Origin of the sequence: Sulfitobacter sp. G21635-S1 (assembly GCF_027213915.1) — a bacterium.
GTDB lineage: Bacteria > Pseudomonadota > Alphaproteobacteria > Rhodobacterales > Rhodobacteraceae > Sulfitobacter.
Genome location: NZ_JAPWGV010000030.1, coordinates 1 through 53,170 on the forward strand (window position 1 = coordinate 1; position 53,170 = coordinate 53,170).

A 53,170-nucleotide genomic window follows, 5' to 3' on the forward strand; every position below is an offset into this window, starting at 1 on the left:
AAGGGAGGCGCTCCGAATGCGCGTCTCAATGCGCCCTCCCAGGCTCGGGCGCGGCCCTTCGTTCGAAAACGTAACGCTGAGCGCAGAAGAACGATTTACCTCCGGCGGCAGCCGTTTCCGGGTTTGTCAGCAATCTGAGGGCCGCGATGAACGCGGCCCCCGTGTTTTTGACGGAATCGGTGCTTAGGCGTCGCCGGTCCAGGCCATCCGCGCCGGATGGTATTCAAAGCCGATGTGGTGCGCGGCACCCACCAGGCCTTCCCGGGTGTGGTTGTAGAGCGACCGCCAGTAGGGCTGGATCGTCACGCCATCCTCCTGCAGCATCGCTTCGCCCTTGGCCATCAGCTCGCGGCGCTTGTCCACATCTGCTGTTGCCAGCGCCTCGGACAGGAGCGCGTCGAATTCGGGGCTGGAATAGCCGAACTCGTTCCACGCTTCGCCCGTGCGATAGGCCAGCGCCCAGATCTGTACGCCCAGCGGACGCGCGTTCCAGTTGGTGGAGCTGAACGGATACTTCGTCCAGTCGTTCCAGAAGGTGGAGCCGGGCAGGATGGTCCGCTTGACGTTGATGCCCGCGTCCCGCAGCTGCGCCGCCACCGCGTCGGTGGTGTCTTTGCGCCAGGCATCGTCGATGGAGAACAGCTCGTGCTCGAAATCGCCGTAGCCTGCTTCGTCCATCAGCGCCTTGGCGGCGGCGGGATCGACCTTGAGCGGCGGCAGTTCCGCATACTCCGGGTGCATCGGGCCGACGTGGTGGTTGGCGGCGACGATGCCGCGCCCGGCATAGCCGAGTTCCAGCAGGATCTCGTTGTCTACCGCCATCGCGATGGCCTGGCGGACACGCTTGTCCTCGTAGGGGCGCTTGCCATCGACTTCGGCCAGCTGGTTGGGCCGGATGACGATGGTCGCGGCGGTCGCGATCTCGTTCTCGACCCAGCCGTCCAGCGTGCTCATGATGTCGATGTATTCGCCTTCCATGGAATAGAAGGCATCGACTTCCTCGGCTTCCGCCGCGGCAATCCAGGCCGAAGGATCGGTGCCGTAGTCGATGTATTCCAGCCGGTCGATGTAGGGCCCGCCATAGACCTCTGTACCCCACCAGGTGTGATCGGGATTCTTGACCAGCACACCCTTCACGCCCACTTCGAGCGATTCAGGCAGGTAGGGGCCGGTGCCGACGGGGTTGTCGACCATGTTGTTGGCGTCAAAATCCGCGGGCACGATGGCCGCAGGATAGTCGGCCATGCCGGGGATCAGGGTGATGTCGGATACCGGCAGCTTCAGCTTGACGGTGTGGCTGTCGACCACTTCGATTGCACCTTCAATGGCCTGACCGGTTTCTTCGTCGATCAGCGAGGCGAAACGGCCCGCCATGGAGTTGCCTTCGAGCGACTTGTCGCACCAGCCGGTGATGTTGCGCGCCACGTCTTCGGCGGTGAAATCGTCACCGTTGTTCCATTTGACACCCTGACGGACGTTCAGTGTGTATTCGGTGGCGTCGTCGTTGATTTCCCAGCTTTCCAGCAGGGCGGGGCTGAATGTACCGTCGTTTTCCCAGATGGCGAGGTATTCCAGCCAGCCGCGCGAGAAGTTCGCGATCTGCGACCAGTCGTAGGTGCGCGGGTCCTTGAGGGCGCGGACTTCCATCTGCATGCGGACGGTGCCGCCCTCTTTCATGTTGGCATGCGCATCGGCGTAGGCCGGCGGCGTCATTCCGATCATGCCATAGGCGGTGGCGGCGGTCGCACCGAATGCACTGGCGAGCGCCAGGAATTCCCTGCGGTTGACCGGATCTCTTTTTGCGGCCTCAGCGGAATCCAGAATGGATTGCGGCAGCGGTTTACCGGTACGTGTAAGATGCTTCATTGTCTTCCTCTCTGTTGTCAGCGGGATGTCGATGTCCCGCCAATTTGATGCCTGTTCGGACACCGGGTGATACAGTTGACCTGCATGTTTTATGTCAAACCCCGCAGGGTGCCAGCAGAGTGTCACGCACTCGCCCCCGTAAGGTCAAGCCCATCGGGCTTTCCGTCCCGCGGCTGCGGGCGCGTGACATGTACAATCGGGTTGCTGATCTGAAAGCATTGCGCGCGCTGGCCGATTGCAAGGATGTTCCGATCAGGCCGCTACGGCGTTCTTTGGCGGCAGCGGCATTGGGAAAGCGTCGTTTCAGGCGGTCTGGCTGTCGCCCAGAGGCAAGTCTGCCAGCGCAGTTCTGACAATCGCCTGCACGGGAACGGGCGGTGGTTCGGCCTTCGCCGCCGCTGAGGGCGCGGCCGGGGAACATCAGAAAAGATGTCTCGAATGTGGCGCCATCGCCGGTTTTTGCCGGTCTTGCCGGGGCAGCTGGCGAATCTGCACGCGGTATCGTCTTCTGGTCGGTACTTTACCCGGCCCGGAAAATTTGTCACCGATGCGGCATGAATGATCAACTCAAGGGCCTGCTCATCACGTTGTTCGGCGTGCTGTGCGTCGTGCCGGATTCCCTGTTCGTGCGCCTGATAGACGCCCCGGCGCTGACCGTCGCCTTCTGGCGTGCCTTGCTGGTGGGTCTGCTGATCTTTGCAGCCCTGCTTGTCTGGCAGGGGGCCGCGCCGTTCCGCGCGTTCTGGCGGACCGGATGGCCCGGGCTGATCTATGTGATCGCCATTGGTGCAAGCGGTGTCATGTTCGTGATCGCGGTCAGCCTCACCTCGGTTGCCAATGTTGTTTTCATCATCGCCTCGCTGCCGGTTTTTGCGGCCCTGTTCAGCCGCGTCGCACTGGGCGAACGGCTGAGCCTTCGCATGTATCTGACCATGGCGGCAGTGCTGCCGGGACTTGCGGTAATCGCCTATGGCTCGGGCGAGACGGCGAATGCATCGCTGGCAGGCGACCTGCTGGCGCTGGCGGTTTCGGCGGTCTTCGCTGCCGGGCTGACCGCGGTGCGGCTGGTCCGGCAGGTGTCGATGGTGCCCGGCGTGGCGCTGGGTTACATGCTGGGGGCGCTGGTGATCCTGCCCTGGGCGCAGCCCGGTGCAATACAGCCGGAGCAGGCGCCGCTGGTGGCAATGCATGTGGGGTTCATCCTGTGCAGTTCGGTGCTTTTGGCGCTGGGTCCGCGCTACATCACCTCGGCGGAGGTGGGGCTTCTTGTCTTGCTGGAATCGGTGTTTGCACCGCTGCTGGCCTGGTTCTTTATCGGCGAGGACCCGGGGGGCTATGCATTGCTGGGCGGCGGCATCGTGGTCGGTGCGCTTTTCCTGTCGAACCTTGTCGTGCTGGCGCGGCGGCGCAGGGCGTCTTCGGCAGGGTCCTGACCCCGGCCACGCGCGCAGGGCCTCTGAACAGGGCAGATTGCACGGCCGTCGAAAGGGGGCCTGATGGCTGACCATCCCCCTTGATCCCTGCGGTCATCCCCCCTATACCCCGCCCATCCGGAATCGCGTTTCTGCGGCTCCGGTGCTTTGCGTTATGCGCAAGCGACAAGGAAAGACGATGTTACCTCCGGTGGGCCACCCCCTTGATGGGATCACGGTGCAGACCCGACAGACAGACCGAAGCTCTTGGATCGGACAATCAACTTCGTGGCATACCACGAGCACATTTAGGAGAATGGTCAATGGACCTGATCGCACAACTAGAGGCGGAACAAATCGCCGAACTGGGCAAGGAAATCCCCGATTTCCGCGCCGGTGACACCATCCGCGTCGGCTTCAAGGTTACCGAAGGCACGCGCACCCGTGTCCAGAACTACGAAGGCGTCTGCATTGCACGTAACAACGGCCACGGCATCGCCGGGTCCTTCACCGTGCGCAAGATCAGCTTTGGTGAAGGCGTCGAACGTGTGTTCCCGCTGCATTCCACCAACATCGACAGCATCACCGTGGTGCGCCGCGGTCGCGTGCGTCGCGCAAAACTCTACTATCTGCGCGCCCGTCGTGGCAAATCCGCGCGGATCGTCGAGAACGCGCATTACAAGCCCAAATCTGGCGCCGAAGCGTAAGGAGAGCGGTCATGAAAGCCGATACACATCCCGAATACCACACGATCAACGTCAAGATGACCGACGGCACCGTTGTGGAAATGAAATCGACATGGGGCAAGGAAGGCGACCAGCTGTCGCTGGACATCGACCCTTCCGTCCACCCGGCATGGACCGGCGGCACCAGCCGTCTGATGGACACCGGTGGCCGCGTGTCGAAGTTCAAGAACAAATACGCCGGTCTGGGCTTCTAAGCCTGCCAGCAGTTATGACGAAGGGCGTGGCCAGCGATGGCCGCGCCCTTTTTCGTTTTGGGGGGGATGCACCGCGCGCCCTGCTCACGCGACCTTAACCCGTCGGCGGCATCCTTGGCCCCGTTGCAACACCCGCCGGTGCGGGCCATCAACCCGACCGGCATCCCATAGGACCAGAGGCGCGCAGGCCGCGTCATATCTGAACGGTTCAGACATGCAGGGATAAAATCCTGTCTCACACTCCGATCTGGCGGCGCCGCCTTTTTTACGGCCTTCCCACGATCCACATCAGATGAAACGGAATAACTGCCCAGGAGTGTCCCGGCGCAGACGTTATGCGTGAGTGTATGTAACCCACACCTGCCCTTGGATGCGGTGTGGGGCAAGGTCCGGTGAGCGGGACGAAGCTGCCGTTTGAAATGGAGTGCGAAGCCGCGCATCGTCGGGCCGTGGTGCGGCGATCCGACCGTCGTGCATGCCACTTTATGGCAGCCAAGCACCTCCCACCTATCCGTCACGCGCAACAGCAACCAAATCGCCGTGCCGTGGGGCGGCCCGGCGATGCGCGGCGGCCTGCGGCCTTGATTCCGCGCGGGGGATAGCCGCGAGGCTTCGAGCTAAGACCCCACAACCACCCCGCACACTGTCATTTTTGCCAGCTTTGCGCCTCTCCCTGCTTTTCACAGGTCGATCCACAACATATAGTGTGCCAAAGAAGGCAAACCGCACAGAAACCGCGGATGCAAGGGGACAGGCATGGCGCATATCATCGTCGTCGGAAACGAGAAGGGCGGCGCGGGTAAATCAACCGTGTCGATGCATGTGGCCACCGCACTGGTCCGGATGGGGCACAAGGTCAGCGGGCTGGACCTCGACCTGCGGCAGCGGACATTTGGCCGCTATGTCGAGAACCGGATTGCGTTCCTCAAACAGGCCGAGCTTGAGCTGCCCAGCCCGATCCTGCACGAGCTGCCCGTGATCGAAGCCGGCGCGTTGCGGCCCGGCGAAAACATGTATGACCACCGGCTGAGCGCGGCTGTCGCGGCGATGGAGCCGGACAGTGATTTCATCCTGATCGATTGTCCCGGTTCGCACACACGTCTCAGCCAGGTGGCCCATTCGCTGGCCGATACGCTGATCACGCCGCTGAACGACAGTTTCATCGACTTTGACCTGCTGGCGCATACCGATGCCAGCGGCGACAAGATCACCGGGCCGTCGGTCTATTCCGAAATGGTCTGGAATGCGCGGCAGTTGCGCGCGCAGGCCGGGCTGGCCCCGATCGACTGGGTTGTGGTGCGCAACCGTCTGGGCGCGCAGCGCATGGTCAACAAGGAAAAGATGGAACGCGCGGTGGCCAACCTGGCCAAGCGCATCGGGTTCCGCGTGGCCCCCGGCTTCAACGAGCGGGTGATCTTCCGGGAGTTGTTCCCGCGCGGTCTGACCTTGCTGGATCTCAAGGACATCGGGGTCAAGCAGTTGAACATATCCAACGTTGCGGCGCGGCAGGAGCTGCGCGACCTGATCAAGGCGCTGAAATTGCCCGGCGTCAACGCGGACTTCTAGGGCCGGGTTCTAGGGCTTCTTGTAGCGCGCCCAAAGGTCCGGGCGGCGCGTCTGGGTCAGTTCCTGTGACTGCGCCTGACGCCATTTCGCGATTTCGCCGTGATTGCCCGACATCAGCACGGGGGGAATGTCATGGCCTTCCCAGGTGGCGGGGCGGGTGTATTGCGGGTGTTCCAGCAACCCGCTGGAATGGCTTTCCTCGACCGTGCTTTCCGCATTGCCAAGCACACCGGGCAGCAGGCGCACAGTGGCGTCGATCATCGCCTGAGCGGCCAGTTCGCCCCCGGTCATCACGAAATCGCCAAGTGACACCTCGGTCACGTTGTAATGTTCCAGCACACGCTCATCCACGCCTTCAAACCGGCCACAGAGCATGGTGACACCGGCACAGCTGGCCAGATCGCGGGCCATGGATTGGGTAAAGGGCCGGCCGCGCGGCGACATGTAGAGGATCGGCCAGCGCCCCCTTGCGTGTGATTGCGCCTCTTCAATCGCGGGGCCCACGACATCGGCGCGCAGCACCATTCCCGCACCGCCGCCCGCCGGGGTGTCATCCACATTCCGGTGCTTGCCGATGCCATATGTCCGCAGGTCATGGGTGTGCAATTGCCACAGCCCGTCGTTCAATGCCTTGCCGGTCAGGCTGGCCCCCAGCACCCCGGGGAAAAGCTCGGGGAACAGGGTGATGATCCTTGCCTGCCAGACATCGGCATAGTCGGGCGCTTCCTGCATCAGCTCGCGCGGCTTCAGCGTGGCGCGGACGGATTGGCGGCCGTGGGACCGGGGCGGTTTCATCGTGGCTGCGCCTCTTTCAGGATATGGGCCTTGGCGGCATTGCGTGCCGCGGCGCTTTCATGGGTGCGGTTGGCCTGCAACATGGCCTGCAGAACGTCTTCGCCCAGCCGGGTATTTGCGGGCGGCACGGCTGTCAGTTCTGCACGCAGGCTCAGCGGTATGTCGCAAAGGTCCAGCAGCGGGTCGGCGGGACCAAGCGGCAGATCGCCACAGCTTTCCAGCGCGCGGTGATGTACCGGCACAGGCACGCGGCTGGCGACCTCTGCGACCATGCCGTCAAGGTCTGATGCACCCCGGTAGCGCGCGGCGAAATCGTCGAAATCCAGGGTCATGTTGGAGGCTTTGACGTGCTCGGCATAGGCAGAGGCCAGCCAGGGTTCGGGCGCGCGGGTGGACAGATAGATCAAGATCTCGGCCTCCGGGTATCGCGCTCGGGCGATCTCCCAGAAAGCATAGAGCAGGATCGGCGCGGCGGAATAATCCTCCAGCGCGCCGCGTCCGGGCAGGTGGCCGGAAAGCTCTTCGGCAGAGATGACAAGCGTGCGTCGTGGCATGCCGGGCAGATCTTCCATCAGCCTGGTGAAACGATCCTGCACCTTGATCAGCGTCAGCGGGTCGCGCCAGGTCGAATAGCCCCGGGTGGCGGCGACAAGGTCTTTCATGTGCCAGCGCAGGCGCAGGGCGACATGTTTCTTCAGCGCCACCCGGTTTTCGCGCAGCGTGGCCTGGATCGAGGTCGTGCCGGTCTTGTGAAAGCCTGCGTGGATTATGATCCGGCGCGGCATCAGTCGCGGGCGTCGGGCAGGATGCCCTCCGGCGGATCGGCGATGATGCGTCGGGCCGCCAGGTCCACCGTGGGCACTGCCGCTTTGGTGAAGGGCAGGAAGGTGGTGGCCGAATTGCCGGCCAGTTGCAGTTCCAGCAGGTCGTCCGCCCCGTGGTTCTGCACGGTCTTGACCCGGCCCAGCAGGACGCCGCCGGTGTCATAGACATCCAGCCCGATCAGGTCGGCATGGTAGAATTCATCATCCGGCAGGCTGGGCAGCTGATCCCGGTCGGCATAAAGCGCCGTGCCGCGCAAGGCGTCGGCGTCCTCCTTGGTGGCGACCTGCGGGATGCGGGCGGCAAAGCCGTTCTTGATCGGGCGCAGGATGGCCAGCGCGAACTGGCGGCTGCGGTCCTCGGACCAGAGCGGGCTGTAGGTTTCGATGTCTTCCGGCACCGCGCAATAGCTTTTCACCCGCAACTCGCCGCGCACGCCGTAGGCACCGGCAATGGCGCCGACGCAGATCATGTCGGTCATTGAAGCAACTCCGAATTGACGCAGATGGTGCCGGTCCAGCCGCCTTCGCCGGCAGCGCATTCCTTGCGCATCTGCCAGCGGTCATAGCTGACCCCCATGCTGAAACCGATGGCGAGTGTGATGACAATGGTGATCAGGCGAAACATCAGCGGTCCTCGATATGAAGGGCGGTGGCCCGGGTTTCCCAGCCCCTGGTTTCCAGTTCCGGCGTCAGGCTGTCTTCCTCGGGCCAGCCCAGGCACAGGTAGGCAACCAGCGACCAATCCTCCGGAATTGCAAGATCGCGGTTGAGGCGCGCCGGGTCAAGGATGGAGACCCATCCAATGCCCAGGCCAAGGCTGCGGGCGGTGAGCCACATCATCGTGATCGCACTGACCACGGAATAGCGGCGCATTTCGGGCATGCTGGCAGCCCCCAGGCCGGATCCCTTGGGGGTGGCATCGTCGCAGTAGATCGCGAGATGTTCAGGGGCGTCTTCCATGCCGGAGAGTTTGAGCGAGGCATAAAGCGTGGCCTTGTCGCCGTCATAGCCTTGCAGGGCCTTGGCATTGGCGGCCTTGAAATTGGTGATGGCTTGGGCGCGGGCGGTGTCGCTGGTGACACGGCAGATGCGCCATGGCTCGCTCAGGCCAACCGATGGGGCCAGGCCGAAGGTATCGAGGCAGCGCTGCAGCAGCGCCGCCTCCACAGGTTCGCGGCGAAAGCGGCGCACATCGCGCCGCCATCGCATCAGGTCGGCAAGCCCGGCACGGAATTCGTCTGAAAACTGTTCCATGCCGGGCAGGTCGCCTTATTCTTGTGCTGCGGTTTCTTCTGCCGGGGCTTCCTCGGCAGGGGCAGCGGCGGCTTCTGCAGCGGCAGCGGCCTTGGCGGCTTTCTCCTCGACGCGGGCCGCGGCTTTCTTGCCGGGTGTGCCCTTCTTGGGGTTGTTACGCTCGGTCTTGGGCAATGCGCCTGCAGCTTCCAGCATGCGCTTGACGCGGTCGGTCGGCTGGGCGCCCTTGGCGATCCATTCCTTGACCTTCTCGACGTCCATCTGCACGCGGTCTTCGCTGTCTTTTGGCAGCAGCGGGTTATAGGTGCCCAGCTTCTCGATGAAGCGGCCGTCGCGCGGCATGCGGCTGTCGGCGGCTACGATACGGTAGAAGGGGCGTTTCTTGGAACCGCCGCGGGCGAGACGAATTTTCATGGCCATTGTGTGTATTCCTTAAGAGTCAGATTGGTGGATTTGGTGGTGCCGAATGACTTCGGCGATGATGAAGTTCAGGAACTTCTTGGCGAATTCGGGGTCGAGGTCGGCCTCTTTCGCCAAATCTTCAAGCCGTGCGATCTGCGTGGCTTCGCGCGCAGGATCAGACGGGGGAAGGTCGTGTTCGGCTTTGAGTTTCCCCACAGCCTGTGTGTGTTTGAACCGCTCGCCCAGAGTGTAGACAAGGATGGCGTCCAGCCGGTCGATGCTGGCACGGTGGCCCTTCAGCAGCTCGGCGGCGCGTGTAATGGCGTCGGTCATGCGGCGATCTCCTTCGGTCCGGGGTGCCGGTAAACACCCATCCTGCCGTAGACGGGGTGATGATAGTCGTCCTGCCGGGTGGCTCCCATGGCTTCGGCGACGCGCACGGAGGCGTCGTTGCCCACAGCGATCATGCTGACCACGGTGGTCCAGCCGAGCCTGTCATAAGCGTAGGCGCGTGCAGCGCGGCCCGCTTCGGCGGCGTAGCCCTTGCCGTTGCCGGACCAGATGTACCAGCCGACTTCGGCTTCGGGCCAATCGAGGGGGTTGTGCAGGCCGACGAGGCCGATGGCCGTGTCGTCGTCGCGCGTGGTCACGATCCAGCGCCCATAGCCGCGCATCGTCCAGTGTCCCAGCACCTGGCAGAGGTAACGCCATGTCTCCGCCTCGGTCATCGGGCCGCCCACGAACTTCGAGGCCTCTGTCGCGTAGAACGCGGCGAAGGCAGGCAGGTCGCGCGGTGCGGGGGCACGCAGCGTCAGCCGATCTGTCGTCAGCGTCGGAATAGGGGTGGTTGCAGAGGTCATTTCTTCTTCCCGAAACCGGACAGGCCGGGGGGCAGGCCCATGCCGCCACCACCAAAGGGATTCTGGCCGCCCAGACCGCCGGGCAGCTTGCCGCCCATCGCCTTTGCGGCGGCTTCAAGCTGCTTGGGGTCCATCTGGCTGGGGTCCATGCCAGCGCCACCCTTGCCCATCATGCCCTTCATCGCCTGTTTGAGCATGCCGCCTTTGCCCATCTTGCCCATCTTCTTCATCATGTCGGACATCTGGCGGTGCATCTTCATCAGCTTGTTGAGGTCAGAGACCTCCATGCCGGCGCCCTTGGCGATGCGTTTCTTGCGGCTGGCCTGCAGCAACGCGGGGTTGGCGCGTTCTTTCTTGGTCATCGACTGAATCAGCGCGATCTGCTGGGTCAGGACCTTGTCGTTCATGCCGGCGTCTTCGACCTGTTTGGCCATCTTGCCCATGCCGGGCATCATGCCCATCATGCCCTGCATGCCGCCCATCTTGATCATCTGTTCAAGCTGCATCTTCAGGTCGTTCATGTTGAACTGACCCTTGGCCATGCGCTTCATCATCTTCTCGGCCTGTTCGGCCTCGATGGTTTCCTGCGCTTTCTCGACCAGGGCAACAATGTCGCCCATGCCCAGGATACGGCCCGCGATCCGCTCGGGTTCGAAGGTCTCCAGCGCGTCCATCTTTTCGCCCAGGCCGACGAACTTGATCGGCTTGCCGGTGACGGCGCGCATCGACAGGGCGGCACCGCCGCGGCCGTCGCCGTCCATACGTGTCAGGACAACGCCGGTGATGCCAATCCGGTCGTCAAAGTTCTGGGCAGTGTGCACCGCGTCCTGACCGGTCAGGCCATCGACCACCAGCAGGGTTTCGCGCGGATTTGCGACATTGCGCACCGCTTCGACCTGCTGCATCAGCTCTTCGTCGATGGACAGACGGCCGGCGGTATCCAGCATGTATACGTCATAGCCGCCCAGACCCGCCTGCGTCTTGGCGCGTTTGGCGATGGCGACCGGGTCTTCGCCCTTGACGATGGGCAGGGTATCGACGCCGATCTGCACGCCCAGAATGGCAAGCTGTTCCATCGCTGCCGGGCGGTTCACGTCGAGCGAGGCCATCAGGACCTTCTTGCCCTCGCGCTCCTTGAGCCGTTTCGCCAGCTTGGCGGTCGTGGTGGTCTTGCCGCCGCCCTGCAGGCCGACCATCAGGATCGGGGCGGGCGGGTTGTCGATCTTGAGCGCGCCGGGCTCGCCTTCGCCCTTGAGGGTGTCGATCAGCGCGTCATGCACGATCTTGACGACCTGCTGGCCGGGGGTGACGGATTTGGTGACGGCCTGTCCGGTGGCCTGATCCTGCACCGCCTTGACGAAATCGCGCGCCACGGGAAGCGATACGTCGGCTTCCAGCAGGGCGACGCGAACTTCGCGCAGCGCGGTTTTCACATCCTCTTCGGACAGTGCGCCCTGTTTGGTCAGTCGGTCGAAGACGCCGGAGAGGCGTTCGCTGAGGTTCTCGAACATGGGCAAAGCCCCTTATCGTCGGTTGCGGAATACCCCAGATGTAGGGAGGCCGCAGTGAATACACAAATGCCCCCACGGGCGTAACACGCTGGTGGAGGGCGATCCCCACACAAGGCAGGGACCGGAAGGCGATGCTTCCGGGGATTGCGAGGGCTTTAGGCGCTGGACGGGGCGGAGTCAAGCATGGCGGCGTTTCAGCTGAGCGGGAAGAAGAAAGCGATGGAGAGAACAGCCGCGCCGCCCACAATCAGGTTCATTGGCACGCCGATCAGCAGAAAGTCGCGGAAGTTGTAGTTTCCGGCACCATAGACCAGCGTATTGGTCTGGTAGCCGATCGGCGTGGCAAAGCTTGCCGAGGCACCGAACATCACGGCCACCACCAGCGCGCGGGGGTCGATGCCCAATTGCTGTGCAAGGGTGATGACAATGGGAGTCAGGACCACCGCCACGGCGTTGTTGGTGACAAGCTCCGTCAGAACCGAGGCGGTCAGATAGACCGCCGCCAGCAACAGGACGGGCGGGAGGGTTTCCAGCAGCGGGGTCAGGGTGCCCACGATGGTTTCGACGGCACCGCTGTTTTCAAGCCCCGTGCCGATCACCAGCATCGCAAAGATCAGGATCAGGATGCTCGCGTCGATCGACCCCCAGGCCTCATCATTGTCGATGCAGCGCAGCAGCAGGATCAAAGCCACCGCAAGGATCGACAGCAGCGTGATGCTGGCCAGGTTGAGGGCGGCGAGGATCACGACAGCCAGCAACGCGCCGATGGCGATGGGGGCCTGACGCCTCCGGTACGCGCGTCCCGAAGGCCGCGAGACCGAGACGATGGTGCCGCCGCGCGCCAGCGCATCCAGCCCTGCCGCCGTTCCCTGCAAGAGCAGCCTGTCCGCCGAGCGCAGCTTGACCGACCACAGGTCGGGGCCCGGAATATGCCCGTGCCGGTTTGCCCCCAGGATGCGCACGCCATAGTCCGCGCCCAGCCCGGTGACCCCCAGCATGGTCCGGCCCTGTGCCAGACCCGGCGGCACGATGGCTTCCGCGATCAGGGGGTCTTCGTCCTCGCGGGGGCGGCCCGGGCGCCGCAGACCCACGCGCAACCCCGGAATGTCGTGCAATGTCAGCAGTTCCGACGTCGGCAGTGACAGGATCAGCGTGTCGCCTTTTGCCAGTACCGTTTCGGGCAGGTCCGACCTCTGGATGTTGCCGCCCCGGCGCAGCCCGGTGATGCGGATCGCCGTGCGGTTGAATTCGGGCGTGTCGGCAAGCGTCTGGCCGATCATCGGTGCGTCGGGCAGGATGGCAACCTCCGTCAGGAAGGTGGTTTCGGTCAACATGGACACGGCACCCTGGTCGGCACGGTCGGGCAGCAGGAACCGACCGGCCAGCACCATGAAGATCAGGCCGGTGAGGGCCACAACGATGCCCACCGGCGCGATTTCGAAAATGCCAAAGGCGTCGAGGCCATTCTGCCGCGCAACGCCATCCACCAGAAGGTTGGTGGAGGTGCCGATCATGGTGCAGGTGCCGCCCAGGATCGACACATAGGACAGGGGGATCAGCAAGCGGGTCGAAACGATGCCCACCGCATGGCTGAGGCGCAGCACCAGCGGGATCAGGATCAGCACGATCGGGGTATTGTTGACAAAGGCCGAAGCGACCAGCGCGGCAAGGAAGAAGGTGACCAATGCGAGGGTGGGCCGCGTCCTGGCCCGTTCGACGATGAAACCTGCCATGGCGTCCAGCACCCCGGTGCGCACCAGCGCGCCCGAGACGACGAACATCGCTGCAATCGTGATCGGGGCGGAGTTCGAGAAGACGGCCATCACGTCGTCCGGGCTGACCAGGCCCAACAGGATGAACACGGCCGCGCCAACGACCGCTGTTGTGTCGGGCGGGTATTTTTCGAGGATAAAGGCGATGAACACGCAGGCCAGCAGGCCCAATGCGACAAGATCCTGGGACCCCGCAAACCAATCACTCATCTTCACCCCTTTGTGCGCTGCGGCAGAACCCGTCTGTCAACGCGGCAGGGCGGCGGGTGGTTCCGGCTGGCTGTGACCGGGTGGCAATAAATTGCGCCGGACCGACAGGGGGTGTCGGCCCGGCGTTACTGGCGTTCTTGCTGTTTGGCCTCAGGCGGCGATGGCAAGCCCGTCGACCTGGTCATTTGCCCGGGCGATGGTGCCTTCGGCATCCTTGGCCAGCGCATCTGCTGCGACGATGGTCACATCGGTCATGCCAAGGAAACCCAGAACGAATTTCAGGTATTCGGTGACGAAATCGGCGGGCGACCCTGCCGGCACACCGCCAGAGGCCATGGCGATGATGACGCGCTTGCCCTTGACCAGCCCTTCGGGGCCATTTTCAGTGTAGCGGAAGGTGACGCCGACGCGGGCCACAAGGTCGATCCATGCCTTGAGCGAAGCGGGCACGCCGAAGTTGTAGACCGGCGCGCCGATCACGATGGTGTCGGCGGCCAGCAGTTCGGCGACCAGCTTGTCGGATTCCTTCAGCGCCTCGACTTGCTCGGGGGCGCGGTCGGCTTCCGGTGTTGCGCGGGCAACGGCCCAGGTGTGGGTGATCTGGGGCAGCGGTTCGAGGGCGAGGTCACGGGTGACGATATCGCTGTCGCCCAGTTTGGCGACGATGCGGTCGGTCAGCTTGCGTGTCACGGAATCTGCGGTATTTGCGGAAGAGTCGATGCGGAGTATGGACATGATATGTTTTCCTGTCTTGCTGTTCTGACATCCAAAATCAGCACTTGCATTTCCAAACACAACTGGCAGAAAATGCACTTGCGTTGTTCAAATTTGCACAAGGCGATGTGAGGGATCGAATGGACAACTGGGACGAAATCAGGACCGCCTTTCATGTGGCCCGGCTGGGCACGGTCAGCGGTGCGGCGGAGATTCTGGGCGTGCATCATGCCACCGTGATCCGGCATATAGACGCGCTTGAGGGGCGGCTTGGGGTCAAGCTGTTCCAGCGCCATGCGCGCGGTTACACCGCGACCGAGGCGGGGGTGGACCTTTTGCGCGTGGCACAGGCCACCGACGATCAGTTCAACCAATTGGTCGGGCGGATCAAGGGGCAGGGTGCCGATGTGTCGGGCGAGCTTGTCGTGACCTCGCTGGCCAGCCTGTCGCAAAGCGTTGCGCCCATGCTGGTGGCCTTCCAGCGGCAATATCCAAGGGTCATGGTGCGCTATCTGACCGGCGACCGGCTGTTCCGGCTGGAATATGGCGAGGCCCATGTCGCCATCCGGGCGGGCACCGTGCCGGACCAGCCCGACAATGTGGTGCAATCGCTCGCCTCCAGCCGCATCGGGGCCTATGCCAGCCGCGCCTATGTCGATGAATACGGCCTGCCCGAAGGGCCGCAGGACTACGCCAATCACCGGTTCATCGGGCCGGACAATGTCAACAGCCGCGCGCCCTTCTACATCTGGCTGCGCGAAAACATTCCCGCTGAGGCGATCAGCTTTCGCTGCACAGACTCTCATGCCGCCGATGCCGCCCTGCTGGCGGGGGCCGGGATCGGCTTTCTGGATGCGGTGGAAGCTGCCCGTAACCCCGATCTTGTCGAAGTCCACGCGCCGCGCGACGAATGGGCCGGGCCGCTCTGGCTTGTCACCCATGTGGACCTGCACCGCACCACCAAGGTGCAGGCGCTGGTGGCCTTCATCAAGAAACATGTGGGCGAGGCATGGGTTTGAGCCCCGGCGCACAGGGCCATCTGGCGATGTTGGCCTTCTCGGCGCTGGTCGCCGGGTCGTTTTCGCTGGGCGCGCTTGTTGCCAATGACATCGCGCCCACCGCGTTCACCGCGCTTCGTTTCTGGCTCGCGGCGCTTGTTGTCGGGATGCTGGCCTGGCGTCGCGGCTCGCTCTCGCGCTCCAGCTTCGTCGCGCCGTGGCGTTACCTGATGCTGGGAGGGTTTTTTGCCTTCTATTTTGTCCTGATGTTCGAGGGGCTGAAAACCGCGCCGCCGGTCAGCGCGGCGGCGGTGTTCACCCTGGTGCCGGTCATGGCTGCGGCGATTGCCTGGTTCATGTTGCGACAGGTGCTGACCTCCCGGATGGCGCTGGCGCTGGTCATTGGCGGGGTCGGGGCGCTTTGGGTGATTTTCCGCGCAGATCTGGGCGCCCTGATGGCGTTCGACGTGGGGCGGGGCGAGGCGATCTATTTCGTGGGCTGTGTCAGCCATGCGATCTATACACCGCTGGTCCGCCGCCTGAACCGGGGCGAGGGGCCTGTCACCTTCACTTTCGGAACCTTGCTGGCCGGTGCCGTCTTGCTGCTGGTCTATGCCTGGGGCGATATCGCCGCCACGGACTGGACGGGATTGCCGCCGCTTGTCTGGATCACGCTGGCCTATGTGACCATCTGCGCCACGTCGATCACCGTGGTGCTGCTGTCTTTTGCGACGCTTCGGCTGCCCTCGGCCAAGGTCATGGCCTATACCTACCTGACACCGACCTGGGTGATCGTCTGGGAAATTTTCCTTGGCAACGGAGTGCCGTCGGTGTTCGTGTTGGGGGGTGTCGGGCTGACCATATTGGCGCTGCTGCTCTTGCTGCGGGACGACACGGCAAAGAATATCTGAAAGGCCGGGAACCAAAGCCGCTGATCACGCGTTCGTTATTCAATCTGAATAAAAAGGAGCGTGAACGTGCGCAGCATCATTTATCTCATTGGCCTCGTGGTCGTTGTTCTTGCCATCCTGCGCCTGATCGGCCTGGTCTGAGCGGCCGCGGATGCGTAACCTCATTTACATCGTTGGTCTTGTTGTTGTCGTTCTCGTGATAATCCAACTGGCCTTTTGAAAACACGGCGCGTGAGGGATCACGCGCCTTTTTCATCTGGCGTTGGCAGCTCCGTTTCCAGAAAACGTTCAAACGCGTCCAGATGGATCGGTTCGAACTGGCCAAAGCCCTGCATCCAGGTCGATGCGGCCTTCATCGCTTCGGGTTCCAGTTTGCACCATTTCACCCGCCCCCTCTTTTCCTGAGAGATCAGTCCAGCGCCCGTCAGCACATTGAGGTGCTTTGAAATCGCGGCCAGCGACATCTCGAACGGTTCCGCCACATCGGTCACGGCCATGTCGTCTTCCAGCAGCATGGCCAGAATCGCGCGGCGTGTGGGATCGGCGAGGGCGGCAAAAACCTGATCGAGTGTGGGTGTCATCCCCTTTCAATAACGAAGCTGCGGGGTTTGGGGAAGCGGTTCAGCTGCGGGGATGGTGGCTGTGCTGCGACGGCAGGCGCAGGCGATGCGGTTCGAGCAACGCCAGGTCGATCCCTGCATCCCGCGCGGCGCGGTCGGTCAGATCGCGCAGATGCGGATGTTTGCGGCGTTGAAACAGGCTGCGCAGTGACTCCAGGATGCGTTTCAAATTTGCACGGGTCTTGTTTGACGTCTGGACCATTGGATATGCGACATAGGCCATCTTTGTGCCTTCCTTGCTTGCTGTTGCAGCTAAGTTGCCAAAATCGCCCAGGCCCCACAAAGACAAATGGTTGACGTAAGATGTGCGAAAACTGCACAAGTAAGCATGAGCCGAACATTGCCCCCGCTGAATGCCCTGCGCGCCTTTGAGGCTGCGGGCCGTCACCAGAGCTTTTCCCGCGCGGCGGAAGAGCTGCGGGTCAGCCATTCGTCCATCAGTCGTCATGTCCGGGGGCTGGAGGACCGGCTGGGCGTACAATTGTTCCGCGATCTGTCGCGGGGCCTTGTGCTGACCGATGACGGTGCTGCCTATCTGGCGCAGGTCTCGCCCGCGCTCGATGCCATCGGCATTGCCACCGAAGGGCTGGCCGAGACGCCGGAGGGAACGATCACTGTCAATTCGGAACCCCTGTTCGCGACAAAGTTCCTCATACAGCATCTGGCAACTTTCACCGGCGCGCACCCGGAGGTGAATGTGCGGCTGGAAGCATCGCGCCACCTGGCGGATGTGGCGCGCTATGAGGCTGACCTTGCCATCCGTTTCGTGCCGCCCGGCGCGCGCTATCCGAATTCGGAGCTGCTGACCAACGCGATGTTGTACCCCTTTGCCGCGCCGGGGCTGCTGCGCACTGCCAAACCCTCTCCGCGTGATCTGCTGAGCTATCCGCTGCTTCGGGACCGGTCGGAGGGCAGCTGGGACAGGTGGTTCGCCTTGGCGGGCGGGGTCGCCCCGGCGGAAGTGCCGGCGTTTACCTGGCGGCTGAGTTCCGTTCTGAGCGTCGAGGCCGCGATTGCCGGTCAGGGCGTCTTGCTGGTGTCCGAAGAGGTGGTCGCAGGCGAGGTGGCGGCGGGGCGGCTGCTGCGGGTTTCCGACATCGGGATTCGCGAAGGGGGGTATCATCTGGTGCGTGGTCATGGGGTCCTGCGCCGCAAGGCCGTGCGCGTTTTCCGTGACTGGTTGTTTGAGCAGACGGCGGCCTGGCGGACACCGGACGAGAATGATCAACCAAAAGGTTGAATATGAAAAGCACCGCAGTTTCGGCGTGCTGGCGGGGGCGTCGTGTCGCGAAGCGATCTCATTCGACCTGTAAATCATTGTAAATGATTGCTTTATTGCCTCTCCGATCTCAGTTGACTCTAACAGCCCTGCCCAGTACCTAACGCCCAAGTCATCCCTTGGGGTATGCGGCATGAGCGATCCGGACCAGCAGCAGCAGCTTGAGCAGCTAGAGGCGCGGATCAAAGCCGTAAAGAAGCGCAGCGCGCCCAAGCCCCGTGCGGATGAACATCACTCTCAGGCACAGCTTGCCTGGCGGATGGTGATCGAACTTGTGGCCGGTCTGGGGATCGGTTTTGGCATCGGATACGGGCTGGATGTGCTGTTTGGTACATTGCCGATCTTCATGGTGCTGTTTGTCATGCTGGGCCTGGCGGCGGGGGTAAAGACGATGCTCCGCTCCGCACAGGAAATCCAGGAAAAGAAGATGGTCGAAATGACCGGGGACGCGTCCGACACGGACGACAGGAACGAAGGAGCCTGAGATGGCGACAGAGACACACGGTGCAGAAGAAGGCGGTCTGGTCTTTCACCCGATGGATCAATTCATCGTCGAACCGTTTTTCGGCGAGGGCGCGGTTTCCTGGTACACGGTGACCAACGCGACTTTCTGGATGTTCCTTGCGGTTGTGGCGACCTTTGCGCTGATGGTCCTGGGCAGTTCCAAGCGGGCCATCGTGCCTTCGCGGATGCAGTCGGTGGCAGAGCTGGCTTATGGCTTTGTCTACAAGATGGTCGAGGATATCTGCGGCAAGGAGGGGGTGAAATACTTCCCCTACATCATGACGCTGTTCATGTTCATTGTCTGCGCCAACTTCCTCGGGCTGATCCCGACGTCTTTCACGCCGACATCCCACTTCGCGGTGACGGTTCTGCTGGCACTGGCCGTGTTCCTGACCGTCACGATCCTGGGGTTTGTCAAGAATGGCGCCAGCTTCCTGGGCCTGTTCTGGGTTGCTTCCGCGCCGCTGGCGCTGCGCCCGATCCTGGCGATTATCGAACTGATTTCCTACTTCGTGCGCCCGGTCAGCCACTCCATTCGTCTGGCAGGCAACGTCATGGCGGGCCACGCGGTGATCAAGGTTTTCGCAGGGTTTGCCGCGATCACCATCATCAGCCCCGTCTCCGTGGTGGCGATCACCGCGATGTACGGGCTTGAGGTTCTGGTGTCCTTTATCCAGGCCTATGTTTTCACGATCCTGACGTGTGTCTACCTCAAGGACGCGCTTCACCCGCATCACTAAAATAACGGCGGGCTTGCCCGCCACCTCTCAACTTCCAATCGTAAGGAGAATTCACATGGAAGGCGAACTCGCACACATCGGCGCAGGTCTGGCAGCAATCGGTTCCGGCGCAGCCGCAATCGGGGTTGGCAACGTTGCAGGCAACTACCTGGCTGGCGCATTGCGCAACCCTTCGGCTGCTGCATCGCAGACAGCAACCCTGTTCATCGGCATCGCGTTCGCAGAAGCGCTGGGCATCTTTGCCTTCCTCGTCGCGCTGCTGCTGATGTTCGCCGTTTAACTTCCAGGTTACGACATCCTTACGAACGGGCGGGTGTGTTGACATCCGCCCAAGCGTATAGGCCAAGTTTCCAAGGAGGCCCTGATGGCAACTGAAACACATAGCGATGGCCTTGCCGACGCCATTGGCGTCGATATGGCGGAACACGCAAGCACACCCGGCATGCCGCAGCTGGATTTCTCCACCTGGGGAAACCAGATTTTCTGGCTGGTGCTGGCGCTGATCGCGACCTACCTGATCCTGTCCCGCGTGGCGCTGCCGCGCATCGGCGCGGTTCTGTCGGAACGGCAGGGCACGATCACAAACGATATCGCCGCTGCCGAGGATCTCAAGGCCAAGGCCCTGGAAGCGGAAGAGGCCTATAACAAGGCGCTTGTCGATGCCCGCGCCGAGGCGCAGCGCATCATCGCAGATGCCAAGGCCGACATGCAGGCGGATCTCAATGCCGCCATGGCCAAGGCCGACGAAGAGATCGCGGCCAAGACCGCCGAATCCGAAAAAGCCATCGCGGAAATCCGCGAAGGGGCGTTGGAGAACGTGGAGAAAGTCGCCAAGGACACCACAAAAGAGATCGTGGCAGCCATGGGTGGCAAGGCGGATGCAAAGACTGTCAATGCGGCTGTTGCATCCCGGATGAAAGGATAAACCATGCGTTTGACCCTGACCGCCCTCATCGCCGCTCTTGCCGCGTCACCGGCGCTTGCTGCGGGCGACGTGTTCTTTTCGCTGGGGAACACCGACTTCGTGGTGCTTCTGGCGTTCATCCTGTTCATTGCCGTGCTGTTCTATTTCAAGGTGCCCGGCATGATCGGCGTGATGCTGGACAAACGTGCCGCGGACATCCGGACCGAGCTGGAAGAAGCCCGCGCCCTGCGCGAAGAAGCACAGACCCTGCTGGCAAGCTACGAGCGCAAGCAGAAGGAAGTGCAGGAACAGGCTGACCGCATCGTTGCAACCGCCAAGGAAGAAGCGCAGCGTTCAGCCGGACAGGCGCGTGAAGAGCTGGCCAAATCGGTTGAGCGTCGTCTTGCGGCTGCGGAAGACCAGATCGGTTCTGCCCAGGCGGCAGCGATCAAGGCAGTCCGTGATCAGGCCGTGACGATTGCGATTGCTGCGGCACGCGATGTCATCGCCAAGCAGATGTCGGCAGCAGAAGGCAACAAGCTGATCGACGATGCAATTACGCAGGTCGACGCCAAGCTGCACTGATCGGCGTTTCCAGAAACGTTTGAAAGCTCCGGCCCCGCCGGGGCTTTTTTCGTTCCGGGGGCAACGTCCCGGCGAAACCCGTGAGGTGCGTGCGCCCCCTGGGACCTGCGGGTTATCCTTGCGTTTCGTGCTGCAACCGCTGGCGTGCGATGCTTTCGTTCCGGTCGGCCTTTTTCTGGTTGGTCAGCGCATCCTCGACATAATCAAGATGCGCTTCGACGGCCGCCCGCGCCTGTGCTGCGTCCCTTCCCTGCAGCGCATCGTTGATGGCGCGGTGCTGGTCCAGCAGGGCGGCGCGGGTTGTACGTTGCTTGAACATCACCTGCCGGTTGTAGAACACACCGCCGCGCAGCAGCTCGTACATCGAGCGCATCATGTGCAGCATGACCACGTTATGGCTGGCTTCGATGATGGCCATGTGGAACTGCGCGTCCAGCTGCGCCTCTTCATCGCCGTTGCGCTTGCCGTGGGCCGCTTCCATCTTGTCATAGACCGCCTGCACCACGGCCAGGTCGGTGTCCGACCCATGGGTGGCGGCACGTTCCGCTGCCAGCCCTTCCATGTCGCGCCGGAACGACAGATAGTCAAAGACAGCCTCGTCATGGCGGGCGAACAATTCCACCAGCGCGGGCGCGAAAGCACTGCCCAGGACGTCAGCGACATAGACCCCGGCACCAGCCTTGGCGCTGAGCAGACCGGCCGCCTGCAGCGCACCGATGGCATCGCGCAGCGACGGGCGGGAGACGTTCAGACGCTCGGCCAGTTCACGCTCCGGCGGCAGCCGCTCTCCCGGACGCAGGATGCCGCGCAGGATCAGTTTCTCGATCTGGCGGATCACGGCCTGGGACAGTTTCTCGGGGGTGACGGGTTGGAATGGCATGGGCTTTCCCTTGAATTGGTCAAATCATATGACCAGAGCGCCCCTGCCGCAAATGCATTATGGCGGTTTGGTCTCGCGGGCCCCTGGGGGAAAGGATTTGTTAACCCTTCCGCCCTCCACTGGTGTCATGAGATCCCTGTTTGCTGTTTGTGCCGCGGTATTCCTGATTGCCTGCAATACCCCGTCGCCTGAATTTCGCGGGGTCGCCCCGACGCGTGTGACCGTTCAGGGCTCCACCTTCGATGTCAGGGTGCGGGGTGGCAGGGCCGAGGCCATTCGCGTCAACGCGCAATATGCGCCAAGGTTCGGACCGATCCAGTCGCGCGCCGGTGCGGCGATTGCGATGGTGAGCGGTTGCAAGGTGGTGGAGGTGACCGGCGACCAGGCCCAGGCCTTTGCATGGCTCGATTGCGGCAACGGTCCGCCACCGAAAAGCCGCAGGTCGATGCCATGGGAAATCGAATGTCTTCCGGTGCCGGGCAGCGAAATCGAGATCGCCGGCGAGGTTTCGCTCGACCTGGACTGTGCGGCCTTCTGAAACCGCAATATCTTGTGGATAAGTCGCCCGTGCCCCCTTGTTCTGGTGTGTTGCTGTTGACAGGATGGCCTTTCGGACCGCATTTTCCATGGATGACTGAATCATCGGGGCCATTCTAGGTGCGCTTTTCCAAACTCAGGCTGACGGGCTTCAAGAGCTTTGTCGATCCGACGGATCTGATCATCGCCGATGGTCTGACCGGGGTGGTGGGTCCGAATGGTTGTGGTAAATCGAACCTGCTGGAAGCGCTGCGCTGGGTGATGGGTGAAAACCGCCCCACCGCGATGCGCGGCGGTGGCATGGAAGACGTGATCTTTGCAGGTGCTGCAACCCGGCCCGCCCGAAACTTTGCCGAAGTGGCCCTGCATATCGACAATTCGGAACGTCTGGCCCCGGCGGGGTTCAACGATCACGACGCGCTTGAGATCGTGCGCCGGATCACCCGCGATGTGGGCAGCGCCTATAAGGCGGCGGGCAAGGACGTGCGCGCGCGCGATGTGCAGATGCTGTTTGCCGATGCCTCGACAGGGGCGCACAGCCCTGCGCTGGTGCGGCAGGGTCAGATCAGCGAGTTGATCAACGCCAAGCCCAAGAACCGCCGCCGGATCCTTGAGGAAGCGGCCGGTATTTCCGGTCTGTACCAGCGGCGTCACGAGGCGGAGCTGAAGCTGAACGGCGCGGAGGCGAACCTGGCACGGGTCGACGACGTGATCGAACAGCTGGCCACGCAGCTTGCGCAGCTTGCGCGGCAGGCCCGCCAGGCGGCGCGCTATCGCGAGATCGGCGATCAGCTGCGCAGAACCGAGGGGATGCTGCTGTATCGGCGCTGGCGCGAGGCGGATGATGCCCGCGCGAAGGCGGAAGATGACCTGCGGGCGCGTGTGACGGCAGCGGCACAGGCCCAGAGCATTGTCCAGCAGGCGATCAAGGCACGCAGCGCGGCGGAAGAAGCCCTGCCGCCCCTGCGCGAGGAAGAAGCCATTGCCGCCGCCGTTCTGCAACGTCTGGTCGTGCAGCGCGATACCCTTGCGGATCAGGAGGCCCGGGCGCAGACCGCGATCGAGACCTTGACGAACCGGATCGCGCAGCTGACGCGCGACATCGAACGCGAAGGCGGGTTGAACCGTGATGCGGGCGAAACCATTGAGCGGCTGGAATGGGAGCAGCGCGAGCTGGCCAAGGCGAGCGAAGGGCACGAGACCGCGCTGGAACGCGCGTCAGAAGCGGCACGCGAGGCCGCGACCGTGCTGCAGGCGCGCGAGGGTGATCTGTCGCAACTGACCGAAGACGTGGCCCGTCTGGCCGCGCGGCACGGATCGGCCGAGCGCCTGCTGGAGGACAGCCGCAAGACGCAGGCAAAGTCGGAAGCCGAGGCGCTGAAGGCACAGGAAGCGGTCACCCAAAGCCGTGCCGCGCTGGCCAAGGCGGCAGAGGATTTCGATGCGGCCAAAGCTGCCGAGACAGAGGCGGTGGCCGCGGCGGCATCGGCGGATGAGGCTTTGCACCAGGCCGAGGAAGCACGCGCCGAAACGCAGGGCCGCGAGGCTGACGCGCGGGCCGAACGCTCCGAGGCTGAGGGCGAGATGAACGCGCTCAGGGCCGAAACCGGCGCCCTGGCAAAGCTGTTGGAGCGTGACACTGCGGAAGGCGGCCAGATCCTCGACCGTTTGCAGGTCGAACATGGCTTTGAAAAGGCCTTGGGTGCGGCGCTTGCCGACGATCTGCGTGCGCCGGAAGTCGACAGCGACGGCCCGTCCGGCTGGGCGATCCTGCCTGCCTATGACACCGATCAACCCCTCCCCGCAGGGGTCACGCCCCTGACGCAGCATGTGTCGGTGCCGGATGTGCTGGCCCGGCGGATGGGGCAGATCGGTCTGGTGGACCCGGATGAAGGCCCGGCATTGCAGGCGGCACTGCTGCCGGGGCAGCGGCTGGTTTCCCTGGAGGGGGATTTGTGGCGCTGGGACGGCTACCGCGCCTGGGCCGAGGATGCGCCATCTGCGGCGGCGCTTCGGTTGCAGCAGTTGAACCGCCTGGAGGTTTTGAAACAATCGCTGGAGCAGGCCAGCCAGCGCGCCGAGGGTGCCCGGGCTGCGCATGAGACCCTGACCCGTCTCATGGTGGAACAGACCGAGGCAGACAAGCGGGCGCGTGAAGCCCGCAGGCAGGCGGACCGCATGGTTGCGGACGCCGGACGCGCGCTGAGCCGGTCCGAGGCGGACCGTAACCTTGCCGAAGGGCGGCTCGAAAGCCTTGGGCTGGCCGTCAAGCGCCACGAGGATGAGGCGATGGCCGCCCGTGGCCGGGTGCTGGAGGCCGAGCGGGCCCTGGCGGAACTGGGCGATCTCGCGCAGGCCCGTGCAGCTGTGGACGATATCCGCATGACCGTTGAGGCAGCCCGCATCACCATGATGTCGCGTCGTTCCGCACATGACGAATTGCGCCGCGAAGGCGAGGCCCGGTTGAAGCGGTCGCAGGAGGTCGTCAAGGAGCTGAGCGGCTGGAAACACCGCCTTGAGACGGCTGAAAAGCGGACTGCGGAACTGGTGGAGCGCAAGACGGCCTCCGAAAGTGAATTGAAGGACGCCAGCGCGGCACCGGCCGAACTGGCCGCCAGGCGCGAAGAATTGAGCAGTGAGATTGCCAGGGCCGAAGCGCGGCGCGGCACGGCTGCTGATGCGCTGTCAAAGGCGGAAAGCGCGCTGCGCGAGGCGGCTGTGGCAGAGCGGGAAGCAGAGCGGGAGGCTTCCGAAGCGCGCGAGGCCCGCGCAGGCTCGGAAGCACGCGCCGAGGCGGCCCGCGAAAGCGTGACCGCAGCGGCGGAGCGGATTGCCGAGGACAGCCAGCTGACCCCGAACCAATTGCTGACACGTCTGGACACCAACCCGGACCAGATGCCCGGTGCCGATGCGCTGGAAGCTGACGTGAACCGGCTGAAACGCCAGCGTGACGCGCTGGGGGCGGTGAACCTGCGCGCCGAAGAAGACGCAAAGGACGTTCAGCAAGAGCATGATTCACTGATTGCGGAGAAGAACGACCTCGAAGAGGCGATCAAGACCCTGCGTTCGGGCATTGCCAGCCTGAACCGGGAGGGCCGGGAGCGTCTGCTGACGGCCTTCGAGCAGGTGAATTCCAACTTCTCCATGCTGTTCCGGCATCTGTTCGGCGGGGGGGAGGCCAACCTGGTGATGGTCGAATCCGACGACCCGCTTGAGGCCGGGCTTGAGATCATGTGCCAGCCGCCGGGCAAGAAGCTGAGCACGCTCAGCCTGCTCAGCGGGGGTGAGCAGACGCTGACGGCGATGGCGTTGATCTTTGCCGTGTTCCTGGCAAATCCGGCCCCGATCTGCGTGCTGGATGAAGTCGATGCGCCGCTGGACGATGCCAACGTCACGCGCTTTTGTGACCTGCTGGACGAGATGTGCCGCCAGACAGACACGCGTTTTCTGATCATTACCCACCATGCGGTCACCATGGCACGCATGGACCGGCTGTTCGGTGTCACCATGGCCGAACAGGGGGTCAGTCAGCTGGTCTCCGTGGATCTGAAAAAGGCCGAAACGCTGGTGGCCTGAAAAATGTTGGCCTGAGAAAACGCCCCGAACGTAACATCGACGTGTTTTGCGTGATGGTGTTTTGACGCGGGGCAGTTGGCGCGTTACCCATGTTCATGCGTTTCCTGATCCCTCTGCTGCTGGCCGCGGCACCTGCAACTGCCGATCCCTATGCCGTTCTGGCGGGGGATACCGTTCTGGCCGCTGCCGAAGTCCATGCGCTGATCGACGGGCAGACACTGACCTATCATGATGACGGTCAGTCGCGCTATTTTGTCGGCGGCGCCTACAGCTATTCCTATGCGGGCGGGGCAACGGCCTATGGGGTCTATGATATCGGCGCCGATGGCACCGTCTGCGTGGCCTTCCACAACGGGCGCAATCGTTGCGACCGCTTTGCATGGCGCGACGGCGGCGTCGTCTTGCTGACGCAGAAGGGCGACCGCTTTCCGGTGCGCCGATGATGGTTAACCGTTCCTGAACATTCTGTCCGCACCATGCCCCGGCCGCGACCCATCGCGGTGGAAGGAGGTGATGAGGCTGGAGGAGCAATCGTTTCGAAAATGGATGGTCCTGATTGGTGTGGCTACACTGATCGTCGCGATCATCCGACTCTGGCTCGGGGTTTGATACCCTGAAAAAGAGTGACCCCGCAGAGTACGCGCTCTGCGGGGTCTGTAGTTCAGGTGAAGAAGCTGGACTACAACTTCGTTTCGATCTTCAGAATATAAGTCAAAGCTAAACAAAATGCAAACATGCGCCTTGTCCGGGGATACCCGTTCCGGCCGGGAAACTGACTAAAGCGTTTCGGGATCGCCCTTCTTTTCCACCGGGCCACCGGCCTTTTCCCAGCCGCCGAAACCATCCCGCAGGTGGGCTGCCTCAAAGCCCATCTCCTGCAGCGTGGCGACCGAAATGGCGGAGCGCCAGCCGGAGGCGCAATGGAAGACGAACTTCTTGTCCTGGGCAAAGACATCCTTGAAATAGGGGCTTTCGGGATCGACCCAGAATTCCAGCATGCCACGCGGGCAATGAAATGCGCCGGGGATGAAACCGCTGCGATCGCGTTCGCGCGGGTCGCGCAGATCGACGAACTGGACATCGGGGTCTTTCAGCAGGGCGATGGCCGCCTCGCTGTCAATCTCCTCGATCTTGGCGCGGGCATCGGCAACCATCTGGGCGGATGTTTTCTTCAGAGGCATGTGGTTTCTCCTGGGTTCAAAGTTGCGATAGCAGTTCGGGCGTTGGCCATCCGTCGACTGTCAGGCCCAGCCGCACCTGTTCCGCGCGCACGGCGGCGCGGGTGCCCGCGCCAAGGATGCCGTCAACACCGCCGACATCATGCCCGCGTGCCTCCAGTTTGGTTTGCAGGGCCTTCATCTGGGTGCCGTCCAGCCCGGTCCGGGGGCTGCCTGCGTCAAAGACCTGGGCACCCTGAAGCCTGGTGGCAAAATAGGCGGCGGTCATGACGTAGGTAAAGCTCTGGTTCCAGTCGAAATAGACCCGGAAATTGGGATAGGCCAGAAAGGCCGGGCCATCCTTGCCCTGCGGCAGCAGAACCGATCCTGTCAGCCCCTCTGCCAGCGGGCCGTTGCGGGGCTGCACCCCAAGCGATTGCCATTCGGACACGGGTTTCGTCGTCTCCAGGCCGGTCAGGGACCAGTCGAAATCCGATGGCATGACAACTTCGGCAAGCCAGGGTTCACCGGCGCGCCAGCCGAGGCTTTGCAGCATCCTGGCCCCGGACAGCAGCGCATCGGGGGCCGATGTCTTGAGCGAAACGACACCGTCGCCATCACCGTCCACGCCGTTCTCCAGAATATCGCGGGGCAGCATCTGGACCATGCCGATTTCCCCGGCCCATGCACCGGTGGTCCGCCGTGGATCGAACCCGCCCTGGGCAAAGAGCGTCACCGCAGCCAGTACCTGGGGGCGGAACAATTGGGGACGGCGGCAATCATGTGCCAGTGTGACCAGGGCATTGGCCGTGTTGAAATCTCCCTGGAATGCGCCGTAATCCGTCTCGAAGGCCCAAAAGGCCAGCAAGACGCCACGGTCAACGCCATATTCGGTCTCTACCCGGTCAAAGATTGCGTCGTATTTCTGGGCGTTGGCCCGGCCCCGGCGCAGGCGATCTTCGGAGATCAGGCGGCGCGCGAAATCCACGAACGGGATCTGGAAGACACCCTGTTTGCGGTCTGCTGCCAGAACCGCCGGGTCTTGCCGGATGCCGTCAAAGAAAGCATCCGCCGTCGCGGGTTCTATGCCATTTGCAATTGCTTCGGTCTTCAGCTCGGAGACGAAGCTTGCAAAATTACCGCCGCAGGGCGTGTCGGCCAGGACGGGCTGGGCCAGGAGTGTCAGGGCAAGCGTACAAATAAGTTGGCGCATGAAAATCCTTCAGGACGAAATCAGTATCAATATCGCACACAGGCCCAGCATCACGCCCCAGGCCTGCCACAACCGGCGGATCGCCGCGTCCACGTCAGCGGCAGCCAGGGTGCGCCTTCCGGCGGGATGGACCCATGCAAAGTTCTGCATCGCGCCATCATATGCCCGTGGCCCGGCCAAGGCCACACCAAGCGCGCGGGCCATGGCGGCTTCGGGCCAGCCGGCATTCGGGGATCGGTGCAGGCGGGCGTCACCGGCGATGGCGCGCCATTCGTTGATCACGCCGGAGGTCAGGGCGATCAGCACTGCGGTCAGGCGCGCCGGGATCAGGTTCAGCAGATCGTCAAGCCGTGCAGATGCCCAGCCAAAATCCTTGTGGCGCGGGGTACGATAGCCGATCATGCTGTCGGCGGTGTTGACAACCTTGTAGACCAGAATGCCCGGAAGCCCGCCGATCAGAAACCAGAAGGCCGGGGCGATGACCCCGTCGCTCAGGTTTTCGGATGCGCTTTCGATGGCAGAGCGGGCGACGGCAGAGGGCGACATATCGGCGGTGTCGCGGCTGACGATCATCGCGACCGCGCGGCGGCCCGCAGGCAGGGACAGGCGCAGGCCATCGGCAACCGCATTCGTATGTGCGACAAGGGAGCGTTGCGCCAGCAGGATCGCCACCACCAGCACCTTTACCACCGGTCCCAGCAGGCTGAGGATCTGCCCCGTTACCGCTGCGGCGACCACAAGGCCGACGATGGCTGCAAGGCCCTTTGCCCTGCGCGCCTGGCCCGTGTTCAGTTTATCGTCGCACCAGGCAACCGCACGGCCCATGAGGACGGCGGGATGAGGCACACGCCGCCAGAGCCATTCGGGTTCGCCCAATGCGGCGTCCAGAAGCATCGCCAGGAAAAGCAGAACTGGGGTCATGCCAGCGCCCGCTCAAGCCTTTGCCAGGCGTCTGGTGCAGGCAGGCCCAGCCGGAGCCAGCGCGCGTTATAGGGGAACACCCGGCTCCATATCCGATGGGAGGCCAGCCGCATCTGCCAGTCGGCGGCATTGGCGACATCGTAAAGCCGGAACAACGTCGTGCCACCAATGGCCTCCGCCCCGGCGTTGAGCATCAGCTGATCCAGCCGTGCCGCATCGCTTTGCAGACGTTCGCGTGTCTTGTCGGCCCAGGCCTGATCCTCAAGCGCAAGCGCGCCGATCCGCAGCGCCGGACCGGATACCGCCCAGGGTCCGAGCCCGGCAGACAATTGGTGAACGAGTGCGGGATCGCCGATGACAAATCCCAGCCGCAGACCTGCCAGACCCCAGAATTTGCCAAAGCTCTTCAGGATCAGCGTGCCGGGCCGGGTGGCCTGATCCATCAGGGTTGCTGCTGGGGTGACGTCACAAAAGCTTTCGTCGATGACGCGCAATGCACCGTCCAGATCACCGGCCTGCCAGATGCGCCCGTCCGGGTTGTTCGGATTGACCAGCACAGAGGCGCTGCCCGCCTGCGCCCCCACTTGCCAGCCAGCCGCTGCAAACCCGGCGGCATGTTCGTTATAGGTGGGTTCGGGGATGCGCACCCGGCCCGCTGCAGCAAGCAGGGGAATGCGCGCAATGGCTGCGGAGGCCCCGGGGACGGCGCAGATCGCTGCCCCCTTCGGTACATTCCAGAAGTGCCGGGCCGCGGTCTCAAGCCGGAGGCGGGCGTTTTCGTCGGGCAGGTCGGTCCAGTCCGAGGCGGGCAGATCAGGCACGTCATAGGGCAGGGGGTTTATCCCGGTTGAAAGGTCCAGCCAGCTGTCGCGCGTGCCACCAAAACGCCGGGCGGCGGCGTCAACACCGCCCCCATGATCACGCTTTGCTGATTTTGGCGTTACTTGATCGACTGACATATTGGCCTAAAATTCCCCCACTCTGCGTTGTCAAAGCTGAAAAAATCGCGATCTTCAAGGAAAGTCTGAATCGTTAATCAATTTCACCGCTTTTTAACCATTTGTTAACCTATCGGGCAGACCACCGTTATTCAGGCCATGGTGCGCCCCGCTGCCGGACGAGGACCCCATATGAAAGTGCTGATCGTCGAAAGCTGTGCTGAGCTGGGTCAGCTTTGGAAGCGGCATCTTGAGCGGCACGGGATGGACGTGGTTCTGCGCCATACACAGGACGATGCGGTCAGCTACCTGTCAGAGAATGAACCCCAGATCATCATCCTGAACCTTGTGCTGGCTGACGGTGCCGCGCTGGCGGTTGCGGATTTCGCCAATTACAGGATGCCGAAAGCGCAGGTGATCTTTGTCTCCAACACCTCGTTCTTTTCGGATGGGTCGATATTTGCCCATGTCGCGAATGCCCGGGCCCTTGTTCCCACGGGGACCGAGCCGGAGGACCTTGCCGCGATGGTGCAGCATTATGGCCGGGAAGTGGACAGCGCCTGACCCGCCCTGATCAGCCGCGTCCGTGCGGCGCGTCAAAGTCCGGCTGCGGGTTGATCGGGATGATCCGGTAGGGATTTATCGACTCGTGGCTGTAGTGGTAGTGGCGCACGATGTGATCGAAGTTCACCGTGTCCGACACGCCGGGCCATTGGTACAGCTCACGGGTGTAGGCCCAGAGGTTCGGGTAATCGGTGATGCGGCTGCGGTTGCACTTGAAATGGGTGTGATAGACCTTGTCAAAGCGCAGCAGCGTCGGCAGCAGGCGCCAATCGGCTTCGGTCACCCGATCCCCTGTCAGATAGCGGTTGGTCGACAGGATATCCTCAAGCCAGTCCAGGGTGTCGAACAGCGGATAGACAGCCTCTTCGTAGGCCTCCTGCGTGGTGGCAAAGCCCGACCGATAGACGCCGTTGTTGAAGGTGTCGTAGATGCGGGCGTTCAGCTCCTCGATCCGGGTCCGCAGCGGTTCCGGGTAATAGTCGTCGGTATTGCCGGTGACCCCGTTGAACGCGCTGTTGAACATGCGGATGATCTCAGCGCTTTCGTTGGAGACGATCGTGCCCTGCGATTTGTCCCACAGGATCGGCACTGTCACGCGGCCGCTGAACCTGGGGTCTGCGCGGATGTAGATGTCGCGCGCATAGGGCAGGCCGAACAGGGTGTCGCCGGTGGCACCGGGGAAATCGGTGTCAAAGGTCCAGCCCTCGCCCAGCATATCGGGGTGGACGGCGGAAATACTGATGTGATCGGCCAGGCCCTTGATCTGGCGGAAGATCAGGGTGCGGTGTGCCCAGGGGCAGGCAAAGCTGACATAGAGGTGATACCGGCCCGATTCGGCTGCAAAACCGCCGGTGCCGGATGGTCCGGGCGCGCCGTCAGAGGTGATCCAGTTGCGAAACTGCGCGGCGGAACGTTCGAATTTGCCGCCTGTCTTGCTGGTGTCATACCATTTGTCGTGCCAAACGCCGTCGATCAGAAGGCCCATGTTGTTCTCCCCTTTTCAGTCCAAACCATATCTAGAGCGGTTGGAGGCTTGCGCACAGGAATCCCCGCGCGCAGCACATCTGCAACCTTGCACAGATGATCTCCGTAATGAAATATTCACTTGATTTTGTTTGGCTTTCGCCCAGTTTGATTAATCAGTTGGGTGGGGGATTTCATGGAAACGGTATTCTCGAAAGAGGTTCAGGCAGGCCTTGATGCGGCCCGCATGGCGAGCCTGAGACGCGCGTCCCGGTTGCGGATCGACGTGGGCGGGGTGACCTATCCGATTTTGCGGATGTGGAAATCGGGTTTTGCCGTGGACGCTCAGGATGCGCCAAAACTGCGCGGGCTGGTCGATATTTTCGACGGGTCCAAGCATCTGTTCCAATGCCTGATTGTCGCCACGGACGAGGTTGTTCCGGGTGAGATGCATTATGAATTCAAGCGCGCCACACCCGTGGCGGACCATGCCGCACTTGACTTTGAAAGGGCGGAAAACGCGCCCGCCGGGCTGATTACCGACAGGCGCAGGGGCTGAGCGCCGCTATTGCAGATCGCGGAAGGCGTCCGTCAGGCGGTTGCAGGCCTCTTCGACACGGGCGCGGGGCGTGGCGATGTTGAACCGCATGAATGTCTCGCCCCCCTTGCCGAATGTCTCACCGTGGTTGACCGCGATGGCGGCGTCTTCCTGAACCCGCTTGATGGCCTCGCTCATCGGCATGCCGGTGTCCTCGAAGTTCACCCATGACAGATAGGTGGCCTCCAGCTTCATCGACGACAGCCCGGGAATGGCATCGATCGCCGCATCGAACAGCTTTCGGTTGCCATCCAGATAGGTCACCAGATCATCGACCCAGGCGGCCCCTTCGGGCGAATAGGCGGCGGTGGCCATGAAAAGACCGAATGAGTTGGGGGACAGGCCCAGTGCCATCATCCGCGCACCGAATTTCGCGCGCAGCTTTTCGTCTTCGATGATCACATTGCCGACGTGCGCCCCCGCAATGCTGAAGGTCTTGGTGGAGGCGGTCATCATCACCAGCCGGTCGGTAACCCCTTCGATCAGCGCCATCGGCGTATGTTTGTGGCCGGGCATCACGAGGTCATGGTGGATTTCGTCGGAAACGATGATCAGGTCGTGGCGCTTCGCGAAATCGGCCACGCCCTGCAGTTCCTCACGGGTCCAGACGCGCCCGCCGGGGTTGTGCGGGGAACACAGGACCAGCATCTTTTCGTTGCCGGTCATCTGAGCGTCCCAGCGGTCGAAATCCATCTCGTAGCGACCGTTTTCGTTGATCATCTCGCATTCGACAACCTGACGGCCCGCCGCAGAGATGACCCGGGCAAAGGCATGATAGACCGGGGTAAACAGGATGACCCCTTCGCCGGGCGCGGTGAAGCTTTCGACGCAGAGTGCGGTGCCGTTCACCAGACCGTGGGTGGTGAAGACCCAGGAGGGATCGACCTTCCAGCCGTGGCGGTTTTCCATCCACCACTGGATCGCGGCCAGGTATTTGCTGTCATCGCCGAAATAGCCGAAGAAACCGTGATCGACCTGTGCCTGCAGGGCATCGCGCACCACCTGGGGCGGCTGGAAATCCATGTCGGCGACCCACATCGCGATTCCGGTGTCGCGTGGCACGCCATAAATGGCTTCCATCTTGTCCCATTTGGCACAATGGCTGCCACGGCGGTCGATGATCTCGTCAAAACTCATGAGGCGCTCCTATAAACTTGGGGTGCAAGCTATCCTCAATTCCCGCGGCTGCAAGCCCCCGGTTGCAGAGGTGCAGGTGTTGCCCTAAATCGTGGCCATGAAACGCACGATCCTTTTGCACCCCGACCCGCGCCTGAAAAAGGCAGCAGCGCCCGTGGACGACCTGTCCGACGATTTGCGCGCCCTGGCCGATGACATGCTGAAGACCATGTATGAAGCGCCGGGCATCGGCCTTGCCGCACCGCAGATCGGCGTGTCGAGCCGGTTGATCGTGCTGGATTGCGTCAAGGCGGAGGGTGAAGCACCCCGCCCGCTGGTCATGTTCAACCCCGAAGTCATCGCCTCCTCTGACCGGCTGAACACCTATGAGGAAGGGTGTTTGTCCATTCCGGACCAATATGCCGATGTGACCCGCCCGGCAGAGGTGGAGGTGCGCTGGATCGACCGGGACGGGAACGAACGGACAGAAACCTTTGACAAGCTCTGGGCGACCTGCGTGCAGCACGAGATCGACCACCTGGATGGCAAGCTGTTCATCGACTACCTCAAGCCGCTGAAACGGCAGATGATCACCCGCAAGATGGTCAAGCTGAAGCGCGAACTGGCGCGGACATGAGCATTCTGCCGATCCTGACCTGGCCGGACCCGCGCCTGACGGAGACCTGTGTCCCCGTGGCCGGGATCACGCCGGAGATCGAAACGCTGGCTGCCGACATGCTGGAAACCATGTATGCCGCACCGGGGCGCGGATTGGCCGCGCCCCAGGTGGGGGCGATGCTGCGTCTCTTCGTGATGGATGTCGGCTGGAAAGAGGGCAAGCCCGACCCGCTGGTCTGCATCAACCCGATGATACAGGAGGTTGGTGAGGACCGCGCCGACACCGAGGAGGGATGCCTGAGCATTCCCGGGGTAACCGCGATGGTCAACCGTCCGACGCGGGTGCAGATGGTCTGGACCGGGTTGAACGGGGGCCGCTATGTTCAGAGCTTTGACGGTTTCGCTGCCGTCTGTGCGCAGCATGAGCTGGATCATCTGGACGGTGTGGTGACCTTTGATCACCTGGACAGCGACACAAGGACGGCGCTTTTGGCCGAGTATGAGGGGCTATGACACTGCGCAAGTGCATTGCCTGGCCGGACAAGCGCCTGCGCAGCGCTGCGGAAAAGGTGCCCGAGATCACGGATGAGATCCGCGCGATCTGGGAGGACATGATCGAGACGATGGATGCCATGCCCGGTGTCGGGCTGGCCGCGCCGCAGATCGGCGTGATGCTGCAGCTTGCTGTCGTCGATGCCTCCAGGGACCGCAAGAAACGCATCCGCATGGCCAATCCACAGGTGCTGGAAGCATCGGTGAAGATGAACGACTACGAGGAAGCCTCGCCCAACCTGCCGGGGGTGTCCGCCAGGATCAGCCGCCCGCGCGCGGTCAGCGTGCGCTATATGGACGAGACGGGGACGATCAGGCGCGGCGAGTTCGTGGGGCTTGAGGCAACCTCGGTCCAGCATCAGATCGACCACCTGGCCGGGCGGATGTATTTCGACCACCTGAGCAAGGTCAAACGCGACATGCTGCTGCGGCGTGCAAAGAAACTGAACAGCTAGGGCGGGCCATCCGCCGCCCCCCGTCGGGAGACATTGATGCGTATCGTTTTCATGGGCACACCCGAATTCTCCGTCCCGGTGCTGGAGGGGCTGGTGGCCGCCGGGCATGACATCGCCGCGGTCTATTGCCAGCCGCCCCGTCCCGCCGGACGCGGCAAGAAGGACAGGCCGACGCCGGTACATCAGCGGGCAGAAGCCATGGGGCTGAACGTCCGGCATCCTGTGTCGCTGAAATCCGAGGCCGCTCAGGCCGCATTTGCAGAACTGAAGGCGGATGTGGCGGTGGTGGTCGCATATGGTCTGATCCTGCCGCAGGCGATTCTGGATGCGCCCGCGCGCGGATGCCTGAACATTCACGCCAGCCTTTTGCCCCGTTGGCGCGGCGCGGCCCCGATCCACCGGGCGATCATGGCGGGGGATGCACAGACCGGGGTCTGCATCATGCAGATGGAGGCAGGGCTGGACACCGGGCCGGTGTTGCTGCGCCGGGCGGTGGATATCGGAGCGGAGGAAACCACCGCGCAGCTACATGACCGGCTGAGCAGGCTGGGCGCCGAAGCGATCACCGAGGCGCTGGCGGAACTGGACACCCTCGTGCCAGAGCCGCAGCCGGAGGCGGGCGTGACCTATGCCGCCAAGATCGACAAGGCCGAGGCGCGCATCGACTGGACCCGGCCCGCGGCCGAGGTCGACCGCCTGATCCGGGGGCTGTCGCCCTTTCCCGGGGCCTGGTTCGAGCAGGAGGGAACGCGCATCAAGGTGCTGGGGTCGCGGCTGGCTGACGGGAGCGGGCAGCCGGGGCGGGTATTGACCGAAGGCCTGCATGTTGCCTGCGGCACCGGGGCGGTTGCATTGACGCGTCTGCAAAAGGCGGGCAAGGCTGCTCAGGACGCGGATGTGTTTCAAAGCGGCGCACGGATTGCGCCCGGCACCCTGCTGGGGGAAGGTTAAGCGATGTTTCTGGCACTTTTCGGCACCGTGGTGATTGCAGGGATCGTCGGCTATGTCTCTGAAAAGACCGGGTGGACCCACAACGGCATATTGCAGAGCATCATCATCTGCATCGGGGGCGCCTTTCTGTTCTATTTTGTGCGGATCATGTTCGGGATCGGTTTCGCCAGCCCGGGCATGAATGCGATCGTGTCCTCCATCGGGGCGCTGATCATCGTGCCGTTCCACTGGCGCAGGTAGTTGGATGGCCCTGCGGGCCATTGCCTCCGGCGGGGAATATTTAAGGCCAAAAAGAACAGGGTCAGGACTTTGGCGGGGTGCTCTTGTAGACGGGCAGGTGCCAGCCGAAGGCAAGGGACCCGGCGCGCAGAACCCAGGTGGTCACGGCGCAGGCCAGCAGGGTGATGAGCAAGTCAAACCCGTAATAACGAGACAGCGCTGCAGCCGCGGAACCGGCAAAGGCGGCGGTCACGTAGAGTTCTCCCTGTTTCAGGACCACGGGCACATCGCCCACGACGACGTCGCGCATCAGCCCGCCCATGCAGCCGGTGACCATGCCCATCAGCACCACGATAACAGCGGATTGATCCAGCGCCAGTGCCACCCCCGCGCCCGCCGCGACGGCAATCGCCAGTGCGACGCTGTCAAGCCAGACCAGCGCCCGCATCCGGCTTTCCAGCAGGTGGGCCGTGAAAAAGACCACCAGCGCCGCCCCGGCGGCTACCGCAAGATAGGTGGGGTTTGCGATCCAGAAGATCGGGTTGCGGTCCAGCAGAAGGTCGCGGATGGTGCCGCCGCCCAGGGCCGTGAGGCAGGCGATGAAGGCGAATCCCACAAGGTCAAGCTGGGCGCGGCTGGCCACCAGTGCTCCGGTGATCGCAAAGACCAGAACCGATCCGTAATCCAGAACCGCGAGCAGGGTCATTTCTTGAAAGGGGCCATGCCCGCTCGCGCCAGCGCATCCGCGCGTTCGTTCTCGGGGTGGCCGGCGTGGCCCTTGACCCATTCCCAGGTCACCCGGTGGCGGGCATTGGCGGTGTCCAGCCGCTGCCAGAGTTCGGCGTTCTTGACCGGTTTCCTGGCCGCGTTCTTCCAGCCGTTCTTTTTCCAGCCGTGGATCCAGCCGGTGATGCCGTTCTTGACGTAGTTGCTGTCGGTGACGATGGTGATTTCACTGTCCCGCTCCAGCGCCTCCAGCGCGTGGATCGCGGCCAGCAGTTCCATACGGTTGTTGGTGGTGGCCGCTTCGCCGCCCTTGAGCTCGCGTTCCTTGATCACCCGGTCGCCGTCGCGCGCCTGCATCAGCGCGCCCCAGCCGCCGGGGCCGGGATTTCCTGAACAGGCACCATCGGTATATGCGTAAAGTTTAGCCATTTGCGTGGATCACGATCCAGCCGTCATATTGCCCGGCCAGCCCTTTGCCATAGCCGGTCCAGTGCTGTGCCGGCGAGAATCCTGCCGTCTGCAGCAATGTCTCCAGCTCTTCCTGGCTGTAGTATTCATAATGTCTTCCCAGATCGTCACGCCCGCCGCCGGTGCCGGTTTTCATGCCGATGAAAAAGGTGCCGCCCGGTTTCAGCGCCCCGCGCAGGCGGGTCAGGTGGCCCGGCAGTTCGGCGCGCGGGGCGTGCAAGAGGGAGAAACTGGCCCAGATGCCATCGTAGGCGTTCAGTTCCGTCACATCCTCGAAAAACCCATGGCGTGCCGTCACGCCGGGGATCGCCGCGGCGCGGCCTGCCATTTCTGCCGAAGCGTCGATGGCGGTGACCTTCAGCCCGGCCTCTGCAAAAATGCGGGCATAGTTCCCCGGCCCGCAGCCGAGGTCGAGCACGCTGGCCCCTTCGGGCAAGGCCGTGATGAAATGGTGTACGCGCGGGTCGGCTGTGGCTTCCGCCTGCATCATCGCATCGTAGTCGTCTGCCTGAGCGTCGTAGACGGCGAGGGTTTGAGGATCGCTCATGCCCAGATACCGATGGCGATGCAGATCAGGACCACGACGGTCAGTTGAATGCGCAGGGCCAGCCACCAGGATGGCGTCAGTTGCCACCGGTCAAAGGCGATTTCGATCAGCAGCAGCGCGGCAAAGCCGATGGCGAGGTTGATCAGCGCGGTTTCGGCGCTGGTGCCGGGCATGAAGAACCACCACAGCGCGGGCAGGACGGAAGCGACATAGGCGGCGAAAGTCGGCAGGCCTTCTGCCCGCGTCGCAAAGGCCCAGAGAGTGCCTGCCATGAAGGGCAGGATGATCCCGCCGTAGCGCACCATCAGCAGGCGGCCATCCCCCGCGAATACGGCAGGCAGGTTCCAGTCGGCCGCCGAGGTGAGCCCCAGCGCCAGCAGGGCGGCCCACAGGAACGGGATCAGGCCTGCAAGGGCCAGCAACAGGGCTGGGGCGGGTATGCGGTTCATCAGGTTTCAGATCCCGTTTCAGGCGTGTTCGAAAGCAAGGCGTCCTTAGCAATCCGTTGACCGCTACGCTAGGGCCAGGACCGATTAATCCTGCAAACCGGCGGGGCAGGGTGATTGCGATTTGGTTCAACTGCAGGCGAGTGAGACCGAAAAGGCACCCGCTCAGCCTGCCTTGCGCAAAATCCGGGGAACCTTGAATTCCACATTTTCCTGTGCCGTTTCCACCAGTGTCTGAGTGACGTCAAACCGGGTCCTGAAGGCATCTATCACTTCGTCGATCAGCACTTCGGGGGCAGAGGCGCCGGCGGTGATGCCGATGGATGTGATCCCCTCAAGCGCGCGCCAGTCGATGTCATCGGCGCGCTGGACCAGTTGCGCATAGCTGCAACCGGCGCGCGCACCGACTTCGACCAGCCGCTTCGAGTTGGAGGAATTCGGGGCACCGACAACCAGTATCGCGTCGCATTTCGGCGCCATCGCCTTGACCGCCTCCTGGCGGTTGGTTGTCGCGTAACAGATGTCTTCCTTGTGCGGCCCGACGATTGCAGGGAAGCGGGCCTTGAGCGCCGCGACGATATCCGCAGTGTCATCCACGCTGAGCGTTGTCTGGGTGACATAGGCCAACCGCTGCTCATCCCTGACCTCGATCGCCGCGACATCCTGAGATGTTTCCACCAGCAAGACCTCGCCCTCGGGCAGCTGGCCCATGGTGCCCAAGGTTTCGGGGTGGCCCGCATGGCCGATCATGATCATCTGCAATCCGTTGTCGGCGTGACGCTGCGCCTCAATGTGGACCTTGCTGACCAGCGGGCAGGTCGCATCGACATAGATCATGTTGCGGGCCTGGGCGGCATTTGGCACGGATTTCGGCACGCCATGGGCCGAAAAGATCACCGGGCGGTCATCGGGGCATTCGGCAAGTTCCTCGACAAAGACCGCGCCCTTGTCGCGCAACCCGTCGACGACGAATTTGTTATGCACGATTTCATGGCGCACGTAGACGGGCGCGCCCCATTTCTCCAGCGCCATCTCGACGATCTTGATCGCGCGGTCCACGCCCGCGCAGAAACCGCGCGGGGCGGCAAGGTAGAGCGTGAGGGCGGGTTTTGTCATCGGGGTCTCCTGCGGCATGGGCCAGACTTAGGCATTCATGCGCCGCAGGTCCAGAGACCTGCCGGGTCAGGGGGCGGCATCGCCCTGGTAAATCAGCGCCGCGACCTGCGCCCGGTTGTTGACGCCCAGCTTGCGATAGGCGGATTTTGCGTAATCTGACACGGTATGCACCGAAATGGTGCAGAGTTCAGCGGTTTCCTGTCTGCTGCGGCCCTGTGCCAGAAGGTAGACAATTTCCCGCTCACGCGGGCTGAGCATCTCAAAGGGTTCCGGCAGTTCCGGCGCGATCAGGAATTTGGAGAACTCCCCGTTTTTCGATGTCTCCGGCACAGGCGTGGCATTCTGCGTTGTCAGTTCTTCGAAGCGGCGGTGGACCAGCAGGCAGAACAGCCTGATCTCCTCGGCCCGAGGAAACACCTTTTCCATGAAACTGGTCTTGTCCCGGCCTGTGCCGACGATGAAGCCGCCAAAGCGGTCGGACCCCCTGAGCCGCATGGGTATCCCCAGACAGGAGCGCATTCCCGCCTCCGCCGCGCTCTCGATGAAACTGCGCTCGGTGTCTGTTACATAAGGATGGGCGTCAATGAATTCTGCGCCCAGTGGAAGGATGCGGTAGCTTTCGCAGACATAGCGCAGGAAGGGGTCTTGCTCCGGTGGGCGCTGGGCATAGACTTCGGGGGCGGTGCACCGCAGGAAAGGCGCGGTGAAATCGGATGAGACGGTGAGATAGATCGCGTGGTCGAAACCGGCACTGGCCAGTGTTGCGACTGTCGCGTCCCAAAGGGCGTCAGCATCGTCAATCCGTTCAAGCGTTGCCGCTCTGTTCACCAGCATGGTTTCCTCCCCCCCCTTTTCGGGGGATCGCAATTATTTCGCAGCAGTGTAGGAAGGGCGGCGGGGGCACGGAAGCCCGTGATGTATAGTATCCCTGCCAAATTTAAGAATTTTTGCACACCGAAGGCTTTCAGAGTCTTCGGTGTGCTATTGCGGGTTGAATTCTTTAGGGAGTATTCCGATGAGTTGGGATTATTCCGGTGAATTGTCGCGAGGCGGCCGGCCGATCACTTCACGCAAGTCTTCCAGTTCGATGAAATTGTCGGCCTGGCGGCGCAGATCGTCAGAGATCATCGGTGGCTGGCTGCGGATTGTGGACACGACCGACACCCGGACGCCCTGCCGTTGCAGGCTTTCGACCAGTGGGCGGAAATCGCCATCTCCGGAGAAGATGACGATGTGGTCCACGCGGGGCGCAAGTTCCATCGCATCCACGGCCAGTTCGATGTCCATGTTGCCCTTCACCTTCCGGCGGCCCATGCTGTCGGTGTATTCCTTGGCCGGTTTTGTGACCATCGAAAAGCCGTTGTAGTTCAGCCAGTCGACCAGCGGACGGATCGGCGAATATTCGTCGTTTTCCAGAAGCGCCGTGTAATAGAAAGCACGCAGCAGCTTGCCGCGCCTCATGAACTCAGCTCTCAGCAACTTGTAGTCGATGTCAAAGCCGAGTGTTTTTGCCGCTGCATAGAGGTTTGAGCCATCTATGAACAGCGCAAGACGCTCATCCTTGTAAAACATTCTGGTTTCCTTTCGGCGAGGACTTCGCCATGCAATCAAATTTGGTCTAACGTGCTTTGTGGCTCAAAATTCAACTATGACCAGAAGATCGCGCGATTAGATAACGCGCATAACTAAGGATTTTTGGCCATGCTTCAAGCCACGAGTAACGGGGAAAAGGGCGGTCGTCCGCTCATTCATGGCCAAAACGCCTTGCTGGCGCTTGGAGCAAACCAAAAGTCAGCCCTTGGTTCACCCGATCAAACCCTTTCTGCGGCGCTTGCCGCGCTTGAAGCACAGGGCACAGTGATTCGCCAAGTTTCTTCGTTTTTTCTTACTCCGGCCTTCCCTGCGGGGTCAGGTCCCGATTTTGTGAATGCCGCAGCACAGGTCGAATTTTCAGGGGGAGCACAGGCCTTTCTTGACCTGTTGCACAAAATCGAGGCGGAAATGGGCAGGAAGCGCAAGGTGCGCTGGGGGCAAAGGACGCTGGATATCGATCTGCTGGCAGTTGGCGACCAGGTGCTGCCGGATCTGGAGACCTATCGGCGCTGGGGCGCGTTGCCCCTTGATCAGCAGGCACAACAGGCGCCGGATCAATTGATCCTGCCGCACCCGCGCCTGCAGGATCGGGCGTTTGTTCTGGTCCCGCTTGCAGAAATTGCGCCGGATTGGATCCATCCGGTGCTGCAGAAATCCGTCAGGGACCTGTTGGCGGCCCTGCCCCGGGCAGATGTCGAGGCGGTCAAACGAATCGAATAGCCGCTTGTAAATCAGCGCGAACACGCCTAGGTAAGCCTCTTCTTACCGCCTCTTTCAGATGGGAGCACCTCAATGGCCCGCGTTACCGTAGAAGATTGTGTCGACAAGGTTCCGAATCGTTTTGAGCTTGTCATGCTTGCGGCCCACCGGGCACGCGAAATCTCTGCCGGTTCCGCCGTTACTGTGGACCGCGACAATGACAAGAATCCCGTCGTCTCCCTGCGTGAAATCGCCGAGGAAACGCAGGCGGCCGATGACCTGCGCGAGCGTCTGATCGAAAGCAACCAGAACCAGATTGAAGTGGACGAGCCCGAAGATGACGCCATGGCGCTTCTGATGGGTCAGGAGCAGGACAAGCCCGAAGAAGACAGCATGTCCGAAGAAATGCTGCTGCGTCAGCTGATGGCGGCACAGGGGCAGGGGTAACCCCGGTAACGGGCGCATGGGGCAGATGGCATGGAAAGCGCCGAAACAACTGCCGACGATCTGATTCGCCTGGTCAAAGCCTACAACCCGAAATCGAACGAGACACTGATCCGCGCCGCGTTTGAGTTTGGCGCGGAAATGCACGAAGGGCAGTTCCGCCACTCGGGCCAGCCGTATTTCACGCATCCGGTCGCCGTGGCGGCGATACTGACCGAACAGCGGCTTGACGATGCCACGCTGATCACGGCGCTTTTGCACGACACCATCGAAGACACCAAGGCATCCTATGCGGATGTGGAGAAGAAGTTTGGCCGCGAGGTGGCCGAGCTTGTCGATGGTGTGACCAAGCTGACCAACCTGCAGCTGAATTCTTCCGAGACCAAGCAGGCCGAGAACTTTCGCAAGCTTTTCATGGCGATGTCGAAAGACCTGCGCGTCATCCTGGTGAAACTCGCCGACCGCCTGCACAACATGCGCACCATCAAGGCGATGCGCGCCGACAAGCAGGGGCAGAAGGCGCGCGAAACCATGGACATCTATGCGCCGCTTGCCGGCCGGATGGGCATGCAGTGGATGCGCGAAGAGCTGGAGGATCTGGCGTTTCGCGTGCTCAACCCTGAAGGGCGCGCAAGCATCATCCGCAGATTCATCACGCTCCAGCGCGAGACCGGCGATGTGATCCAGCGGATCACCGGCGACATGCGGACCGAACTGGCCAAGGCCAAGATCGAGGCCGAAGTCTTTGGCCGTGCCAAGAAACCCTATTCCGTCTGGCGCAAGATGGAAGAAAAGGAACAGAGCTTTGGCCGACTGTCCGACATCTACGGTTTCCGCGTGATCGCGGAGAACGAAGAAGACTGCTATCGTGCGCTGGGCGCGATCCACCAGCGCTGGCGCGCGGTGCCGGGACGGTTCAAGGATTATATCAGCCAGCCGAAGTCGAACGGATACCGCAGCATCCATACCACCGTTTCCGGTCGGGACGGCAAACGCGTCGAAGTGCAGATCAGAACCGGCCAGATGCATGATGTGGCCGAAACAGGCGTGGCGGCGCATTGGTCCTACCGCGACGGGGTGCGGTCGAGAAACCCCTTTGCCGTGGATCCGGCCAAGTGGATTTCGCAACTGACAGAGCAGTTCGACGCGGAGGAAAACCACGAGGATTTCCTCGAAGCGGTCAAGCTGGAGATGTATGCGGACAAGGTCTTCTGCTTTACCCCCAAGGGGGACGTGGTGAAGCTGCCGCGCGGGGCCACGCCGATTGATTTCGCCTATGCAATCCACACAAGGATCGGCAATGCCGTCGTCGGGGCCAAGGTGGATCACATGCGCGTTCCGCTCTGGACCCGGATCAAGAACGGCCAGTCGGTCGAGATCATCACTGCGCAGGGCCAGACCCCGCAGGTGACCTGGCTGGATATCGCAACCACCGGCAAGGCCAAGACAGCCATCCGGCGCTCGCTCAGGGAAGTGGACCGCGAAAGGTTCATCAAGCTGGGCCAGGAACTGGCACGCTCTGCCTTTGCCCATGTGGGCAAGCGGGTGACCGACAAGGTGCTGCGCACTGCGGCCAAGAACATGCGTCTTGATAGTGCCGAGGAAGTCCTGGCGCGGCTGGGCAGTTCCGAACTGTCGGGCCGCGAAGTCGTGCGGGCGGTTTATGCGGATCTCGCCCCGCGCGAGGGCGATCATATCGACAAGGCCCGCGCGGTCATCGGTCTGGAGCCCGGACAATCCTTTGACCGGGCACCGTGCTGCAACCCGCTTCCCGGTGAGCGGATCATCGGCATCATGTTCCGTGGCCGGGGCGTGACCGTGCATGCAATTGATTGCGACCGTCTGTCGGCCTATGAGGAACAGCCGGACAGATGGCTGGACCTGCGCTGGCATGACGGCAACCATCCCGCCGTTTACGAGGCGGTTCTGGATATCACCCTGGGCAATGGCGCGGGCGCGCTGGGACGCATCTGTACATTGATCGGAGAGGCCGCAGCCAATATTTCGGACCTGACATTTCTTGAGCGCAGGCCTGACTTTTATCGTTTGTTGATCTATGTGGAATTAAGAGACATTGCGCATCTGCATTCATTGATGCTGACGCTGGAGGCGGAAAGCGAAGTCGCGCAAATCAGCCGCTACAGGAACAAGGATCTGCCCGAAAAGGCGGATACGCAGGCATCGCTCAAACGCCAGGACAATTGAGCGGCCATAATGAAATTGGAAACTGGATTTGATTTTCAAACGCCGTGATCCGAAACCGACATTGCGCGCGATGGCCGAATTCCTTTGGCCCCGCGGCGGATGGACACGTGCGTTTCACTACGTCAAACACCGCATGAAACGGCTGCCCGACAGCCCGGAACGTATCGCCCGCGGGATCTGGGCAGGTGTCTTTACGGCGTTTACACCTTTCTATGGCCTGCATTTCCTGATCGCCGCGCTGCTGGCAAAACTGATGAAGGGCAATGTGCTGGCCGCCCTGATGGGGACCTTCTTTGGCAATCCGCTGACCTATGTTCCGATCGGTGTGATGGCGCTGCAAACCGGGCATTTCGTTCTGGGATCGCATTTGCCCGAGGGCGACCACCGATCTTTCGGCGGCAAGTTCGCCGATGCCGGGGGCGATCTTTGGTGGAACCTGCGGGCGATGTTCACGAATGCCGATATGGATTGGTCGGGCATTGTGGTCTTTGTCCAACAGATTTTCTATCCCTATCTGATCGGGGGCATCCTGCCCGGCATTTTCTTTGCCACCCTGTCCTATTACCTCATGGTGCCGCTGTTGCGCGCCTATCAGAAACGGCGCAAGGGGATGATCAAGGCAAAGTTCGAGGCGCTGAAGCAAAAAACGGCACTTAAGGCTGATGCCAAGCGCAAAGTGGATTAGTTTGTGGATCAACGAGGGGGTTGGATATGGCGGAACAACAAAAGCTCAGACTGGGCGTGAACATTGACCATGTGGCGACCGTCCGGAATGCGCGGGGCGGCCAATACCCCGATCCGCTGCGCGCGGCAAAGATTGCCGAAAAGGCAGGTGCCGACGGCATTACCGCGCATCTGCGCGAAGACCGGCGCCACATCTCGGACGCTGATATCGAGGGGCTGATGGATGTGCTCTCGGTGCCGCTGAACTTCGAGATGGCCGCGACCGACGAGATGCAGAAGATCGCCCTGCGCCACCAGCCACATGCGGTCTGCATCGTGCCGGAAAAGCGTGAGGAACGCACCACCGAAGGCGGGCTGGACGTGGCGCGCGAGGAAAACAGGCTGGCCCATTTCATCGCGCCGCTGCGGGATGCGGGATGCCGGGTATCCATCTTTATCGCCGCCGATCAACGCCAGATCGAGGCTGCAAACCGGATTGGTGCGGAAGTGATCGAGCTGCATACGGGTGCCTATTGCGACGCCTATGCAGAGGGGCGGTTCGATGAGGCTCAGGAGGAATTGCGCCGCCTTCAGGAAATGGCGACCATGGCGCATGGCCTGGGGCTGGAGGTGCATGCCGGGCATGGGCTGACCTATGACACGGTGTCGCCCGTTGCCGCCTTTCCCGAAGTGCGCGAGCTGAACATCGGCCACTTCCTGATCGGGGAAGCGATTTTCCTGGGGCTGGAACCTGCCATTGCGGAAATGCGTCGGCTGATGGATGAAGCACGGTCATGAGCAAGGTCGGTGTTGCGCCGAACGGGGCGTGACCTCTGTGCGAAAGGTTTCCTCATGATCCTGGGCATTGGCACCGACCTGGCAAATATCGAACGCATTCAGGCCACGCTTGACCGTTTTGGTGACAGATTTCGAAACCGGGTCTTTACCGAAGTCGAGCAGCGAAAGGCCGAACGTCGCAAGGATGTGGCCGGAACCTATGCCAAACGCTGGGCCGCGAAGGAGGCTTGTTCCAAGGCGCTGGGCACCGGGTTGCGCATGGGGATCAGCTGGCGCGACATGGCCGTCAGCAACCTTGCAACCGGCCAGCCGGTGATGGCGGTGACCGGCTGGGCGGCGGAACGCCTGCACGAGATGACACCGCCGGGCCATGAAGCGATCATCCATGTGACCCTGACAGATGATCATCCCTGGGCGCAGGCCTTTGTCGTGATCGAAGCGCGCCCGCTCTCCTGACCTGCGGCGTGCCGCTTCCGCTCACCCGGGCGCACCCTCCCTTGACAGTAGCGCTGTCCCTGCGCATGTACCCTCAAGCCCGAGCATAAAGGAAAGCGCCGAATGGCCGAGAAGGAAAAGACAGGCAACGCCTTTGTCGAAACCGTCAAAACAATCGTCTATGCACTGTTGATCGCAGGCGTGTTCCGAACATTGTTCTTTCAGCCGTTCTGGATTCCCTCCGGTTCGATGAAGGAAACATTGCTGATCGGTGATTTTCTTTTCGTGAACAAGATGGCCTATGGCTATTCCTATGCCTCCTGTCCAAGCCTGATGCTGCCCCGCTTTGGCATCGAGGTGGATGCCAAGGACATCTGCGGTGTCTTTGACGGCGAGAACACACGCCTGTTCGGGAGCGAGCCCGAACGCGGCGATGTGGTTGTCTTCCGCCACCCGGTTTCGGGCCGCGACTATATCAAGCGGCTGATCGGGCTTCCCGGCGATACGGTACAGGTCAAGGCGGGTGTGCTGCACATCAACGGCGAACCCGTGGCGCTGAAAGACGCAGGGGTCTTTGAGGAAGAGATGACCGCGCAGGGCCCGCAGGGTTTGCGCCCCCGGTGCGAGAATGGACCCGTGGGCGAGGGCGGCACCTGCATCAAGAGCCGCCAGATCGAGACCCTGCCGAATGGCGTGTCCCACGCGATCCTGAACATCGGCGATCAGCAGTCGGACCACACCGGTATATATAACGTGCCCGAGGGGCATTATTTCTTCATGGGTGACAACCGCGACAATTCTGCCGACAGCCGTCTGGCGCAGCAGGCGGGCGGCGTTGGTTTCGTGCCTTTCGAAAACCTGATCGGCCGGGCGGATCGTATCATGTTCAGCTCTGCCGGCCGGTCGATGCTGTTTTTCTGGACCTGGCGCGGCGACCGGTTCTTCAAAGCGGTGAAATGAAACTGAGCGCGGACCTCAAGGCCTTCGAAGAGCGCATCGGCCACCAGTTTGCCGATCCAGCTCTTCTGGTCCGCGCGGTGACCCATGCCTCGATGTCTTCGGCCAACCGGGACGACAACCAGCGTCTGGAGTTCCTGGGCGACCGGGTTCTGGGGCTGGTCATGGCAGAGGCGCTGCTGGCGCTGGATACCGGGGCGACGGAGGGGCAACTGGCCCCGCGTTTCAACGCCCTGGTCCGCAAGGAAACCTGCGCGGATGTGGCGCGCGAGATTGATCTGGGAAAGGTTCTGAAGCTCGGCCGGTCCGAGATGATCTCCGGTGGCCGGCGCAAGCTGGCGCTTTTGGGGGATGCGATCGAGGCGGTGATTGCCGCCGTCTACCTGGATGGTGGCTTTGACGTGGCCAAGGCGCTGGTTCTGCGGCTTTGGGGCGCTCGGATCGACACTGTCGAGGAGGATGCCCGCGATGCCAAGACGGCCTTGCAGGAATGGGCGCAAGCGCGCAAGCTGGCGCCGCCGCAATATGTCCAGACCAACCGCAGCGGCCCCGATCATGCCCCGGTCTTTACCATCGAGGCGCGATTGGAAAACGGCAAACAGGCACGGGCAACCGCCCCGTCGAAACGCGCAGCCGAACAGGAAGCTGCAAGCACGCTGCTCAGGCAGCTGGAGAACAACACATGACCACCCGTGCCGGATTCGTTGCCCTGATCGGAGAACCCAACGCGGGTAAATCCACCCTGCTCAACCGCATGGTGGGGGCGAAAGTCTCCATCGTCACCCATAAGGTGCAGACCACCCGGGCCCGGATCCGGGGGGTGGCGATGGAAGGGGAGGCCCAGATCGTCTTTGTGGATACGCCGGGGCTGTTCCAGCCGCGCCGCCGGCTGGACCGTGCGATGGTGGCCGCCGCATGGGGCGGGGCCGCGGATGCCGATGTGGTTGTCCTGCTGGTCGAGGCCCATCGCGGGGTTACCGAAGGGGTCGAACGCATTCTCGAAGGCCTGGGCGATATCGGCGAGGGCCGCAAGGTGGCTCTGGCGATCAACAAGATCGACCGGGTGGAGGCGCCGGTTCTGCTGGGTCTCAGCAAGGACCTGAACACCCGCTATGACTTTGCGGAGACCTTCATGATCTCTGCCGAGCGGGGACATGGCGTGGACGCCCTGCGGCAATGGCTTGCGGGTGAGGTTCCGCAGGGGCCCTGGTTGTACCCCGAGGATCAGATCGCGGACCTGCCGTTGCGCATGATCGCCGCTGAGATGACCCGCGAGAAACTGACCCTGCGGCTGCATCAGGAATTGCCCTATCAATTGACGGTTGAGACGGAGAACTGGGAAGAGCGCAAGGATGGTTCCGCCCGGATCGATCAGCTGATTTATGTCATTCGCGACGGCCACAAGGGCATTGTCCTGGGCAACAAGGGCGAGACCATCAAACAGGTCAGCAAGGCCGCGCGGGAAGAGCTGGAGGAATTCCTGGGCAGGCGCATTCACCTGTTCCTGCAGGTCAAGGTTCGGGCGAATTGGCTGGACGAGGCGGAGCGCTATACCGAAATGGGTCTGGATTTCAAAGATGGCAACGGGTGATCCCGGCCGGTATGTTGCGCCGGAAGAGTGTATTTTTGGAACAATGAAGCGGGGGATGGCGTGCCCCGTCTGACCGCACGATTCTGGGTCGACGCCTATCTGGCGCGGTTGCGGCTGAGCGATATCCCGGCCTTTGTGGTTGCGCATGGCGATGACACCGGCGGTGCGGTGCTGGTCAAGCTTGCGACGCTGGATGGCAATGCCGTGTTGTTCCATCGGTCATTCGACCTGATGACCGGGGAGCGTCGCTGGGTCGAGCTGAGCAGCGGTGCCGAGCGCGAGGTGGATGACACGGTGGCGCGGCAGCGGGGTTTTGACCCCGATCTATGGGTGATAGAGGTCGAGGACCGTCAGGGGCGGCACCTGCTGGATGAGATAGGCCTGGCCTGATGGAATGGCGCGGTCAGGGCATATTGCTTGGGGTGCGGCGCCACGGGGAGACATCCGCCATCATCGAAATGTTCACAGCGGCACAGGGGCGGCATCTGGGTGTGGTGCGCGGCGGCACCAGCCGCAAGATCGCGCCGCACCTGCAGCCCGGTGCGCAGCTTGACGTGGCATGGCGCGCGCGGCTGGAAGACCATATCGGAGCCTTTACCGTCGAACCGCTGCGCAGCCGGGCCGCCCTGGTGATGTCGGACCGGCTGGCGCTGGCCGGGTTGAATGCGGTTACCGCGATCCTGTCCTTTTGCCTGCCGGAGCGTGAGGCGCATCCGGGGCTTTATCACCGGACGGAGCGACTGCTTGATCTGCTGGGGCAGAATGAGATCTGGCCGCTGGCCTATCTGCAATGGGAGCTGGGGCTGCTTGAGGAGATGGGCTATGGGCTTGATCTGTCGTCCTGCGCGGTGACGGGGACCACGGAGAAACTGGTGTATGTGTCCCCCAAATCCGGGCGGGCGGTGTCAGCAAAAGGGGCCGGCGACTGGGCGGAGCGGCTGTTGCCGCTGCCGGATGTGCTGCGCGGGCAGGGTGACGCAGAGGACATTGAGATTGCCGCGGCCTTTCGCACCACCGGATATTTTCTGGAGGCTCATCTGGCACGGGATCTTGGCGACAAGCCCCTGCCCGAAGCGCGGGCGCGTTTCGTCGAAGCCTTCAGTCGGCGGCTTTGAACGTCAGCAACACGCCGCTGTCATCCGACAATGTCAGCGTGTCACCCAGCACCTCTGACAGGGTGGCGGCCTCCAGCAGGGTGAAATAGGCGCTTTCGGCGGCAAGGTCCGGGCAGGCGCGTCGCGTGGCGAGGATCGGGCCTGCATCGAACCACGGGTAGGGCACGGTATTGGTTGTCGAAAAACCGTTACAGGGGCCCTGACCCCTGACCACGCCCTTTTCAGGGAAAGTGAGTGTGGCGGTGGCGGCAAAGGCGGCGTCCTGCAATTCGACCAGGCGCCATTGCTTGTCAGCGGCACCATGGCCACGCAGGGTTTCGTCGCTGTCGCAGGCCGCGAGGGCAAACAGCGCCAGAAGCGGCAGATGGATTTTTATCATTCGAGTGCCAATACGGTATCGACAAGGATTTCAAAAGCCGCCGCAGAGGTCTCGTCACCGGATGCCGGGACCTGAGGCAGGCCGATCAGGGAGGCCAGCAGCGCGCGGGCAAAGTCGGGGTTGCCCAGGCCCAGCTGGCGCAGCAGATCCTCCAGATGGGACAGCCGTTCCGCGTCGATCCGGGCGAGGGCGCGGGCCACGTCGGGCATGCTTTGCGCCCAGACCCGCAGGGAGGGCTCGGTGGGGTCAGCCAGCATCCCAAGGCCAAAGTCGCGCAGCCTGCGGTTGGCGGCACCGTCCTGCTGTCGCAAATCCGCCAATTGCGCCAGCGCATCTGTCTGCCAGCGGGCGAGCAGTTCCGCGTGATAGGCGGGCACATCCTTGAAATGCCAGTAAAATGACCCTTTGGTCGTGCCCAGCCTGCGGGCCAGGGGCTCGGCGGCAAGCGCCTGCGGGCCCGCCTGCCGCAGGGCGTCGAACCCCGCCGCGATCCACCTGTCCGAATTGAGCCGCGTTGTATTCATGCGCCAGTGGATAGGGCCGGGCCACGGTCAGCGCAAGCCGTCACGCGAAGCAATGTTTCCGACACGCGAATTGTCGCGTAATGCTGCGACGGGCCGGATGCCATGTGATCAAGAAACAGGCATGATAAGTCCACGCGCGCCATTGCCGCTTACCCATTTGCACCTTCCACAGGTCCGCGATTTTGCGATTCTTGCAGGGCTGGAGGCGGGGGTGCGCGGGATGCTGATGTCGGTGATGCCCCTGGTGATATACCGTGCCTATCCGGATGCCAGCCTGGTGAGCTGGATTTACCTTGGCGTCGGGATCGTGTCGCTGCTGTTCGGGCTGATGGTTCCATCGCTGGCGGCGCTCCTGATGCGGCGCTGGATGTATACTGCGGGAACGGCCTTCTATCTTCTGGGTGTTGCCCTGGCCCTGACCCAGGTGCCGGTGCTCAGTGCGCTGGCGCTGGGTGTGCTCAGCCTCGGGACGGTGACCTGCGCGGTCTGTCTGAATGCCTATGTGCTTGATTACGTGGCGCGGACCAACCTGGCGCGGTCTGAATCTATGCGGCTGCTGTTCAGCGGGCCAAGTTGGGTTGTGGGGCCGATCACCGGGGTCTGGTTGCTGAACTGGTGGACACCGGCACCCTTCATTGTCGCGGGGCTGTTTGCCCTGGTGCAGATGGCGATGTTCTGGCGGCTGCGGATGGGCAATGGCAAACAGATCACCCGCGCGCGGTCGCAGGCACCGCAGCCGCTGGCCTACCTCGGTCGCTTCGTGCATCAACCCCGGCTGGTGGCGGGCTGGCTGTTTGCGGTGATCCGGTCCTGCGGCTGGTGGGTCTATGTCGTATATCTGCCGATCTATTGCGTCGAAAACGGGTTGGGCAATGCGGTGGGGGCGGCGGCGCTGTCGGCCTCGAACATGACATTGTTCGCGGCACCGCTGCTGATGGTGGTGGTGCGCCGGGTCGGCGTGCGCAACGCCGTCAGCGGGGCCTTCGCCGTGGGTGGTGCCTTTTTCATCGGGGGATGGATGTTGACGGCGTCGCCCTGGATGGCGGTGGCGAGCCTCTATATCGCATCCGTATTGCTGATCATGCTGGATGTCTGCGGCTCGCTGCCGTTCCTGATGGCGGTGAAACCGTCGGAGAGGACGGAAATGTCGGCGGTTTATTCCAGCTACCGCGATGCCTCGGGGATCGTGACACCTGCGGTGGCGGGTCTGGTTCTGTTGAGCATGCCGATCGCAGGTCTGTTTGCGGTCTGCGGGGGCGGGATGTTGTGGGCGGCCTGGCTGGCGCGGGGTTTGCACCCGCGCCTGGGAGAGGCAAGGCCGAGGTTTTCTACCTAGCCAAGCAACCGCCGTGCGATGACCTGCGCCTGGATTTCGGCGGCCCCTTCAAAGATGTTCAGGATGCGGGCATCACACAACACGCGGCTGATCTTGTATTCCAGGGCAAAGCCATTGCCGCCGTGGATCTGCAACCCGTTGTCGGCGGCGGCCCAGGCGACCCGTGCGCCCAGCAGCTTGGCCATCCCGGCTTCCACATCGCAGCGGCGGCCCTCGTCCTTTTCGAAGGCAGAGAAATAGGTCAGTTGTCGTGCAATCATGATCTCGACCGCCATCATGGCCAGTTTTGATGCCACACGCGGGAAGTTGATCAGCGCCTTGCCGAATTGCTTGCGGTCCTGCGCATATTGCATGGAGATATCCATTGCCGATTGCGCCACGCCGATGGCGCGGGCCGCTGTCTGGATGCGCGCGGATTCAAACGTCTCCATCAGCTGTTTGAAGCCTTTGCCTTCTTCGCCGCCCAGCAGGTTTTCCCCTTTGACGTGGAAACCGTCAAAGCCCAGTTCGTATTCCTTCATGCCGCGATAGCCCAGGACCTCGATTTCGCCGCCGGTCATGCCTTCGGTGGGGAAGGGGTTGGCGTCATCGCCGGGGGTCTTTTCGGCAAGGAACATCGACAGGCCGCGGTAGTCGGTGGTGTCAGGGTCTGTCCGGGCGAGCAGGGTCATCACATGGGTGCGCGCGGCATGTGTGATCCAGGTCTTGTTGCCGGTGATCTTGTAGTCGTCGCCGTCCTTGACCGCGCGTGTGCGCAGGCTGCCGAGGTCGGAACCGGTGTTCGGCTCGGTAAACACCGCTGTGGGCAGGGTTTCTGCAGAGGCGATGCGCGGCAGCCATTTCTCTTTCTGCGCATCCGTGCCGCCCGCGATGATCAGTTCCGCCGCGATTTCAGACCGGGTGCCAAGGGAGCCAACACCGATATATCCGCGCGAAAGTTCCTCCGAGACCACACACATCGAGGCCTTGGACAGGCCAAAGCCGCCGTATTCCTCGGGGATGGTCAGGCCAAAGACACCCATTTCGGCCAGTTCGGTGATCACCTCCATCGGGATCAGTTCGTCCTTGAGGTGCCAGTCATGGGCAAATGGTTCGACTTTTTCGACCGCATAGCGGCGGAATTGCTCGCGAATCATCTCCAACTCGTCATCGAGGCCGGTGGCCCCCATGGTGATGTTTGCGGATTGCTCCTGCATGAGTGCG

At 62.5% G+C, this 53,170-nt stretch carries 65 protein-coding genes (1 of these 65 cut by a window edge); 34 read left to right on the forward strand and 31 right to left on the reverse strand.

Annotated features, from left to right (window positions below; translation table 11 throughout):
- Positions 1–183: 183 nt before the first annotated feature.
- Complete coding sequence (locus tag O4H53_RS22390) at positions 184–1,866, reverse strand: ABC transporter substrate-binding protein (RefSeq protein ID WP_269367289.1); 1,683 nt, start codon at positions 1,864–1,866, stop codon at positions 184–186.
- A 554-nt stretch (positions 1,867–2,420) separates the two neighbouring features.
- Between O4H53_RS22390 and O4H53_RS22395 the strand changes: the two genes are divergently transcribed.
- The 4 genes from O4H53_RS22395 (at position 2,421) to O4H53_RS22410 (ending at position 5,784) form a co-directional block, all read left to right on the forward strand.
- On the forward strand, positions 2,421–3,299 hold the full coding sequence (locus tag O4H53_RS22395) for a DMT family transporter (protein WP_269367290.1): 879 nt from the start codon (positions 2,421–2,423) through the stop codon (positions 3,297–3,299).
- A 302-nt stretch (positions 3,300–3,601) separates the two neighbouring features.
- On the forward strand, positions 3,602–3,985 hold the full coding sequence (gene rplS / locus O4H53_RS22400) for a 50S ribosomal protein L19 (RefSeq protein ID WP_067288140.1): 384 nt from the start codon (positions 3,602–3,604) through the stop codon (positions 3,983–3,985).
- A gap of 11 nt (positions 3,986–3,996) precedes the next feature.
- Positions 3,997–4,218 (forward strand): 50S ribosomal protein L31, encoded by a 222-nt coding sequence (gene rpmE, locus O4H53_RS22405; RefSeq protein ID WP_114273707.1) that lies wholly within the window; start codon positions 3,997–3,999, stop codon positions 4,216–4,218.
- A 756-nt stretch (positions 4,219–4,974) separates the two neighbouring features.
- On the forward strand, positions 4,975–5,784 hold the full coding sequence (locus O4H53_RS22410) for a division plane positioning ATPase MipZ (RefSeq protein ID WP_269367291.1): 810 nt from the start codon (positions 4,975–4,977) through the stop codon (positions 5,782–5,784).
- Positions 5,785–5,793: 9 nt separating this feature from the next.
- Here the strand turns inward: O4H53_RS22410 and trmD are convergent, their stop codons facing one another.
- The 11 genes from trmD to O4H53_RS22465 form a co-directional block, all read right to left on the reverse strand.
- The gene (gene trmD / locus O4H53_RS22415; RefSeq protein WP_269367292.1) at positions 5,794–6,579 is read right to left on the reverse strand and encodes a tRNA (guanosine(37)-N1)-methyltransferase TrmD; all 786 of its coding nucleotides are present in this window, start codon (positions 6,577–6,579) and stop codon (positions 5,794–5,796) included.
- Complete coding sequence (locus tag O4H53_RS22420; RefSeq protein ID WP_269367293.1) at positions 6,576–7,364, reverse strand: hypothetical protein; 789 nt, start codon at positions 7,362–7,364, stop codon at positions 6,576–6,578. The genes trmD and O4H53_RS22420 overlap by 4 nt, the downstream gene beginning before the upstream one ends.
- Positions 7,364–7,882, reverse strand: a complete 519-nt coding sequence (gene rimM, locus O4H53_RS22425; protein ID WP_269367294.1) for a ribosome maturation factor RimM — start codon at positions 7,880–7,882, stop codon at positions 7,364–7,366. The genes O4H53_RS22420 and rimM overlap by 1 nt, the downstream gene beginning before the upstream one ends.
- Complete coding sequence (locus O4H53_RS22430; protein ID WP_205388142.1) at positions 7,879–8,028, reverse strand: hypothetical protein; 150 nt, start codon at positions 8,026–8,028, stop codon at positions 7,879–7,881. The genes rimM and O4H53_RS22430 overlap by 4 nt, the downstream gene beginning before the upstream one ends.
- A complete protein-coding gene (gene bluB, locus O4H53_RS22435) occupies positions 8,028–8,657 on the reverse strand; it encodes a 5,6-dimethylbenzimidazole synthase (RefSeq protein WP_269367295.1) in 630 nt (209 codons plus the stop codon). The genes O4H53_RS22430 and bluB overlap by 1 nt, the downstream gene beginning before the upstream one ends.
- Before the next feature lie 15 nt (positions 8,658–8,672).
- Positions 8,673–9,077, reverse strand: a complete 405-nt coding sequence (gene rpsP, locus O4H53_RS22440) for a 30S ribosomal protein S16 (protein WP_269367296.1) — start codon at positions 9,075–9,077, stop codon at positions 8,673–8,675.
- A gap of 12 nt (positions 9,078–9,089) precedes the next feature.
- A complete protein-coding gene (locus O4H53_RS22445; protein WP_114273698.1) occupies positions 9,090–9,392 on the reverse strand; it encodes a chorismate mutase in 303 nt (100 codons plus the stop codon).
- Positions 9,389–9,919 carry a GNAT family N-acetyltransferase gene (locus O4H53_RS22450; protein ID WP_269367297.1) on the reverse strand — a complete coding sequence of 177 codons (531 nt, stop codon included), beginning with the start codon at positions 9,917–9,919 and terminating at the stop codon, positions 9,389–9,391. The genes O4H53_RS22445 and O4H53_RS22450 overlap by 4 nt, the downstream gene beginning before the upstream one ends.
- The gene (ffh, locus tag O4H53_RS22455; protein ID WP_269367298.1) at positions 9,916–11,430 is read right to left on the reverse strand and encodes a signal recognition particle protein; all 1,515 of its coding nucleotides are present in this window, start codon (positions 11,428–11,430) and stop codon (positions 9,916–9,918) included. Before ffh ends, O4H53_RS22450 begins: the two co-directional genes overlap by 4 nt.
- Positions 11,431–11,624: 194 nt before the next feature.
- The gene (locus O4H53_RS22460) at positions 11,625–13,412 is read right to left on the reverse strand and encodes an SLC13 family permease (protein WP_269367299.1); all 1,788 of its coding nucleotides are present in this window, start codon (positions 13,410–13,412) and stop codon (positions 11,625–11,627) included.
- A 150-nt stretch (positions 13,413–13,562) separates the two neighbouring features.
- A complete protein-coding gene (locus O4H53_RS22465; protein ID WP_269367300.1) occupies positions 13,563–14,147 on the reverse strand; it encodes an FMN-dependent NADH-azoreductase in 585 nt (194 codons plus the stop codon).
- 119 nt (positions 14,148–14,266) lie between these two features.
- Here O4H53_RS22465 and O4H53_RS22470 point away from each other — a divergent pair, with 119 nt between their 5' ends.
- Positions 14,267–15,145, forward strand: a complete 879-nt coding sequence (locus O4H53_RS22470; protein WP_269367301.1) for a LysR family transcriptional regulator — start codon at positions 14,267–14,269, stop codon at positions 15,143–15,145.
- Positions 15,136–16,035 carry a DMT family transporter gene (locus tag O4H53_RS22475; protein WP_269367302.1) on the forward strand — a complete coding sequence of 300 codons (900 nt, stop codon included), beginning with the start codon at positions 15,136–15,138 and terminating at the stop codon, positions 16,033–16,035. The genes O4H53_RS22470 and O4H53_RS22475 overlap by 10 nt, the downstream gene beginning before the upstream one ends.
- A gap of 239 nt (positions 16,036–16,274) precedes the next feature.
- Here O4H53_RS22475 and O4H53_RS22480 read toward each other — a convergent pair whose 3' ends face one another.
- Together O4H53_RS22480 and O4H53_RS22485 are read right to left on the reverse strand one after the other, a co-directional pair.
- On the reverse strand, positions 16,275–16,616 hold the full coding sequence (locus tag O4H53_RS22480) for an ArsR/SmtB family transcription factor (protein ID WP_114273691.1): 342 nt from the start codon (positions 16,614–16,616) through the stop codon (positions 16,275–16,277).
- Between the two features lie 40 nt (positions 16,617–16,656).
- Positions 16,657–16,878 (reverse strand): hypothetical protein, encoded by a 222-nt coding sequence (locus O4H53_RS22485; protein ID WP_269367303.1) that lies wholly within the window; start codon positions 16,876–16,878, stop codon positions 16,657–16,659.
- A gap of 105 nt (positions 16,879–16,983) precedes the next feature.
- Between O4H53_RS22485 and O4H53_RS22490 the strand changes: the two genes are divergently transcribed.
- From O4H53_RS22490 to O4H53_RS22515, 6 genes are all read left to right on the forward strand, one after another.
- Positions 16,984–17,895 (forward strand): LysR substrate-binding domain-containing protein, encoded by a 912-nt coding sequence (locus O4H53_RS22490; protein ID WP_269367304.1) that lies wholly within the window; start codon positions 16,984–16,986, stop codon positions 17,893–17,895.
- 172 nt (positions 17,896–18,067) lie between these two features.
- Positions 18,068–18,418 (forward strand): AtpZ/AtpI family protein, encoded by a 351-nt coding sequence (locus O4H53_RS22495; protein WP_269367305.1) that lies wholly within the window; start codon positions 18,068–18,070, stop codon positions 18,416–18,418.
- Between the two features lies 1 nt (position 18,419).
- The gene (locus O4H53_RS22500) at positions 18,420–19,178 is read left to right on the forward strand and encodes a F0F1 ATP synthase subunit A (protein ID WP_269367306.1); all 759 of its coding nucleotides are present in this window, start codon (positions 18,420–18,422) and stop codon (positions 19,176–19,178) included.
- A 55-nt stretch (positions 19,179–19,233) separates the two neighbouring features.
- Positions 19,234–19,458: a F0F1 ATP synthase subunit C gene (locus O4H53_RS22505; RefSeq protein WP_011567586.1), complete on the forward strand. Its 225-nt coding sequence runs from the start codon at positions 19,234–19,236 to the stop codon at positions 19,456–19,458.
- A gap of 84 nt (positions 19,459–19,542) precedes the next feature.
- Positions 19,543–20,103 (forward strand): F0F1 ATP synthase subunit B', encoded by a 561-nt coding sequence (locus O4H53_RS22510; RefSeq protein ID WP_114273686.1) that lies wholly within the window; start codon positions 19,543–19,545, stop codon positions 20,101–20,103.
- 3 nt (positions 20,104–20,106) lie between these two features.
- Positions 20,107–20,667, forward strand: a complete 561-nt coding sequence (locus O4H53_RS22515; protein WP_269367307.1) for a F0F1 ATP synthase subunit B — start codon at positions 20,107–20,109, stop codon at positions 20,665–20,667.
- 112 nt (positions 20,668–20,779) lie between these two features.
- Here O4H53_RS22515 and O4H53_RS22520 read toward each other — a convergent pair whose 3' ends face one another.
- Positions 20,780–21,547, reverse strand: a complete 768-nt coding sequence (locus O4H53_RS22520; RefSeq protein ID WP_269367308.1) for a FadR/GntR family transcriptional regulator — start codon at positions 21,545–21,547, stop codon at positions 20,780–20,782.
- A 127-nt stretch (positions 21,548–21,674) separates the two neighbouring features.
- Between O4H53_RS22520 and O4H53_RS22525 the strand changes: the two genes are divergently transcribed.
- From O4H53_RS22525 to O4H53_RS22535, 3 genes are all read left to right on the forward strand, one after another.
- Positions 21,675–22,085, forward strand: coding sequence for a hypothetical protein (locus tag O4H53_RS22525; RefSeq protein WP_269367309.1), 411 nt, complete (start codon positions 21,675–21,677; stop codon positions 22,083–22,085).
- A 119-nt stretch (positions 22,086–22,204) separates the two neighbouring features.
- Complete coding sequence (gene smc, locus O4H53_RS22530) at positions 22,205–25,660, forward strand: chromosome segregation protein SMC (RefSeq protein WP_269367310.1); 3,456 nt, start codon at positions 22,205–22,207, stop codon at positions 25,658–25,660.
- A gap of 95 nt (positions 25,661–25,755) precedes the next feature.
- A complete protein-coding gene (locus O4H53_RS22535; RefSeq protein ID WP_114274402.1) occupies positions 25,756–26,103 on the forward strand; it encodes a hypothetical protein in 348 nt (115 codons plus the stop codon).
- Between the two features lie 333 nt (positions 26,104–26,436).
- Here the strand turns inward: O4H53_RS22535 and O4H53_RS22540 are convergent, their stop codons facing one another.
- From O4H53_RS22540 to O4H53_RS22555, 4 genes are read right to left on the reverse strand one after another with little or no spacing between them, the layout of a single operon-like run.
- A complete protein-coding gene (locus O4H53_RS22540; protein WP_269367311.1) occupies positions 26,437–26,841 on the reverse strand; it encodes a rhodanese-like domain-containing protein in 405 nt (134 codons plus the stop codon).
- Between the two features lie 16 nt (positions 26,842–26,857).
- Positions 26,858–28,030 carry a lytic murein transglycosylase gene (locus tag O4H53_RS22545; protein WP_269367312.1) on the reverse strand — a complete coding sequence of 391 codons (1,173 nt, stop codon included), beginning with the start codon at positions 28,028–28,030 and terminating at the stop codon, positions 26,858–26,860.
- Between the two features lie 9 nt (positions 28,031–28,039).
- Entirely contained in the window at positions 28,040–28,951 is a 912-nt protein-coding gene (gene cbiB, locus O4H53_RS22550; protein WP_269367313.1) for an adenosylcobinamide-phosphate synthase CbiB, read from the reverse strand.
- Positions 28,948–29,910, reverse strand: coding sequence for a threonine-phosphate decarboxylase (locus tag O4H53_RS22555; protein ID WP_269367314.1), 963 nt, complete (start codon positions 29,908–29,910; stop codon positions 28,948–28,950). Before O4H53_RS22555 ends, cbiB begins: the two co-directional genes overlap by 4 nt.
- A gap of 171 nt (positions 29,911–30,081) precedes the next feature.
- On the opposite strand from O4H53_RS22555, the gene O4H53_RS22560 reads away from it, so the two are divergent.
- A complete protein-coding gene (locus tag O4H53_RS22560; RefSeq protein ID WP_269367315.1) occupies positions 30,082–30,453 on the forward strand; it encodes a hypothetical protein in 372 nt (123 codons plus the stop codon).
- A gap of 10 nt (positions 30,454–30,463) precedes the next feature.
- Here the strand turns inward: O4H53_RS22560 and O4H53_RS22565 are convergent, their stop codons facing one another.
- Positions 30,464–31,438 (reverse strand): glutathione S-transferase family protein, encoded by a 975-nt coding sequence (locus O4H53_RS22565; protein WP_269367316.1) that lies wholly within the window; start codon positions 31,436–31,438, stop codon positions 30,464–30,466.
- Between the two features lie 174 nt (positions 31,439–31,612).
- On the opposite strand from O4H53_RS22565, the gene O4H53_RS22570 reads away from it, so the two are divergent.
- Entirely contained in the window at positions 31,613–31,975 is a 363-nt protein-coding gene (locus tag O4H53_RS22570) for a hypothetical protein (RefSeq protein WP_269367317.1), read from the forward strand.
- 6 nt (positions 31,976–31,981) lie between these two features.
- Here O4H53_RS22570 and O4H53_RS22575 read toward each other — a convergent pair whose 3' ends face one another.
- Positions 31,982–33,151, reverse strand: coding sequence for a MalY/PatB family protein (locus O4H53_RS22575; protein WP_269367318.1), 1,170 nt, complete (start codon positions 33,149–33,151; stop codon positions 31,982–31,984).
- A 97-nt stretch (positions 33,152–33,248) separates the two neighbouring features.
- Here O4H53_RS22575 and def (O4H53_RS22580) point away from each other — a divergent pair, with 97 nt between their 5' ends.
- Genes def (O4H53_RS22580) through O4H53_RS22600 form a run of 5 tightly spaced genes read left to right on the forward strand, consistent with a single transcriptional unit; the run spans position 33,249 to position 35,946 of the window.
- Complete coding sequence (gene def / locus O4H53_RS22580) at positions 33,249–33,767, forward strand: peptide deformylase (RefSeq protein WP_269367319.1); 519 nt, start codon at positions 33,249–33,251, stop codon at positions 33,765–33,767.
- A complete protein-coding gene (def, locus tag O4H53_RS22585; RefSeq protein ID WP_269367320.1) occupies positions 33,764–34,261 on the forward strand; it encodes a peptide deformylase in 498 nt (165 codons plus the stop codon). Before def (O4H53_RS22580) ends, def (O4H53_RS22585) begins: the two co-directional genes overlap by 4 nt.
- The gene (def, locus tag O4H53_RS22590; RefSeq protein ID WP_269367321.1) at positions 34,258–34,755 is read left to right on the forward strand and encodes a peptide deformylase; all 498 of its coding nucleotides are present in this window, start codon (positions 34,258–34,260) and stop codon (positions 34,753–34,755) included. The genes def (O4H53_RS22585) and def (O4H53_RS22590) overlap by 4 nt, the downstream gene beginning before the upstream one ends.
- A gap of 36 nt (positions 34,756–34,791) precedes the next feature.
- The gene (gene fmt / locus O4H53_RS22595; protein ID WP_269367322.1) at positions 34,792–35,706 is read left to right on the forward strand and encodes a methionyl-tRNA formyltransferase; all 915 of its coding nucleotides are present in this window, start codon (positions 34,792–34,794) and stop codon (positions 35,704–35,706) included.
- A 3-nt stretch (positions 35,707–35,709) separates the two neighbouring features.
- Positions 35,710–35,946, forward strand: a complete 237-nt coding sequence (locus O4H53_RS22600) for a hypothetical protein (protein ID WP_269367323.1) — start codon at positions 35,710–35,712, stop codon at positions 35,944–35,946.
- A 61-nt stretch (positions 35,947–36,007) separates the two neighbouring features.
- Here the strand turns inward: O4H53_RS22600 and O4H53_RS22605 are convergent, their stop codons facing one another.
- The 7 genes from O4H53_RS22605 to O4H53_RS22635 all read right to left on the reverse strand — a co-directional run bounded on the left by O4H53_RS22605 (position 36,008) and on the right by O4H53_RS22635 (position 40,800).
- Positions 36,008–36,631: a trimeric intracellular cation channel family protein gene (locus O4H53_RS22605; RefSeq protein WP_269367324.1), complete on the reverse strand. Its 624-nt coding sequence runs from the start codon at positions 36,629–36,631 to the stop codon at positions 36,008–36,010.
- Positions 36,628–37,080, reverse strand: coding sequence for a ribonuclease HI (rnhA, locus tag O4H53_RS22610; protein WP_114273669.1), 453 nt, complete (start codon positions 37,078–37,080; stop codon positions 36,628–36,630). The genes O4H53_RS22605 and rnhA overlap by 4 nt, the downstream gene beginning before the upstream one ends.
- Entirely contained in the window at positions 37,073–37,666 is a 594-nt protein-coding gene (locus O4H53_RS22615) for a class I SAM-dependent methyltransferase (RefSeq protein ID WP_269367325.1), read from the reverse strand. The genes rnhA and O4H53_RS22615 overlap by 8 nt, the downstream gene beginning before the upstream one ends.
- Entirely contained in the window at positions 37,663–38,115 is a 453-nt protein-coding gene (locus O4H53_RS22620) for a DUF3429 domain-containing protein (protein ID WP_269367326.1), read from the reverse strand. The genes O4H53_RS22615 and O4H53_RS22620 overlap by 4 nt, the downstream gene beginning before the upstream one ends.
- Before the next feature lie 162 nt (positions 38,116–38,277).
- Entirely contained in the window at positions 38,278–39,228 is a 951-nt protein-coding gene (gene ispH, locus O4H53_RS22625) for a 4-hydroxy-3-methylbut-2-enyl diphosphate reductase (protein WP_269367327.1), read from the reverse strand.
- A gap of 66 nt (positions 39,229–39,294) precedes the next feature.
- Complete coding sequence (locus tag O4H53_RS22630) at positions 39,295–40,062, reverse strand: helix-turn-helix transcriptional regulator (RefSeq protein ID WP_269367328.1); 768 nt, start codon at positions 40,060–40,062, stop codon at positions 39,295–39,297.
- Positions 40,063–40,254: 192 nt separating this feature from the next.
- Positions 40,255–40,800: a LabA-like NYN domain-containing protein gene (locus tag O4H53_RS22635; protein ID WP_269367329.1), complete on the reverse strand. Its 546-nt coding sequence runs from the start codon at positions 40,798–40,800 to the stop codon at positions 40,255–40,257.
- A gap of 129 nt (positions 40,801–40,929) precedes the next feature.
- On the opposite strand from O4H53_RS22635, the gene folK reads away from it, so the two are divergent.
- The 11 genes from folK (at position 40,930) to recO (ending at position 49,728) form a co-directional block, all read left to right on the forward strand.
- Complete coding sequence (folK, locus tag O4H53_RS22640) at positions 40,930–41,541, forward strand: 2-amino-4-hydroxy-6-hydroxymethyldihydropteridine diphosphokinase (RefSeq protein ID WP_269367330.1); 612 nt, start codon at positions 40,930–40,932, stop codon at positions 41,539–41,541.
- 72 nt (positions 41,542–41,613) lie between these two features.
- The gene (gene rpoZ, locus O4H53_RS22645; RefSeq protein ID WP_114273663.1) at positions 41,614–41,967 is read left to right on the forward strand and encodes a DNA-directed RNA polymerase subunit omega; all 354 of its coding nucleotides are present in this window, start codon (positions 41,614–41,616) and stop codon (positions 41,965–41,967) included.
- A gap of 30 nt (positions 41,968–41,997) precedes the next feature.
- Complete coding sequence (locus O4H53_RS22650) at positions 41,998–44,169, forward strand: RelA/SpoT family protein (protein ID WP_269367331.1); 2,172 nt, start codon at positions 41,998–42,000, stop codon at positions 44,167–44,169.
- A gap of 28 nt (positions 44,170–44,197) precedes the next feature.
- Entirely contained in the window at positions 44,198–44,854 is a 657-nt protein-coding gene (locus tag O4H53_RS22655) for a DUF2062 domain-containing protein (protein WP_114273661.1), read from the forward strand.
- Positions 44,855–44,880: 26 nt separating this feature from the next.
- Positions 44,881–45,630 (forward strand): pyridoxine 5'-phosphate synthase, encoded by a 750-nt coding sequence (locus O4H53_RS22660; RefSeq protein WP_114273660.1) that lies wholly within the window; start codon positions 44,881–44,883, stop codon positions 45,628–45,630.
- Positions 45,631–45,684: 54 nt separating this feature from the next.
- Entirely contained in the window at positions 45,685–46,086 is a 402-nt protein-coding gene (gene acpS / locus O4H53_RS22665; RefSeq protein WP_114273659.1) for a holo-ACP synthase, read from the forward strand.
- 102 nt (positions 46,087–46,188) lie between these two features.
- Positions 46,189–47,025, forward strand: a complete 837-nt coding sequence (lepB, locus tag O4H53_RS22670) for a signal peptidase I (protein WP_114273658.1) — start codon at positions 46,189–46,191, stop codon at positions 47,023–47,025.
- Positions 47,022–47,708, forward strand: a complete 687-nt coding sequence (gene rnc, locus O4H53_RS22675) for a ribonuclease III (protein ID WP_269367332.1) — start codon at positions 47,022–47,024, stop codon at positions 47,706–47,708. The genes lepB and rnc overlap by 4 nt, the downstream gene beginning before the upstream one ends.
- The gene (era, locus tag O4H53_RS22680; RefSeq protein ID WP_269367333.1) at positions 47,705–48,613 is read left to right on the forward strand and encodes a GTPase Era; all 909 of its coding nucleotides are present in this window, start codon (positions 47,705–47,707) and stop codon (positions 48,611–48,613) included. Before rnc ends, era begins: the two co-directional genes overlap by 4 nt.
- Positions 48,614–48,673: 60 nt before the next feature.
- Positions 48,674–49,003 carry a DUF1491 family protein gene (locus O4H53_RS22685; RefSeq protein ID WP_269367334.1) on the forward strand — a complete coding sequence of 110 codons (330 nt, stop codon included), beginning with the start codon at positions 48,674–48,676 and terminating at the stop codon, positions 49,001–49,003.
- Positions 49,003–49,728, forward strand: a complete 726-nt coding sequence (recO, locus tag O4H53_RS22690; protein WP_269367335.1) for a DNA repair protein RecO — start codon at positions 49,003–49,005, stop codon at positions 49,726–49,728. The genes O4H53_RS22685 and recO overlap by 1 nt, the downstream gene beginning before the upstream one ends.
- On the opposite strand, the gene O4H53_RS22695 is transcribed toward recO, so the two are convergent.
- A complete protein-coding gene (locus tag O4H53_RS22695; protein WP_269367336.1) occupies positions 49,712–50,107 on the reverse strand; it encodes an META domain-containing protein in 396 nt (131 codons plus the stop codon). The genes recO and O4H53_RS22695 overlap by 17 nt on opposite strands.
- Positions 50,104–50,631, reverse strand: a complete 528-nt coding sequence (locus O4H53_RS22700) for a TetR/AcrR family transcriptional regulator (protein ID WP_114273654.1) — start codon at positions 50,629–50,631, stop codon at positions 50,104–50,106. The genes O4H53_RS22695 and O4H53_RS22700 overlap by 4 nt, the downstream gene beginning before the upstream one ends.
- Before the next feature lie 121 nt (positions 50,632–50,752).
- On the opposite strand from O4H53_RS22700, the gene O4H53_RS22705 reads away from it, so the two are divergent.
- Positions 50,753–51,967, forward strand: coding sequence for an MFS transporter (locus O4H53_RS22705; protein WP_269367337.1), 1,215 nt, complete (start codon positions 50,753–50,755; stop codon positions 51,965–51,967).
- Here O4H53_RS22705 and O4H53_RS22710 read toward each other — a convergent pair.
- On the reverse strand, positions 51,964–53,170 hold the 3' portion of the coding sequence (locus tag O4H53_RS22710) for an acyl-CoA dehydrogenase family protein (protein ID WP_269367338.1). 482 nt of this gene lie beyond the right edge of the window; only the last 1,207 of its 1,689 coding nucleotides appear in the window; the start codon falls outside the window, past its right edge; its stop codon occupies positions 51,964–51,966. The genes O4H53_RS22705 and O4H53_RS22710 overlap by 4 nt on opposite strands.

Excerpts from the sequence above, each read along its gene's own strand:
- O4H53_RS22470 (WP_269367301.1), top strand. The coding sequence starts at position 14,267 with ATGGACAACTGGGACGAAATCAGGACCGCCTTTCATGTGGCCCGGCTG.
- trmD (WP_269367292.1), bottom strand. The coding sequence starts at position 6,579 with ATGAAACCGCCCCGGTCCCACGGCCGCCAATCCGTCCGCGCCACGCTG.
- O4H53_RS22485 (WP_269367303.1), bottom strand. The coding sequence starts at position 16,878 with ATGGCCTATGTCGCATATCCAATGGTCCAGACGTCAAACAAGACCCGT.
- rpsP (WP_269367296.1), bottom strand. The coding sequence starts at position 9,077 with ATGGCCATGAAAATTCGTCTCGCCCGCGGCGGTTCCAAGAAACGCCCC.
- O4H53_RS22615 (WP_269367325.1), bottom strand. The coding sequence starts at position 37,666 with ATGAGCGATCCTCAAACCCTCGCCGTCTACGACGCTCAGGCAGACGAC.
- O4H53_RS22575 (WP_269367318.1), bottom strand. The coding sequence starts at position 33,151 with ATGAGTTTTGACGAGATCATCGACCGCCGTGGCAGCCATTGTGCCAAA.
- O4H53_RS22695 (WP_269367336.1), bottom strand. The coding sequence starts at position 50,107 with ATGATAAAAATCCATCTGCCGCTTCTGGCGCTGTTTGCCCTCGCGGCC.
- O4H53_RS22620 (WP_269367326.1), bottom strand. The coding sequence starts at position 38,115 with ATGAACCGCATACCCGCCCCAGCCCTGTTGCTGGCCCTTGCAGGCCTG.
- def (WP_269367319.1), top strand. The coding sequence starts at position 33,249 with ATGAAACGCACGATCCTTTTGCACCCCGACCCGCGCCTGAAAAAGGCA.
- cbiB (WP_269367313.1), bottom strand. The coding sequence starts at position 28,951 with ATGACCCCAGTTCTGCTTTTCCTGGCGATGCTTCTGGACGCCGCATTG.
- O4H53_RS22510 (WP_114273686.1), top strand. The coding sequence starts at position 19,543 with ATGGCAACTGAAACACATAGCGATGGCCTTGCCGACGCCATTGGCGTC.
- O4H53_RS22560 (WP_269367315.1), top strand. The coding sequence starts at position 30,082 with ATGAAAGTGCTGATCGTCGAAAGCTGTGCTGAGCTGGGTCAGCTTTGG.
- lepB (WP_114273658.1), top strand. The coding sequence starts at position 46,189 with ATGGCCGAGAAGGAAAAGACAGGCAACGCCTTTGTCGAAACCGTCAAA.
- folK (WP_269367330.1), top strand. The coding sequence starts at position 40,930 with ATGCTTCAAGCCACGAGTAACGGGGAAAAGGGCGGTCGTCCGCTCATT.
- fmt (WP_269367322.1), top strand. The coding sequence starts at position 34,792 with ATGCGTATCGTTTTCATGGGCACACCCGAATTCTCCGTCCCGGTGCTG.
- O4H53_RS22450 (WP_269367297.1), bottom strand. The coding sequence starts at position 9,919 with ATGACCTCTGCAACCACCCCTATTCCGACGCTGACGACAGATCGGCTG.
- O4H53_RS22545 (WP_269367312.1), bottom strand. The coding sequence starts at position 28,030 with ATGCGCCAACTTATTTGTACGCTTGCCCTGACACTCCTGGCCCAGCCC.
- O4H53_RS22555 (WP_269367314.1), bottom strand. The coding sequence starts at position 29,910 with ATGTCAGTCGATCAAGTAACGCCAAAATCAGCAAAGCGTGATCATGGG.
- O4H53_RS22505 (WP_011567586.1), top strand. The coding sequence starts at position 19,234 with ATGGAAGGCGAACTCGCACACATCGGCGCAGGTCTGGCAGCAATCGGT.
- O4H53_RS22465 (WP_269367300.1), bottom strand. The coding sequence starts at position 14,147 with ATGTCCATACTCCGCATCGACTCTTCCGCAAATACCGCAGATTCCGTG.
- bluB (WP_269367295.1), bottom strand. The coding sequence starts at position 8,657 with ATGGAACAGTTTTCAGACGAATTCCGTGCCGGGCTTGCCGACCTGATG.
- O4H53_RS22445 (WP_114273698.1), bottom strand. The coding sequence starts at position 9,392 with ATGACCGACGCCATTACACGCGCCGCCGAGCTGCTGAAGGGCCACCGT.
- O4H53_RS22395 (WP_269367290.1), top strand. The coding sequence starts at position 2,421 with ATGAATGATCAACTCAAGGGCCTGCTCATCACGTTGTTCGGCGTGCTG.
- O4H53_RS22570 (WP_269367317.1), top strand. The coding sequence starts at position 31,613 with ATGGAAACGGTATTCTCGAAAGAGGTTCAGGCAGGCCTTGATGCGGCC.
- O4H53_RS22500 (WP_269367306.1), top strand. The coding sequence starts at position 18,420 with ATGGCGACAGAGACACACGGTGCAGAAGAAGGCGGTCTGGTCTTTCAC.
- O4H53_RS22475 (WP_269367302.1), top strand. The coding sequence starts at position 15,136 with ATGGGTTTGAGCCCCGGCGCACAGGGCCATCTGGCGATGTTGGCCTTC.
- O4H53_RS22630 (WP_269367328.1), bottom strand. The coding sequence starts at position 40,062 with ATGCTGGTGAACAGAGCGGCAACGCTTGAACGGATTGACGATGCTGAC.
- rpoZ (WP_114273663.1), top strand. The coding sequence starts at position 41,614 with ATGGCCCGCGTTACCGTAGAAGATTGTGTCGACAAGGTTCCGAATCGT.
- O4H53_RS22700 (WP_114273654.1), bottom strand. The coding sequence starts at position 50,631 with ATGAATACAACGCGGCTCAATTCGGACAGGTGGATCGCGGCGGGGTTC.
- rimM (WP_269367294.1), bottom strand. The coding sequence starts at position 7,882 with ATGACCGACATGATCTGCGTCGGCGCCATTGCCGGTGCCTACGGCGTG.
- O4H53_RS22480 (WP_114273691.1), bottom strand. The coding sequence starts at position 16,616 with ATGACACCCACACTCGATCAGGTTTTTGCCGCCCTCGCCGATCCCACA.
- rpmE (WP_114273707.1), top strand. The coding sequence starts at position 3,997 with ATGAAAGCCGATACACATCCCGAATACCACACGATCAACGTCAAGATG.
- era (WP_269367333.1), top strand. The coding sequence starts at position 47,705 with ATGACCACCCGTGCCGGATTCGTTGCCCTGATCGGAGAACCCAACGCG.
- ffh (WP_269367298.1), bottom strand. The coding sequence starts at position 11,430 with ATGTTCGAGAACCTCAGCGAACGCCTCTCCGGCGTCTTCGACCGACTG.
- O4H53_RS22540 (WP_269367311.1), bottom strand. The coding sequence starts at position 26,841 with ATGCCTCTGAAGAAAACATCCGCCCAGATGGTTGCCGATGCCCGCGCC.
- O4H53_RS22635 (WP_269367329.1), bottom strand. The coding sequence starts at position 40,800 with ATGTTTTACAAGGATGAGCGTCTTGCGCTGTTCATAGATGGCTCAAAC.
- O4H53_RS22495 (WP_269367305.1), top strand. The coding sequence starts at position 18,068 with ATGAGCGATCCGGACCAGCAGCAGCAGCTTGAGCAGCTAGAGGCGCGG.
- O4H53_RS22390 (WP_269367289.1), bottom strand. The coding sequence starts at position 1,866 with ATGAAGCATCTTACACGTACCGGTAAACCGCTGCCGCAATCCATTCTG.
- O4H53_RS22535 (WP_114274402.1), top strand. The coding sequence starts at position 25,756 with ATGCGTTTCCTGATCCCTCTGCTGCTGGCCGCGGCACCTGCAACTGCC.
- acpS (WP_114273659.1), top strand. The coding sequence starts at position 45,685 with ATGATCCTGGGCATTGGCACCGACCTGGCAAATATCGAACGCATTCAG.
- rnc (WP_269367332.1), top strand. The coding sequence starts at position 47,022 with ATGAAACTGAGCGCGGACCTCAAGGCCTTCGAAGAGCGCATCGGCCAC.
- O4H53_RS22565 (WP_269367316.1), bottom strand. The coding sequence starts at position 31,438 with ATGGGCCTTCTGATCGACGGCGTTTGGCACGACAAATGGTATGACACC.
- O4H53_RS22490 (WP_269367304.1), top strand. The coding sequence starts at position 16,984 with ATGAGCCGAACATTGCCCCCGCTGAATGCCCTGCGCGCCTTTGAGGCT.
- O4H53_RS22525 (WP_269367309.1), top strand. The coding sequence starts at position 21,675 with ATGAGATCCCTGTTTGCTGTTTGTGCCGCGGTATTCCTGATTGCCTGC.
- O4H53_RS22410 (WP_269367291.1), top strand. The coding sequence starts at position 4,975 with ATGGCGCATATCATCGTCGTCGGAAACGAGAAGGGCGGCGCGGGTAAA.
- O4H53_RS22430 (WP_205388142.1), bottom strand. The coding sequence starts at position 8,028 with ATGTTTCGCCTGATCACCATTGTCATCACACTCGCCATCGGTTTCAGC.
- recO (WP_269367335.1), top strand. The coding sequence starts at position 49,003 with ATGGAATGGCGCGGTCAGGGCATATTGCTTGGGGTGCGGCGCCACGGG.
- def (WP_269367320.1), top strand. The coding sequence starts at position 33,764 with ATGAGCATTCTGCCGATCCTGACCTGGCCGGACCCGCGCCTGACGGAG.
- O4H53_RS22520 (WP_269367308.1), bottom strand. The coding sequence starts at position 21,547 with ATGCCATTCCAACCCGTCACCCCCGAGAAACTGTCCCAGGCCGTGATC.
- def (WP_269367321.1), top strand. The coding sequence starts at position 34,258 with ATGACACTGCGCAAGTGCATTGCCTGGCCGGACAAGCGCCTGCGCAGC.
- O4H53_RS22600 (WP_269367323.1), top strand. The coding sequence starts at position 35,710 with ATGTTTCTGGCACTTTTCGGCACCGTGGTGATTGCAGGGATCGTCGGC.
- O4H53_RS22460 (WP_269367299.1), bottom strand. The coding sequence starts at position 13,412 with ATGAGTGATTGGTTTGCGGGGTCCCAGGATCTTGTCGCATTGGGCCTG.
- ispH (WP_269367327.1), bottom strand. The coding sequence starts at position 39,228 with ATGACAAAACCCGCCCTCACGCTCTACCTTGCCGCCCCGCGCGGTTTC.
- rplS (WP_067288140.1), top strand. The coding sequence starts at position 3,602 with ATGGACCTGATCGCACAACTAGAGGCGGAACAAATCGCCGAACTGGGC.
- O4H53_RS22650 (WP_269367331.1), top strand. The coding sequence starts at position 41,998 with ATGGAAAGCGCCGAAACAACTGCCGACGATCTGATTCGCCTGGTCAAA.
- O4H53_RS22705 (WP_269367337.1), top strand. The coding sequence starts at position 50,753 with ATGATAAGTCCACGCGCGCCATTGCCGCTTACCCATTTGCACCTTCCA.
- O4H53_RS22420 (WP_269367293.1), bottom strand. The coding sequence starts at position 7,364 with ATGCCGCGCCGGATCATAATCCACGCAGGCTTTCACAAGACCGGCACG.
- rnhA (WP_114273669.1), bottom strand. The coding sequence starts at position 37,080 with ATGGCTAAACTTTACGCATATACCGATGGTGCCTGTTCAGGAAATCCC.
- O4H53_RS22605 (WP_269367324.1), bottom strand. The coding sequence starts at position 36,631 with ATGACCCTGCTCGCGGTTCTGGATTACGGATCGGTTCTGGTCTTTGCG.
- O4H53_RS22515 (WP_269367307.1), top strand. The coding sequence starts at position 20,107 with ATGCGTTTGACCCTGACCGCCCTCATCGCCGCTCTTGCCGCGTCACCG.
- O4H53_RS22660 (WP_114273660.1), top strand. The coding sequence starts at position 44,881 with ATGGCGGAACAACAAAAGCTCAGACTGGGCGTGAACATTGACCATGTG.